The sequence below is a fragment of the Parasphingorhabdus sp. genome (genome assembly GCF_036964565.1).
Classification (GTDB): Bacteria; Pseudomonadota; Alphaproteobacteria; order Sphingomonadales; family Sphingomonadaceae; genus Parasphingorhabdus.
The window spans coordinates 228,295-285,965 of record NZ_JBALTN010000006.1 but is presented as its reverse complement, the minus strand read 5'-3'; the positions used below and the strand labels follow the sequence as shown (position 1 = coordinate 285,965).

51 protein-coding genes (1 of these 51 running past the window's edge) are annotated in these 57,671 nt (G+C 62.7%); 24 read left to right on the top strand and 27 right to left on the bottom strand.

Going from position 1 to position 57,671, the window contains the following annotated elements; all coding sequences use genetic code 11:
- Positions 1 to 212, top strand: the 3' end of a protein-coding gene (locus V7650_RS10810; protein WP_335656299.1) for an SDR family NAD(P)-dependent oxidoreductase. 526 nt of this gene lie to the left of the window's left edge; 212 of the gene's 738 nt are visible here — the last part of the coding sequence; its start codon lies off the left edge, out of view; the stop codon is at positions 210 to 212.
- 1 nt (position 213) lies between these two features.
- Here the strand turns inward: V7650_RS10810 and V7650_RS10805 are convergent, their stop codons facing one another.
- The 9 genes from V7650_RS10805 to V7650_RS10765 form a co-directional block, all read right to left on the bottom strand.
- The gene (locus V7650_RS10805; protein ID WP_335656255.1) at positions 214 to 1,509 is read right to left on the bottom strand and encodes a spinster family MFS transporter; all 1,296 of its coding nucleotides are present in this window, start codon (positions 1,507 to 1,509) and stop codon (positions 214 to 216) included.
- Between the two features lie 200 nt (positions 1,510 to 1,709).
- Complete coding sequence (locus V7650_RS10800; protein WP_335656254.1) at positions 1,710 to 2,843, bottom strand: acyl-CoA dehydrogenase family protein; 1,134 nt, start codon at positions 2,841 to 2,843, stop codon at positions 1,710 to 1,712.
- A 24-nt stretch (positions 2,844 to 2,867) separates the two neighbouring features.
- On the bottom strand, positions 2,868 to 4,064 hold the full coding sequence (locus tag V7650_RS10795) for an acyl-CoA dehydrogenase family protein (RefSeq protein ID WP_335656253.1): 1,197 nt from the start codon (positions 4,062 to 4,064) through the stop codon (positions 2,868 to 2,870).
- A gap of 132 nt (positions 4,065 to 4,196) precedes the next feature.
- Positions 4,197 to 5,147, bottom strand: a complete 951-nt coding sequence (locus tag V7650_RS10790) for an RDD family protein (protein ID WP_335656252.1) — start codon at positions 5,145 to 5,147, stop codon at positions 4,197 to 4,199.
- Entirely contained in the window at positions 5,144 to 6,166 is a 1,023-nt protein-coding gene (locus tag V7650_RS10785) for a stage II sporulation protein M (RefSeq protein WP_335656251.1), read from the bottom strand. The genes V7650_RS10790 and V7650_RS10785 overlap by 4 nt, the downstream gene beginning before the upstream one ends.
- Positions 6,163 to 7,485, bottom strand: a complete 1,323-nt coding sequence (locus V7650_RS10780; protein ID WP_335656250.1) for a DUF58 domain-containing protein — start codon at positions 7,483 to 7,485, stop codon at positions 6,163 to 6,165. The genes V7650_RS10785 and V7650_RS10780 overlap by 4 nt, the downstream gene beginning before the upstream one ends.
- Positions 7,482 to 8,438, bottom strand: a complete 957-nt coding sequence (locus V7650_RS10775) for an AAA family ATPase (RefSeq protein WP_335656249.1) — start codon at positions 8,436 to 8,438, stop codon at positions 7,482 to 7,484. Before V7650_RS10775 ends, V7650_RS10780 begins: the two co-directional genes overlap by 4 nt.
- Positions 8,435 to 9,715 (bottom strand): DUF4350 domain-containing protein, encoded by a 1,281-nt coding sequence (locus V7650_RS10770; RefSeq protein ID WP_335656248.1) that lies wholly within the window; start codon positions 9,713 to 9,715, stop codon positions 8,435 to 8,437. Before V7650_RS10770 ends, V7650_RS10775 begins: the two co-directional genes overlap by 4 nt.
- Positions 9,712 to 10,347 carry a hypothetical protein gene (locus V7650_RS10765; RefSeq protein ID WP_335656247.1) on the bottom strand — a complete coding sequence of 212 codons (636 nt, stop codon included), beginning with the start codon at positions 10,345 to 10,347 and terminating at the stop codon, positions 9,712 to 9,714. The genes V7650_RS10770 and V7650_RS10765 overlap by 4 nt, the downstream gene beginning before the upstream one ends.
- 153 nt (positions 10,348 to 10,500) lie before the next feature.
- On the opposite strand from V7650_RS10765, the gene V7650_RS10760 reads away from it, so the two are divergent.
- The 5 genes from V7650_RS10760 to V7650_RS10740 all read left to right on the top strand — a co-directional run bounded on the left by V7650_RS10760 (position 10,501) and on the right by V7650_RS10740 (position 15,156).
- On the top strand, positions 10,501 to 11,241 hold the full coding sequence (locus V7650_RS10760) for a DUF7544 domain-containing protein (RefSeq protein WP_335656246.1): 741 nt from the start codon (positions 10,501 to 10,503) through the stop codon (positions 11,239 to 11,241).
- 115 nt (positions 11,242 to 11,356) lie between these two features.
- On the top strand, positions 11,357 to 11,842 hold the full coding sequence (locus V7650_RS10755) for a (2Fe-2S)-binding protein (protein ID WP_335656245.1): 486 nt from the start codon (positions 11,357 to 11,359) through the stop codon (positions 11,840 to 11,842).
- The gene (locus V7650_RS10750) at positions 11,839 to 14,079 is read left to right on the top strand and encodes a xanthine dehydrogenase family protein molybdopterin-binding subunit (RefSeq protein WP_335656244.1); all 2,241 of its coding nucleotides are present in this window, start codon (positions 11,839 to 11,841) and stop codon (positions 14,077 to 14,079) included. Before V7650_RS10755 ends, V7650_RS10750 begins: the two co-directional genes overlap by 4 nt.
- A 13-nt stretch (positions 14,080 to 14,092) precedes the next feature.
- Positions 14,093 to 14,563, top strand: a complete 471-nt coding sequence (locus V7650_RS10745; protein ID WP_335656243.1) for a c-type cytochrome — start codon at positions 14,093 to 14,095, stop codon at positions 14,561 to 14,563.
- Complete coding sequence (locus V7650_RS10740; protein WP_335656242.1) at positions 14,560 to 15,156, top strand: nucleotidyltransferase family protein; 597 nt, start codon at positions 14,560 to 14,562, stop codon at positions 15,154 to 15,156. The genes V7650_RS10745 and V7650_RS10740 overlap by 4 nt, the downstream gene beginning before the upstream one ends.
- A gap of 35 nt (positions 15,157 to 15,191) precedes the next feature.
- Here the strand turns inward: V7650_RS10740 and V7650_RS10735 are convergent, their stop codons facing one another.
- A complete protein-coding gene (locus V7650_RS10735) occupies positions 15,192 to 15,833 on the bottom strand; it encodes a queuosine precursor transporter (protein ID WP_335656241.1) in 642 nt (213 codons plus the stop codon).
- A 125-nt stretch (positions 15,834 to 15,958) separates the two neighbouring features.
- Between V7650_RS10735 and V7650_RS10730 the strand changes: the two genes are divergently transcribed.
- From V7650_RS10730 to V7650_RS10705, 6 genes are all read left to right on the top strand, one after another.
- The gene (locus V7650_RS10730) at positions 15,959 to 16,528 is read left to right on the top strand and encodes a TIGR00730 family Rossman fold protein (RefSeq protein WP_335656240.1); all 570 of its coding nucleotides are present in this window, start codon (positions 15,959 to 15,961) and stop codon (positions 16,526 to 16,528) included.
- Between the two features lie 40 nt (positions 16,529 to 16,568).
- Positions 16,569 to 17,801, top strand: coding sequence for a NupC/NupG family nucleoside CNT transporter (locus tag V7650_RS10725; protein ID WP_335656239.1), 1,233 nt, complete (start codon positions 16,569 to 16,571; stop codon positions 17,799 to 17,801).
- 44 nt (positions 17,802 to 17,845) lie between these two features.
- The gene (locus V7650_RS10720; RefSeq protein WP_335656238.1) at positions 17,846 to 18,790 is read left to right on the top strand and encodes an isopenicillin N synthase family dioxygenase; all 945 of its coding nucleotides are present in this window, start codon (positions 17,846 to 17,848) and stop codon (positions 18,788 to 18,790) included.
- The gene (gene udk / locus V7650_RS10715) at positions 18,787 to 19,392 is read left to right on the top strand and encodes a uridine kinase (protein WP_335656237.1); all 606 of its coding nucleotides are present in this window, start codon (positions 18,787 to 18,789) and stop codon (positions 19,390 to 19,392) included. The genes V7650_RS10720 and udk overlap by 4 nt, the downstream gene beginning before the upstream one ends.
- A gap of 250 nt (positions 19,393 to 19,642) precedes the next feature.
- Positions 19,643 to 23,104: a TonB-dependent receptor gene (locus tag V7650_RS10710; protein ID WP_335656236.1), complete on the top strand. Its 3,462-nt coding sequence runs from the start codon at positions 19,643 to 19,645 to the stop codon at positions 23,102 to 23,104.
- Positions 23,105 to 23,273: 169 nt separating this feature from the next.
- Positions 23,274 to 24,287, top strand: coding sequence for an NAD-dependent epimerase/dehydratase family protein (locus tag V7650_RS10705; RefSeq protein ID WP_335656235.1), 1,014 nt, complete (start codon positions 23,274 to 23,276; stop codon positions 24,285 to 24,287).
- Position 24,288: 1 nt separating this feature from the next.
- Here V7650_RS10705 and V7650_RS10700 read toward each other — a convergent pair whose 3' ends face one another.
- Positions 24,289 to 24,855: an NADPH-dependent FMN reductase gene (locus V7650_RS10700; protein WP_335656234.1), complete on the bottom strand. Its 567-nt coding sequence runs from the start codon at positions 24,853 to 24,855 to the stop codon at positions 24,289 to 24,291.
- Positions 24,856 to 24,995: 140 nt separating this feature from the next.
- Between V7650_RS10700 and V7650_RS10695 the strand changes: the two genes are divergently transcribed.
- From V7650_RS10695 to V7650_RS10685, 3 genes are all read left to right on the top strand, one after another.
- The gene (locus V7650_RS10695) at positions 24,996 to 26,156 is read left to right on the top strand and encodes an acyl-CoA dehydrogenase family protein (protein ID WP_335656233.1); all 1,161 of its coding nucleotides are present in this window, start codon (positions 24,996 to 24,998) and stop codon (positions 26,154 to 26,156) included.
- A gap of 139 nt (positions 26,157 to 26,295) precedes the next feature.
- A complete protein-coding gene (locus V7650_RS10690; protein WP_335656232.1) occupies positions 26,296 to 27,510 on the top strand; it encodes an acetyl-CoA C-acetyltransferase in 1,215 nt (404 codons plus the stop codon).
- Positions 27,511 to 27,617: 107 nt separating this feature from the next.
- A complete protein-coding gene (locus V7650_RS10685) occupies positions 27,618 to 29,807 on the top strand; it encodes a 3-hydroxyacyl-CoA dehydrogenase NAD-binding domain-containing protein (protein ID WP_335656231.1) in 2,190 nt (729 codons plus the stop codon).
- 54 nt (positions 29,808 to 29,861) lie between these two features.
- Here the strand turns inward: V7650_RS10685 and V7650_RS10680 are convergent, their stop codons facing one another.
- On the bottom strand, positions 29,862 to 30,590 hold the full coding sequence (locus tag V7650_RS10680; protein WP_335656230.1) for a TetR/AcrR family transcriptional regulator: 729 nt from the start codon (positions 30,588 to 30,590) through the stop codon (positions 29,862 to 29,864).
- A gap of 121 nt (positions 30,591 to 30,711) precedes the next feature.
- Between V7650_RS10680 and V7650_RS10675 the strand changes: the two genes are divergently transcribed.
- The 7 genes from V7650_RS10675 (at position 30,712) to V7650_RS10645 (ending at position 40,669) form a co-directional block, all read left to right on the top strand.
- On the top strand, positions 30,712 to 32,334 hold the full coding sequence (locus tag V7650_RS10675) for an acyl-CoA carboxylase subunit beta (protein WP_335656229.1): 1,623 nt from the start codon (positions 30,712 to 30,714) through the stop codon (positions 32,332 to 32,334).
- Between the two features lie 151 nt (positions 32,335 to 32,485).
- Positions 32,486 to 33,313 (top strand): enoyl-CoA hydratase/isomerase family protein, encoded by an 828-nt coding sequence (locus V7650_RS10670; protein WP_335656228.1) that lies wholly within the window; start codon positions 32,486 to 32,488, stop codon positions 33,311 to 33,313.
- Positions 33,314 to 33,418: 105 nt separating this feature from the next.
- The gene (locus V7650_RS10665) at positions 33,419 to 35,416 is read left to right on the top strand and encodes an acetyl/propionyl/methylcrotonyl-CoA carboxylase subunit alpha (RefSeq protein ID WP_335656227.1); all 1,998 of its coding nucleotides are present in this window, start codon (positions 33,419 to 33,421) and stop codon (positions 35,414 to 35,416) included.
- 132 nt (positions 35,417 to 35,548) lie between these two features.
- The gene (locus V7650_RS10660) at positions 35,549 to 36,703 is read left to right on the top strand and encodes a nitronate monooxygenase family protein (protein WP_335656226.1); all 1,155 of its coding nucleotides are present in this window, start codon (positions 35,549 to 35,551) and stop codon (positions 36,701 to 36,703) included.
- A gap of 91 nt (positions 36,704 to 36,794) precedes the next feature.
- Complete coding sequence (locus V7650_RS10655) at positions 36,795 to 37,952, top strand: CaiB/BaiF CoA transferase family protein (protein ID WP_335656225.1); 1,158 nt, start codon at positions 36,795 to 36,797, stop codon at positions 37,950 to 37,952.
- 88 nt (positions 37,953 to 38,040) lie between these two features.
- Positions 38,041 to 39,681, top strand: a complete 1,641-nt coding sequence (locus V7650_RS10650) for an acyl-CoA synthetase (protein ID WP_335656224.1) — start codon at positions 38,041 to 38,043, stop codon at positions 39,679 to 39,681.
- A gap of 82 nt (positions 39,682 to 39,763) precedes the next feature.
- Positions 39,764 to 40,669 carry a diacylglycerol/lipid kinase family protein gene (locus tag V7650_RS10645; protein ID WP_335656223.1) on the top strand — a complete coding sequence of 302 codons (906 nt, stop codon included), beginning with the start codon at positions 39,764 to 39,766 and terminating at the stop codon, positions 40,667 to 40,669.
- A 10-nt stretch (positions 40,670 to 40,679) separates the two neighbouring features.
- Here V7650_RS10645 and V7650_RS10640 read toward each other — a convergent pair whose 3' ends face one another.
- The 10 genes from V7650_RS10640 to V7650_RS10595 all read right to left on the bottom strand — a co-directional run bounded on the left by V7650_RS10640 (position 40,680) and on the right by V7650_RS10595 (position 52,182).
- Positions 40,680 to 41,570, bottom strand: coding sequence for an alpha/beta fold hydrolase (locus tag V7650_RS10640; RefSeq protein WP_335656222.1), 891 nt, complete (start codon positions 41,568 to 41,570; stop codon positions 40,680 to 40,682).
- A 75-nt stretch (positions 41,571 to 41,645) separates the two neighbouring features.
- Positions 41,646 to 44,384: an MSCRAMM family protein gene (locus V7650_RS10635; RefSeq protein WP_335656221.1), complete on the bottom strand. Its 2,739-nt coding sequence runs from the start codon at positions 44,382 to 44,384 to the stop codon at positions 41,646 to 41,648.
- 56 nt (positions 44,385 to 44,440) lie between these two features.
- A complete protein-coding gene (locus V7650_RS10630; RefSeq protein WP_335656220.1) occupies positions 44,441 to 45,283 on the bottom strand; it encodes a fimbrial biogenesis chaperone in 843 nt (280 codons plus the stop codon).
- Positions 45,284 to 45,501: 218 nt separating this feature from the next.
- On the bottom strand, positions 45,502 to 45,993 hold the full coding sequence (locus V7650_RS10625) for a DUF4402 domain-containing protein (RefSeq protein WP_335656219.1): 492 nt from the start codon (positions 45,991 to 45,993) through the stop codon (positions 45,502 to 45,504).
- A 268-nt stretch (positions 45,994 to 46,261) separates the two neighbouring features.
- Complete coding sequence (locus tag V7650_RS10620) at positions 46,262 to 47,218, bottom strand: ParB/RepB/Spo0J family partition protein (RefSeq protein ID WP_335656218.1); 957 nt, start codon at positions 47,216 to 47,218, stop codon at positions 46,262 to 46,264.
- Positions 47,218 to 48,000: a ParA family protein gene (locus tag V7650_RS10615; protein WP_335656217.1), complete on the bottom strand. Its 783-nt coding sequence runs from the start codon at positions 47,998 to 48,000 to the stop codon at positions 47,218 to 47,220. Before V7650_RS10615 ends, V7650_RS10620 begins: the two co-directional genes overlap by 1 nt.
- 26 nt (positions 48,001 to 48,026) lie before the next feature.
- On the bottom strand, positions 48,027 to 48,644 hold the full coding sequence (gene rsmG, locus V7650_RS10610) for a 16S rRNA (guanine(527)-N(7))-methyltransferase RsmG (RefSeq protein ID WP_335656216.1): 618 nt from the start codon (positions 48,642 to 48,644) through the stop codon (positions 48,027 to 48,029).
- On the bottom strand, positions 48,641 to 50,521 hold the full coding sequence (mnmG, locus tag V7650_RS10605; RefSeq protein ID WP_335656215.1) for a tRNA uridine-5-carboxymethylaminomethyl(34) synthesis enzyme MnmG: 1,881 nt from the start codon (positions 50,519 to 50,521) through the stop codon (positions 48,641 to 48,643). The genes rsmG and mnmG overlap by 4 nt, the downstream gene beginning before the upstream one ends.
- Before the next feature lie 74 nt (positions 50,522 to 50,595).
- On the bottom strand, positions 50,596 to 51,891 hold the full coding sequence (gene mnmE, locus V7650_RS10600; protein WP_335656214.1) for a tRNA uridine-5-carboxymethylaminomethyl(34) synthesis GTPase MnmE: 1,296 nt from the start codon (positions 51,889 to 51,891) through the stop codon (positions 50,596 to 50,598).
- An 18-nt stretch (positions 51,892 to 51,909) separates the two neighbouring features.
- Entirely contained in the window at positions 51,910 to 52,182 is a 273-nt protein-coding gene (locus V7650_RS10595; protein WP_335656213.1) for a DUF6489 family protein, read from the bottom strand.
- A 112-nt stretch (positions 52,183 to 52,294) separates the two neighbouring features.
- On the opposite strand from V7650_RS10595, the gene V7650_RS10590 reads away from it, so the two are divergent.
- Complete coding sequence (locus V7650_RS10590) at positions 52,295 to 53,014, top strand: dienelactone hydrolase family protein (protein ID WP_442955283.1); 720 nt, start codon at positions 52,295 to 52,297, stop codon at positions 53,012 to 53,014.
- Positions 53,011 to 53,412, top strand: coding sequence for a nuclear transport factor 2 family protein (locus V7650_RS10585; RefSeq protein WP_335656212.1), 402 nt, complete (start codon positions 53,011 to 53,013; stop codon positions 53,410 to 53,412). The genes V7650_RS10590 and V7650_RS10585 overlap by 4 nt, the downstream gene beginning before the upstream one ends.
- A gap of 217 nt (positions 53,413 to 53,629) precedes the next feature.
- On the opposite strand, the gene V7650_RS10580 is transcribed toward V7650_RS10585, so the two are convergent.
- The 5 genes from V7650_RS10580 to hemE all read right to left on the bottom strand — a co-directional run bounded on the left by V7650_RS10580 (position 53,630) and on the right by hemE (position 57,544).
- Positions 53,630 to 54,355: a YjbE family putative metal transport protein gene (locus tag V7650_RS10580; protein ID WP_335656211.1), complete on the bottom strand. Its 726-nt coding sequence runs from the start codon at positions 54,353 to 54,355 to the stop codon at positions 53,630 to 53,632.
- Positions 54,355 to 54,648: an antibiotic biosynthesis monooxygenase family protein gene (locus V7650_RS10575; protein ID WP_335656210.1), complete on the bottom strand. Its 294-nt coding sequence runs from the start codon at positions 54,646 to 54,648 to the stop codon at positions 54,355 to 54,357. Before V7650_RS10575 ends, V7650_RS10580 begins: the two co-directional genes overlap by 1 nt.
- An 18-nt stretch (positions 54,649 to 54,666) precedes the next feature.
- On the bottom strand, positions 54,667 to 55,923 hold the full coding sequence (rho, locus tag V7650_RS10570; RefSeq protein WP_335656209.1) for a transcription termination factor Rho: 1,257 nt from the start codon (positions 55,921 to 55,923) through the stop codon (positions 54,667 to 54,669).
- Positions 55,924 to 56,069: 146 nt separating this feature from the next.
- Positions 56,070 to 56,513: a CopD family protein gene (locus V7650_RS10565; RefSeq protein WP_335656208.1), complete on the bottom strand. Its 444-nt coding sequence runs from the start codon at positions 56,511 to 56,513 to the stop codon at positions 56,070 to 56,072.
- The gene (gene hemE / locus V7650_RS10560; protein WP_335656207.1) at positions 56,510 to 57,544 is read right to left on the bottom strand and encodes a uroporphyrinogen decarboxylase; all 1,035 of its coding nucleotides are present in this window, start codon (positions 57,542 to 57,544) and stop codon (positions 56,510 to 56,512) included. Before hemE ends, V7650_RS10565 begins: the two co-directional genes overlap by 4 nt.
- Between the last annotated feature and the right edge of the window lie 127 nt (positions 57,545 to 57,671).

Sequence of the window (57,671 nt, the reverse complement as noted above, 5' to 3'; positions counted from 1 at the left end):
TCAACGGCATCGCGCCGGGCCTGATCGCAACCAAGATGACCAAGGTGACCACCGACAACCCCAAGCGCCGGGAAGCAACCATCCGTTCGATCCCGCTCGGCCGGATCGGCGATCCCGATGACATGGCCGGCCTGTCGCTGTTTCTGGCATCGCCGCTGGCGGCCTATGTCGCCGGGCAGACGATCATCGCCGATGGCGGCCTGTTGCTGTGACTCAGGCCGATGCCGGCTCCAGCTCTTCCTTCACCGCCTTGCCGGTCCACCAGAACAGGCCGGTGGCGAGAGACAGGCTGACCAGCACGGTCGCGATGACCGCATAGTTGAGCGACAGGCTGCCATGGGCAGGGGCCCAGCTGTCGCTCATCAGCCCGATCAGCGCCGGCCCGATGCCGTAGCCGAGCAGGGTGATCGCCAGGCTGCTGATCGAGGAGGCGGTGCCGCGTTCGGTTGGCATCACCGCAGCCTGGACCATGGAAATCGCCGCGCCCTGGGTCGATACCAGCAGGATATAGCCGCAGAGATACAATCCGAGGGTTAGTTCCAGACTGGTGGTCATCAGGCAGAGGATCCAGAATGGCATGGTCAGGAAAACCGCCACCCCGCAATACCATGGCCGCCATCGGGGATTTTTGCGAGCGAGAAAGTCGGCGAGATAGCCGCCGAGGACCATGCCCGGAACGCCGCCAAAGAACAGCATGGCACCGAGATACACGCCCACCTCACCCGACGTCAGGCCGAAATTGCGGATCAGCATCGGCGCCAGCCAGATCGCAAAGGCATAGGCGGGCATATTGGTGAAGCTGTTGGCGATGACCACGCGAACGAACACACTGTTCGCCCATAGCGAGCGCATGGTGACCAGAAACGGCTCCTGCCTGTCCGATACGGCTTCCTGAGCCTTCCGGGTGTAGAAGCGGCCGCGCCGGGGTTCCCGGACCGTGTAATAGAGCAGGATGCCGAGCAAGATGCCGGGCAGCCCCAGGATGACGAAGGTCCAGCGCCAGCCATAGGCCTCCGCGATCAGCCCGCCGGCGACATAGCCGAGCACCGGCCCGAGCACGGCGCCGGCGGCGAATATGCCCATCGCCCGAGACAGCTCGTGCGGTGCAAAATAGTCGGTGATGATCGACGCGGAGGGCGGGCCGCCGCCGGCTTCGCCGACGCCGACACCAAGGCGGGCGAGCAGCAGCGTCCAGAAGCCAAGCGCCGCACCGCATAGAGCCGACATCAGACTCCACAGGGCGAGGGCCACGGCAACCATGGTCTTGCGGTTGGTCCGGTCGGCGAGCCGGCCGGCCGGAATGCCAAGGATCAGGTAGAAAAAGGTGAAAGCGGTGCCGGCGAGCAGGCCGATCTGGGTGTCGCTCAGGACGAACTCCGCCTTGATGTCCTCGATCAGGATCGACATCACCAGCCGATCGGCGATGTTGAACATGAAGGTCAGCATCAGCATGATCAGCACATAATAACGATAGACACCGCCTGAGGCCGGGCCAGTATTGGATTTCATCTGCACCCTCTCCAAAGGATGGAGACGGCCTAGCGCGAAAAAGGGGACAGAGCCAGACAGGCGCTATCCCCTTAATTGATAGGACTATAGTCGTCGCTCGGGACCACTGTCGTTCGTGCCGAGCCTGTCGAAGCAGCTTGGAACAGGCTCTGCACCGCGTGGTCCCTCGACAGGCTCGGGACGAACGGGTTCCTTTCCGGTCAGCCCGCGGTCAGCGCGATATGCCGGCGCATATGATGGTCGACGCTGCCAAATTCGCCCTCGATGATCGACAGGCGCTTGAAATAGCTGCCCACCGCGAGTTCGTCGGTCATGCCCATGCCGCCATGGGTCTGGATCGCCGCCTGGCCGATGAAGCGCGCCGCCTGGCCGATGCGGACCTTGGCCGCGGAGACATTCTTCTTGCGGGTCGCGTCATCCTCGTCGAGCTTGATCGTCGCGAGATAGCACATCGACACCGACTGCTCATATTCCATCAGCATGTCGGCCATGCGGTGCTGGAGGACCTGGAAGGATCCGATCGGCACGCCGAACTGCTTGCGCTGGCGCGAATAGTCGAGCGTGGTGGCGTTGGTGACCTGCATCGCGCCGACCGCCTCGGCGCAGACTGCGGCGGTGGCCTCGTCGACGACCTTCTCGATCAGCGGCAGGCCGTTGCCCGCCTCGCCGATCAGAGCGTCGGCCGAGACTTTGACATTCTCGAAATAGACTTCCGAGGCGCGGCGACCGTCAACCGTGGCATAGTCGCGCGTGCTGACGCCCGGCGCATCCTTGGCGACGACAAAGACGGAAATACCGTCCCGATCGGTCTGGCCACCGGAGGTGCGCGCGGTGACGACCAGATGCGTCGCCCAGGGCGCGCCGATCACGACCGCCTTGTGGCCATTCAGCACATAGTCGCCGCCATCGGCCTTGGCCGTGGTTTCCAGATTGGCCAGATCATAGCGGCCACGGGGTTCGGCATAGGCGAAGGCAAAGACCATCTCGCCGGAAATGATTCCGCCGATATATTCTTCGCGCTGCGCGGCGCTGCCGCCATGCTTGAGCGCGCCGCCGGCGCAGACCACGGTCGGGATGAACGGCTCGACCGCGAGGCCCTTGCCGAATTCCTCCATGATGATCATCGCTTCGGTGGCGCCGCCAAAGCCGCCATCCTCTTCCGAAAAGGGCGCGGCGAGCATGCCGAGTTCGGCCAGCTGCGCCCACAGCTCTGCCCGCCAGCCGGATTCGCTGGCGATCACAGTGCGCCGTGTGTCAAAGTCATATTGTTCGCGGATCAGGCGCGAGATGCCGTCGCGCACCATATTCTGTTCGTCGGTAAAATCGAAATCCATTTTGGTTCCCCTGTGTCGGTCCGGTTAAAGGCCGAGGATCATTTTGGTGATGATGTTGCGCTGGATCTCGTTGGACCCGCCGTAGATCGACGTCTTGCGCATGTTGAAATAGGTCGGCGCCGCATGATGGGCATAGTCCGGCCCGATCGGGAAGTCGTTCGACCCGTCGTCCGGGAAGCTGCGGAAATCGGGCGTGCCATAATGGCCGACCGCTTCCAGCGTCAGCTCGGTCAGCCGCTGCTGGATCTCGGTGCCCTTGACTTTGAGAAGGGAACTTTCCGGTCCCGGTCCCTTGCCGGCCTGTTCGCCGGCCAGCGTGCGGAGCTCGGTGATTTCGAGCGCCGAGAGATCGATTTCCAGCTGGCTGATCTTGGTGGCGAAACCCATGTCCTCGATCAGCGGCTTGCCGTCGAGCAGTTCCGAGGCAGCAATTTCCTTGAGCTGCTCGACCCCGCGCTTCGAGCGGGCCACGCCGGCAATGCCGGAGCGTTCATGCGCGAGCAGGAACTTGGCGTAGGTCCAGCCCTTATTCTCCTCGCCGATCAGGTTGGTCGCCGGCACCCGGACGTCGGTCAGCCACACTTCGTTGACCTCGTAGCCGCCGTCGATCAGCTTGATCGGGCGCACTTCGATGCCGGGCGTGTTCATGTCGACGAGGATGAAGCTGATGCCCATCTGCGGCTTCGGCGCGTCGGAATCGGTGCGGCAGAGGAAGAAACCCCAGTCGGCGTGCTGGGCCAGCGTCGTCCAGGTCTTCTGGCCGTTGATGATATAGTCGTCGCCGTCGCGCACCGCGGTGGTCTTGAGCGAGGCGAGATCGGACCCGGCACCGGGCTCGGAATAGCCCTGACACCACCACACGTCGCCCGACCGGATGCCGGGGAGATGCTGGGCCTTCTGGTCCTCGTTGCCGAATGTGTAGATCACCGGCCCGACCATGGCGACGCCGAACGGCAGCGGCATGACGGTGTTCTTGCGGGCATTTTCCTCGGACCAGATATAGCGCTGCGTCGGCGTCCAGTCGGTGCCGCCATATTCCGTCGGCCAGGCCGGAACCGACCAGCCCTTCTTGCCGAGAATCTTGTGCCAGGCGAGCATGTCCTCGCGGCTCATCTCGTCCTGGACGCCGCGAGTCCCGATATTCTGCGGGTAATTATTCTCAATAAATTCACGCACTTCGGCGCGAAAGGCCTTTTCTTCTTCGGTGAATTCCAGATTCATGGGAGCGCTCCTTGGTCAGAATTTGGCCGGACTATAGGCCGAAAACCGCCGGAAACAAGCAATTAACCGAGCAATTAAGGTGACGCTACGGCAAGCGCGGGCCGAAGTGGTCGGGCCTTATGCCCCGCTCACTCATTCGGTAGCGGAATGCTTGTCTTTGCGCCGCTTGCCGAATCTCATGCTGCGCTCCAGACGGGCGCGCAGGGCGGTATAATAGGCCTCGAGAAAGGCGCGCTCGTCGCCGCTGCCCGGTTCCCATCCGATTTTCTCGCAGATAGAGGCGGCCACCCTGTGCAGCGCCGCGTCCTGATCGCTGCGCAGGACATTTTCCAGCGTCTGCAGTTCATACTCGCCATAGACCGACAGATCGGCATCGGAAAAATGGTAGGCTGCCGCAGGCGACGCCGCTCCTTCGGTCGTTGTCTCGGTGGCGGCGGGGGCGACGATGTCAGCGAGGTTTCTCTTCACGTTGCGGATCACCCAGGTGCCGGCAATCACGTCGCCGCCGCGCAGCCGGTCGCGGTTGAACAGCGGAAACAGCAGGAACATGGCGACCCAGAGAAAGCCGGCCCAGGCGGTAAAATCGCTCATCGTCCCGCTGGCCTCGCCCGAGGTCAGAAACACCAGCGGCAGGAACAGTTCGACATCGCGCACGATGTTGCGGGCGATCACCGCCTCGGCCGTCAGCCGCCCGCCGTCCCGCGCCGCCACGCGGATGCCCAGCGCTCGCTTGCCCCATGTCGCGGCGCGGTCGCCGAGTTCGAAATAGAGAAAATAGGCGTTGCGGAACAGGAAGACGGCGATGATCCACAGCACGGCGAGCAGCTGCAGCGGACCGCCGGCATTTTCCAGATCGCCGTCCAGCGCGACACCGAAACCCCAGAGCAGCAGCGCCCCGGCAGCCGTGACCAGAAGGATCAGTCCCAATATGATCGCAATGTCGAGCAACAGCGCCCCGGCGCGGGCGCCGGCAGTCGCCACGGTGACATTGAGCGGCACGCCTTCCGGGGTGACCAGAATGCGGTCGAGTTTCGGATTGGCGGATTGCCGGATCCACGGTTCAACGGCTCTACTGTCGCTCATCCCCCGGACCTCTGCGAACCGCGACCAAAGCCGAAGAAATAGATCAGCCACAGCAGCAGCATCGCCCCGCCGACGGCAAAGCGGCCGGCGGTATTGTCGATCAGCTGCCGGGCAAAGCCTTCGAGCAGGCCGGCGCAGATCAGCATGAAGATCACCCCCAGCATGACCAAGGCCGCGCGCTTGCCGGCATCGCTGGCGGCCTGGAGATGGGACCGGGTGCCGGGAAAGGCGATCGAGCGGCCGACATGGATTCCCGCGGCACCGGCGAGCAGGATCGCAAAAAGCTCGGTGGTGCCGTGAATCGACAGCCAGCCGAGAAAATCGCCCGTCAGCCCGCGCTGGGCAAAGACCCAGAGCATCGCGCCGAGCAACGCCATATTGTGGATCAGCAGCAATATGCTGGGGATCGCAAAGGCAAAGCCGAGAGCGAAGGCGAGGATCGCGACCTGCGCATTGTTGCTGAACAGAAAGGCCGCAAACACGCCAAGCCCCTCGTCCTGCTGTGCGCCGAACAGCGTCCCGCGCAGCGCCTGTTCGCTGGCCCCCGGTACCCGGACATCGGCAAAACCGGATGGGACCAGCGCGTAAAACCAGTCGGCGTCACCGGCGACCAAAAAAAAGCCAATGGCGGTGCCGGCGGCCATGACCGCAAGGGCGATCCAGATATCCACCCCGATCGCGCGCACCGCCCGGCTCCAGCCCCCGCCGAAAAACCCGCCCAGCCAGCGGGCAAAGCCGGTCTGGGTGCCGTAGACCAGAAAATAGGAGCGCAGCGCCAGGCCTTCGAGATAGTCGATCAGGCCGGCGTCGAGGGAATTTTCCCGGGCGATCGACAGGCTGGACAGCAGCGTCCGGTAAAGGGTCGGCAGCGCCAGCACATCGTCGTCGGACAGGCGCCGCGCCTTGCCCTTTTCCGTCTTCGCCACGATCTCTTCCAGCCGGAGCCAGTCCGCTTCCCGTTCCAGCCGGAAGCGGTCGCTGCGCAGCAGCGCTGCGTTCAGGGCCTGATCCGAACTCACAAGGCGCCCCGCCGCTTGATTGCCAGATAGCTGTTGATCAGGCGCGTACCGATATCCTGGTGAGCGGCTTCGATCACGTCGATGCCCATGTGCCGAAGCCTGGTCAGCACGAGCTTTTTCTGGTCGAGCAGATGGCGGGCGGTCACCGCCCTTGCCACATCTTCGGTGGATTCGGGTGGCTTGTCGATGATCGTGGTCAGTTCCCGGTCCTCCAGCACCACGAACAGCACCAGATGCCGGTCGATCAGCCGACCGGCCGCCTCGAGCATCATGTCGGCGGCGGTCGGATCGGTGAAATCGGTGAAAATCACGATCAGCGAACGGCGCTGAAGCTGCCCCTGCAGGGTCGACAGGGCCAGCGTATAATTGCTCTCCTGATGCCGGTACTCGATGGTTGCGGCCTCCTGCTGCAGGCGGAAGAAATTGCGGCTTCCGGACAGAAAGGGTGTCGACAGTTCCGGCTTGGCGGCAAAGCTGAACAGGCTGGCGCGGTCGCCGGCCTTCAGCGTGACATAGGCGGTCAGCAGCGCCGCCGATACCGCCCGGTCGATGCGCGGAAGTCCATCGACCGGCTCGCACATCGCCGCACCGCAGTCCAGCGCGAACACGATCTGGTTGTTGCGCTCGGTATCATATTCCTTGGCCAGCAGCTTGCTGTGCCGCGCCGAGCCCTTCCAGTCGATACTGCGCCGGTCCATGCCGGGACGATATTCGGCCAGCGCCTCGAATTCGCTGCCCTCGCCGCGAAACTTGCGCGCGAGCAGTCCGAACAGCGAATCGCGCAGGAACATCTGTACCGAGGGGCTGCGCACGGCCGATATGTTCGGCATCACCGCCACGCTCTGCGCGCCCTGCTTCTGAATCTGACGCCAGGCCAGTCCCAGCGGTCCGTTCCATCGCAGCCAGAGCCGACCGATCTTGCCGGTCCCGCGGCGCACCGGAATGATCGTGGCCTGACCGGAAAAGGCCCCTTGCGCCGCAGGGTTGCTCGCGAGCGAGAAGGCAATTTTCCCGGATTCCGCCAGTCGTTCGTCCAGGCCCAGACTGCCCATTAACCGGCGGGGCGGGCGCTTGCCCGAAAAGGCGGCGTTCAGCCCCACTGTCATCGGCGCCCCGATTTCTCCGCTGCCCGCCACCGCCAGTTGGACGTCATCCGCCCTCGCCGCGACCAACCCGTCGCACAGCAGCAGCAGGATGATCAGCAACGCCCAGCCAGCGCCGATCGCCCACAGCGAGGGCATGACGGCTGCCAGCACGGCAGCAATCGGCGCGCCCAGGGCGATGAGCGCGACGGCGCGGCCGGTGGGGTAGAAATTCAACGGGGCGCTTCCGTCCGTTCGACCAGTGCGGTGATGATACTGTCGACCTGTTGGCCCTCGATTTCCGCGGCCGGAGAGAGCATCGTCCGGTGGCGCAGCACCGACGGCGCCAGCGCCTTGACGTCATCGGGGATGACATAGTCGCGTCCGGCGATCGCCGCGCGGGCGCGCGCCGCATTGGCCAGCATGATCGCTGCGCGCGGACTGGCACCATTTTCCAGATCGGCGGTTTCGCGCGTGGCGCGGATCAGCCGGACGACATAGTCGACGACAGCCTCCACCAGCTTTACCGATTTCACCACGTCCGCGGCAGCGGCAAGCGCCGCGCCGTCCGCCTGCGCTTCGATGCCGAAGTCGGCGGGGACCGGAGCGCCGACACGCTCGCCATATTGGCTGACGATCCGCTTTTCTTCCTCGGCATCGGGATAGCCGACCAGCAGCTTGAACAGGAAGCGGTCGAGCTGCGCTTCGGGCAGCGGATAGACGCCCTGCTGCTCGATCGGATTCTGGGTGGCAACGACCATGAAACGCGCACCCAGCGCGTGGGTCTCGCCATCAATGGTTACGGAGCGCTCCTGCATCGCCTCGAGCATCGCCGCCTGCGTCTTCGGCGGCGTCCGGTTGATTTCGTCGGCGAGCAGCAGATCGCAGAAGATCGGCCCGCGGGTCAGGGTGAAGCTGCTGGTCTGGAAATTGAACAGATTGGAGCCGATGATGTCGCCCGGCATCAGGTCCGGGGTAAACTGTATGCGGCCAAAATCGAGGCCGAGCGTCGCGGCAAAGCATTGCGCAAGGAAAGTCTTGGCCGTGCCCGGCGGACCCTCCAGCAGGACATGGCCGGAAGAAAACAGCGCGATCAGCAGATGATCGACAATCTCCTCCTGGCCGATGATCGCCTTGGCCACCTGGCCGCGGATATTGTCCGCCAGGGTCTTGAGCTCGTCGATAGTCATCCGATAAATTCCTTTTTCCAGGCGTGGAGGGACGCGGCCCCGTTGGCTATGTCTTCCGGCTTGCGGGCGCGAATCAGCTGCTCATACAGGGCGGTGAAACGATTGCCATCCTTCTCCCCCAGCTCATCCAGCCGCTGATCGATTTCCGGGTCGTCGGCCTGGGCGCTGATGCCCAGCGCCACCACAGCCTGCGCGCGGATCAGGGCGGCATAGGGTTTGGTCACCAGATGGCCGCGCCGCATCCGGGCGATGAACGATGCGCTGTTGCTGACCAGGGCGGTCTTGCCGAAATCTATGCTGCGGCGCTCCATGGCCGGCGGACCGAACCGGTTGAACGCCATCCATGCGGCGGCCAGCGCGGCCGTGATCAGGCAGATCGTGGCCGAGAGAAAGGGCGGGACGAAGGCGAGAGTCAGCAGATTTTGCGCGCTCCCCAGGCCGTTGAAGGTGAGATCGAAGGTCACGCTGCCATCGCTGGCGGTGGCCGCCGCCCGGACCAGCGCCAGGGCATGGCGGGCGGTTTGCTCGCTGGCCATGCCGCCATTGTTGAACAGGTCGGCATCGGCCACGATCACCACCGGAAAGAGGGATTCGTGGACGGCATCCGGGTCGGTGACCCGCGATTCATCGAGGCGGTCCAGTTGCGCATAGACACCGCCATCATCAAGATAGCCGACCAGCGCGCTGCCGGAGGCCGGTCCGCGCACGACCGTGCGAATGGTTTCGCCAGACATGGTGACCGGCCTTTCGGGTATGTCCACCACCGAACCGACCGCAGAGGCGGCGGTCTGCCCGGCGGGCCGCTGGTCACCGGCAGAGATGCGGACCTTGGCCAGCCCGGACAGCATGTGCTCGCCCGGCTCACCGCCCAACAGGTCGCCGCGCATCACCCAGCCCCGCTTCAGCTTGTCGCTGGTCGCGACCTGCCATTTCGGCAGGATGATCAGCGTCGGTCCGATATAGGCCCGCTCTTCGACCACCGCGTCAATCTCCTTCGATGGGGTGAAGGGACCCGGTGTCAGTATCAGCAGCCCGGCGTTGTCGATGCCGGCCTGCGACCGGGAATATTGCACCGGCACCCCGGTTTTTTCCAGCAGACTGGCCAGCGCCTTGTAGCCCACGACGCTGCTCGAGGCGCCATGCGCCTCGCCATTCCTGCTCCCGGTCCCCGGATCGCCCATGCCAAGGCCATAGAGCAGCGCCACAAAAGCGGCGAAGCCGACGACGAACAGGATCATGATGGTCGTGCGCTGGAAGGGATTGGCCTGTCGGCTCATTCGGTCGCCGCCTTGCGCCATGTGTCGTTGAGCGCAAAGCCGGCATAGGCATCGCGCGACGCCTGCCAGCCGCTCTCGTCGACGGGACGCGCCGCAAACAGGCCGCGTTCGACCTGGGCGGCGATCACCGCAAACATCGCGCGGGCCGCGTCCGGCAGGCCGGCAAGCCGCTCGATCTCGCGCGCCGTGCTGGACGGCTGCAGCGCGTTCGGCCTGCGTTCCGTGATATCGGCGATGCTGCGATGCAGCAGCAGGCGTACGGCGCGGTCAAATTGTCCCTCTGCCGCCAGCGCTTCGGCTTCCGCCAGCCATTCGCGTGCCGCTTCGGGTGGCGGCTGCCAGCCTTCTTCGGCGGGGCGTTTCCGGCCGCGCCATTGTTCGAGATAGGGCGACAGGATGACCCACAGGAGAGTGAGGATTCCGGCGGCCAGCAGGGCCAGCAGCAGGATCCGGATTATCGGCCAGAATAACGCCAGAGCCTCGAACAGCGGCGAGAGCAAGTCGCCAGCCCAGGCGAGAAAATCTCGCCACCATTGCGGGATTTCGGGTGCCGGCGGCGGCGGGCTCGGGACAAACTGGATGTCGGTGTCGGCACGCATCTCTTCCCAGGCCACGTCGAAAGAAGCGCTCACATCACCTGCCTTGTCTTGCGCTACTTTTGCCACCGGGAAAGTGTCGCAGAATCCCCATGACGGGGCAAGCGCGAAGATTGACTCGCGGTTCAACTTTACCCGGAGGAATAATTGTGCCAGCCTGACCGGCGAACGGATCAGGGGGATTGAAGCATGGCTGACGCAGTGGGCAAGATCGATATCAGCCGGGTGCTGAACAATACATTTGGCGTCATAATGCGGCACCCGGCCATTTATCTGGGGCTGTCCTTCCTGATCATCGGCGTTCCCAATGCGCTCCTGCAGACCATGCAGGGCGGCTACAGTTCCGGTCCGGACGGGTTTGCCGTCAGCACCAACTATTCGGCGCAGGGATTTGGCTTCCTCGCCCTGATGCTGCTTTCGATCCTTTTGCAGGCGACGCTGATCGTGGCGACGCTCAATGATCTGGGCGGCAAGCCGCTCAGCCTCGGAGACTGCGTGTCGCGTGCGGTCAAGAAGCTGCTGCCGCTGATCGGCCTGGGCATAGTGATGGGCCTGGGCATTGGCTTCGGCCTGCTGCTGCTGATCGTGCCGGGGATCATTCTCTATCTGATGTGGGTTGTGGCTACACCGGTGATGATGGCGGAAGACCGCGGGATCATCGACTCGCTCAAGCGCAGCGCGGACCTGACGTCGGGATCGAAGCGGATGATCCTGGTGCTGTTGCTGATCTTCTTTGCGCTGGCCTTCGTGTTCGGGCTGTTTGTCGCTTTCTTCGGTTCGCTGGGGACGGTTTTTCTGGGGATCATCACGCTGGTCAGCAACACGATCACCGGCGCGCTGCAGGCGGCCGGGGTGGCATCCATCTATGTCGATCTGCGAACCGAAAAGGAAGGCACGGATACCAGCGCCCTCGCCGATATATTTGCCTGAGGCGGCAGCGGAGTGATCCAGCCGGGCCGGGGCCATGTCCCAAAGGACACTTGGCTTGCAGCCAGCCCTCCGCTATAAGTTGCAAATTGCCATTCAATAATCCGGGAGCGATTGCATGATCACGCTGAACGTCAACGGCCAGCCCCGGGAGGTCGATGCCGATCCGGCGACGCCGATATTGTGGGTGGTACGCGAGAATCTCAACCTGCCCGGCACCAAGTTCGGCTGCGGCATTGCCCAGTGCGGCGCTTGCACCGTGCATCTCGACGGCAAGCCGGTGCGCAGCTGCTCGACGCCGATTTCGGCGGCCGAGGGCAAGAGTATCACCACCATCGAGGGTCTTGCCAGCGACGACGGCACGCTGCACCGGGTGCAGCAGGCGTGGATCGAGGCGCAGGTGCCGCAGTGCGGCTATTGCCAGTCGGGCCAGATCATGTCGGCAACCGCGCTGCTGCAGAAAAACCCGCAGCCGACCGACGCCCAGATCGACGCCGCGATGGCGGGCAATGTCTGCCGCTGCGGCATGTACAACCGGATTCGCGCCGCGATCAAGGCGGCCGCAGGCATCGAACAGGCCAAGGCGACGGAGACGGCGGCATGAGCAAGACAGCGACCGACCGCCCCGGAACCAAGGGCAAGTGGACTCGCCGCGCCTTCATCGGTGCCGGCGTCGTCGCCGGCGGCGCGCTGGTGGTGGGCGTCGCCGTGCGCCAGGGCAACCCGACCGAGCGGCTGAGCCCGCTGCTCACCGACGGCAAGGATGAGCAGCTGCTCAACGCCTGGGTCAAGGTCGGGGCCGACAATGTCGTCACGGCGGTGGTTCCGCATGTCGAAATGGGCCAGGGCGTCTATACCGCGCTGGCGCAAATGCTGGCCGACGAGATGGACGCCGACTGGAACAAGGTCCGGATTCTGGAGGCCCCGGCCGACATGCAATATGTTTCCGATTCGATCGGCCGTGACTTCCTGTTTCCCGATCTGGAGGTGCCGGCGCTGTTCGAGCCGACGGTGGCCGGGGGAATTCTCGAACTGGCCCAGGCGATGGGCCTGCAGTTCACCGGCGGCAGCTATTCGGTGCGCGCCACCGGCCAGCGCGCGATGCGCACCGCCGGCGCCGCCGCCCGCGAAATGCTGGTCGCCGCCGCGGCGAGCGCATGGCAGGTGCCAGCGTCCGAAATCACCACCGCCAACAGCATGATCCTGCACAGAGGAAGCGGCAAGTCCGCCCCCTTTTCGCAATTCGCGCTCGCCGCGGCGGAGCAGAGCCTGCCGGCCAAGCCGACGTTGAAATCGCCGGAAAACTACACGATCATGGGCCAGCCCAAGGCGCGCCACGACATTCCCGAAAAGGTCGATGGCAGCGCGATATTCGGTATCGATGCCCAGGTCCCCGGCATGAAATATGCCGCGGTCCGGGCCGCGCCGGTGGTCGGGGCCACGGTCGAATCGATGGATGCGACGACCGCGAAGACGATGCCCGGCGTGCTGCAGATTCTCAACATGGGGGATTTTGTCGCGGTGGTTGCCGACGGTTACTGGCAGGCCCAGCAGGCGCTGAACACGATCGACACCCAGTATAGCAAGACCGAAGGCGACGGCCTCGACCAGGATGCGATCTTCGCCCGCTATGCCGCCCATCTCGACGAGGCCGGCGAGGACGGCGGCGATATCGAGACCGAGCAGGGCGATGCCGCGAAGGCGTTTGCCGGCGCGGCGGTCAAGGTGGAAGCCGAATATAAAGTGCCGTTCCTGGCCCACGCCACGATGGAGCCGATGAACTGCACCGCCTGGGTGCGCGACGGCAAGTGCGACGTCTGGTCGGGCCACCAGGCCCCGGTCAATGCCCGCCAGGCAGCGGCGGACGCCGCCGGTCTGGCGTTCGAGGACGTGACCTATCACAACGCCTATCTCGGTGGCGGTTTCGGCCGCCGGTCGGAAAGCGACAATATCGTCATGGCGACGCGGATCGCCAAGGCCACCGGCTATCCGGTCAAGATGATCTGGTCGCGCGAAGAGGATACCGCGCAGGACCATTATCGCCCCTCGGCGACCAGCCGCTTCCGCGGCGGCCTCGACAAGGAGGGCAAGGCGGTCAGCTGGAGCAATATCCACACCCATTTGTTCGACCCGAAGGACGCGCCGACCGTCCCCTATTACAATATTGCCAGCCACCGGATCCGCAAGGTCGACGTGCCGATGCAGCTGCGCTTCGGCCCATGGCGCTCGGTCGACCACAGCCAGCACGGTTTCTTCATCGAATCCTTTGTCGACGAAATGGCCCATGCCGCCGGCAAGGACGGCTATGTCTTTCGCCGCGAACTACTCGCGGGATCAGCGCGCCATCTCAAGGTGCTCGACACCGCCGCGAAAATGTCCGGCTGGGGCAGCGCGCTGCCCGAGAAGCACGGCCGCGGCATCGCTTTCGTGCCGTCCTTTGGCTCGATCGTGGCGCAGGTCGCCGAGGTCGACATGAGCGGGCCCAAGCCAAAGGTGACCAAGGTCTATGTCGCCGCCGATCCCGGCTTTGTCATCAACCCGGACGGCTTTACCGCGCAGATGGAAAGCGCGATTGCCTATGGCCTGACCGCCGCGCTCTACGGCGAGATCACGCTGAAGGACGGCAAGGTCCAGCAGAGCAATTTCCACGACTATCCGATGCTGCGCATGAACGAGATGCCGGCGGTCGAGGTGGCGCTGATCAACGGCGACCACAAGCGTCTGGGCGGCGGCGGCGAACCCGGCCTGCCGCCGATTGCACCTGCGGTCACCAACGCGATCTTTGCCGCCACCGGCAAGCGGGTTCGCGAACTCCCGCTGTCCAAGCACAGCTTTGCCTGATCGGATCCGAACCATGACCATCGTCCGCAATCTTGCCTGTCTCGCGCCTCTCCTGCTCGCCGCATGCGGCGCCGATCCGGCACCCGGACCGGTCGAGCAGATCATCGTCCGCGAAGCGGGGGCCGAACCGGCAACCGCCTCGCCTGCCGCTTCTGGCGGGGATTCGGCAACCGCGCTAGTCGCCGCAGGCAAGGCCGCCTTTGCCAATTGCGCCGCCTGCCACGCCATCGCCCCAGACGCGGCCAATGGCGCCGGCCCCAATCTGTTCGGGATCGTCGGCAAGCCGGCCGCACAGGTCGCAGGATTTGACTATTCCGACGCGCTCAAGGCCTCCGGCATAACCTGGACCGCGGCGGAGCTGGACAGTTTCATAGCCAACCCGGCGGCGAAGGTTCCCGGCACGACGATGGTCGCCGGGGCGATTGGCGATGCGGCGCAGCGCAAGGCGGTGATCGCCTATCTCGAGAGCAGCGCCGCCAATTGAGCGCGCGTTCCGGCATCCTGCTGGCGCTGCTGGCCGCCGGACAATCGCGCCGATTTGGTGACCCAGACAAGCTGAGCGCCTTGCTCGGCGACAAGATGCTAGGCTTGCATGCCGCCGAAACGGCCGCGGCCATGCCCTTTGCCGGCAAGCTGGCGATCGGTTCGCCGGCGCATGACTGCGCTCCGCAATGGCGCGAGCTCGGCTATGACATGATCGAAAACCCGGAAGCTTTGGAGGGTCAGGCCAGTTCGGTCCGGATTGCCGCGGCGCATGCTCTGGACAGCGGGGCCGCGGCGCTGTGCGTGCTGCTGGCCGACATGCCCTTTGTCACGGCTGAACATCTCGGCCAGCTGATTCGCGCGTTCGAGCGATCGGGTGAAACGGTCGCTTCCGCGCGCGGCGGGCAGGTCATGCCTCCGGCGATTTTTCCTGCCGAAACGCTCGAACAACTGCTGGCGCTGGAAGGCGATACCGGGGCCCGGGCGGTGCTGGCGAGTGCCGAGCGGATCACCGGCAACGACCCGCTGCTGATCGACGTCGACACGCGCGAGGATCTGGCGCGGGCCAATATCATCTACAACCGGATCCGCTAGCCCTTCGCCGAAGCGCGGCGCCGGATCGATCGGACCTATTCGCGGTCGAGCCGCTCGCCCAGCTTGACGAAGAATATGATCAGGAACGGCACCAGCAGGAACGACAGCACGACCTTGGCCGACCCCTGTCCGAGCAGCAGCTGGCCGATCGGGCGTTCGCCGTAGAAGGCGATGGTGATGAAGATGACCGTGTCGACTATTTGCGACAGGGCGCTGGCGATGGCGGCGCGCAGGGCCAGCAAGGCGCCCTTCATGCTGGCGAGACGCGAGAAGATATAGACGTTGAGAAACTGCGACACGCCATAGGCGATGATCCCGGCAAACATCAGCCGCGCGCCCTGCGACAGGATGATCGGAAAGGCCTCCTTGGCCGGCTCGTACATGCCCGGATCGGTCGGCAGCGCCAGCACGATCTGGATCAGGACGATCGCGGTGATCAGCGGAATGAAGCCGAAGCGGACCAGCCGGTTGGCAACATCGCGCCCGTGCAGCTCGGCCACGGAGCTCGACAATACCACCAGCAGCAGGAACGGGAAGATCCCGGATTCGACCGCCAGCGGTCCGATCGCAACCTGTTTCGCGCCCAATATTCCGGCGATGCAGGTCATTCCGCCATAGAGGACCGCGAAGACGAACAGCGAGCGCGGGATGAGATTGGTTTTTGCAGTATCTGTCATCGCGATGATCTAGCGTGGTCTGTCGCGAAAAAAAAGAAATAGTCACGCGGCGCATTTTTTCTATAGGGAAAAAGAAACGTACATTATCAGATCGCGGCGCTTCGTGTCGCGCGATCGGGGGCAATTTGCAAAGACTGGCTGTTTATTGTGGGGCCAATGCCGGGAACCATCCGGCCTATGCCGAATCCACCATCCTGCTCGGCAAGGCGATGGCGACGCGGGGCGTCGACCTGGTCTACGGCGGCGGCCGGCTTGGCCTGATGGGCATCATCGCCGACACCGTGCTGACCGAGGGCGGCCGGGTTCATGGCGTCATCCCCGAGATGCTGAAGGATCTGGAAGTCGCGCATACCGGCGTGACCGAGCTGCATATCGTCAGGAACATGCACGAGCGCAAGGCCAAGATGACCGACCTGACCGATGCCTTTGTCGCCCTGCCGGGCGGCGTCGGCACGATGGACGAACTGTTCGAAGCGTGGAGCTGGAACGCGCTCGGCTATCACAACAAGCCCTTTGCCATTCTGAATATCGCCGGATACTGGGATTCGCTGATCGCCTTTCTCGATACGATGACGGACCAGGGCTTTGTATCCGCGGACCGGCGCAAGCATCTGATCATCTCGGACGATATTGACGACTGTCTCGATCGTCTCGCCGCGGCCTGCAACACCGAGGCCGGGAGTTTCACCTGGTGAGCGTCGTCCGCTCCACCCCTTTGATGGGAAGAATCACATCATGGCTATCCTGACCAGCCTTGCCGGCATGGCATTGATCCTGCTGATCGCTTTCGGCCTGTCGACCGGGCGGCGCAATATTCGCCTGCGCGTGGTCGGCGCCGCCTTTGCGCTGCAGGCGGGCATTGCGGTGATCGTGCTCTATATTCCGGCCGGCAAACGAGTCATCGAGGCGATGGCCTTCGGCGTTTCGAACCTGCTCGGCTATGCCTCGGCGGGTACCAATTTCATCTTTGGACCGCTGGCCGATCCGACGATTGGCGGCAACAGCTTCGCGATCGCGGCGCTGCCGGTGATCATCTTCTTCTCGGCGCTGATCTCGATCCTCTATTATCTCGGCGTGATGCAGTTTGTCATTAAATGGGTCGGCGGCGGTATTCAGAAGGTCACCGGCATCTCGAAGGTGGAATCGCTGTGTGCAGCGGCGAATATATTCGTCGGCCAGAGCGAGTCGCCGCTGGTCATCCGGCCCTATCTCGCCAGCCTGACCCAGTCGCAGCTGTTCACCGTGATGAGCGTGGGCATGGCCGGTGTCGCCGGCACGATCCTCGCGGCCTATGCGGCGATGGGCATCCGCATCGACTATCTGCTCGCCGCCGCCTTCATGTCGGCACCCGGCGGCATCCTGATGGCCAAGATCATCATGCCGGACAATCCAGAGGATCCGGCGCCGGAAGAGCTGGCGATAGCCGTCGAATATGAGGACGAGAAGCCCGCCAATATCATCATGGCCGCGGGCATGGGCGCACAGACCGGCGTCAAGCTGGCGGTAGCGGTCGGCGCGATGGTGCTCGCCTTTGTCGCCCTGGTCGCCCTGGCCAACGGCCTGCTTGGCGGCATTGGCGGCTGGTTCGGCTATCCGGACCTCAGTTTCCAGCAGGTGATCGGCTATATTTTCGCGCCGATCATGTATCTGATCGGGGTCCCGTGGGACGAGGCGCTCGGCGCCGGCGGCCTGTTCGGGACCAAGGTGGTGCTCAACGAATTTGTCGCCTTCATCGAACTGGGCCAGATGCAGGACGGTATCTCGCCGCTGACCAACGCGATCGTCATCTTCGCCCTATGCGGCTTCGCCAATTTCAGCAGCATCGCCATCCAGCTGGCGGTGACCGGCGGTCTCGCGCCCAACCAGCGCCCGGTTATCGCCAGGCTTGGCCTGCGCGCACTGGCCGCGGGATCGCTTGCCAATCTGATGAGCGCGGCCCTCGCCGGGGTCCTGCTGTCGCTCGGCTGACCGATCGCGATTGACAAACGCGCCCGAGGACGCATCTTGATATTATGACCCAGAATCCAGACACGCTCGCTGCCGTCTCCCTCGCCATGGCGGAAGACGATCCCGATGCCTTCGCCGAACGGATCGGCCGCAGCTTTTCCGACTGGGGCTTTGCCGTCGTCGCCGATCACGGCATCCCCGACGAGCTGATCGCCCGCGCCGAAGCCATGTCCCGCGCCTTTTTCGCGCTGCCGGAAGATGTGAAGCGTGCCTATCATATTCCCGGTGGCGGCGGGGCCCGCGGCTACACCCCGTTCGGCACCGAAAGCGCCAAGGATAGCAACATCAGCGACCTCAAGGAATTCTGGCATATCGGTCGCGAACTACCCGACGGGCATCCGTTCGAACCCTATATGCCGCCCAATATATGGCCGCAGGAGCTTGACGGCTTTCGCGAAACCTATCTGGAAATGTTTGCGGCCTTCGACAAGGCCGGCGCGCGCATCCTGGAAGCGATCGCCCGCTATCTCGAGCTGGCGCCGGACTTCTTCGTCGACACGGTGAGGGACGGCAATTCGGTGATGCGGCTGATCCACTATCCGCCGGTCCCGGAAGATTCGCCCGCCGTCCGCGCCGGGGCGCACGAGGATATCAACACCATCACGCTGCTGATCGGTGCCGAGGAGGCTGGCCTGGAACTGCTTGACCGCAAGGGCAACTGGCGCGCGGTCACTCCGAAGGCGGGCGAGCTGGCGGTCAATATCGGCGACATGCTGCAGCGGCTGACCAACGACCGCCTGCCGTCGACCACCCACCGCGTCGTCAACCCGGCGCCGGACCGGCGCGGCTTCTCGCGCTATTCGATGCCCTTCTTCCTTCACTTCCGGCCGGACTATGAAATCGAGACCCTGCCGAGCTGTGTCGATCAGACCCATCCGGATCGCTATCCGGAGCCGATCACCGCGCATGACTATCTGCAACAGCGGCTGCGCGAAATCGGCCTGATATGACCCCCAGGGCGATTGGTATCAGCGGCGGCAGCTGTTCCGGCAAGACCACGCTGACGCGGAAAATCCTCGACCGTCTGGGTCCCGACCAGTGCGTGATCCTGCCGCAGGATGACTATTTTTTCGGGCTGGGGGATGCCCCCGCGGGCAAGGGCGGTCCCAATTTCGATCATCCCGACGCGGTCGATTTCGATCAGATGTGCGCGCAACTGGCGCAGCTGAAGGGCGGACAGGCGATTGACCGCCCGCTCTATGATTTTCCCACTCATATGCCAAAGGCAGAAACCGAGCGCACCGAACCGCGGCCGGTGATCCTGATCGACGGCATATTGATATTGCAGCACAAGCCGCTGCGCGATCTTCTCGATCTCGGCATTTTCGTCGAATGCGATTCCGGGACGCGTCTTGCCCGCCGACTCGAACGCGATGTCCGGGAGCGGGGACGCACCGCCCAATCGGTACGGGAACAATTCGCCAATCAGGTCGGGCCGATGCACGATCTTTATGTCGAGCCATCGAAAATCCATGCCGATATCGTGATAAATTCGCAACAGTGTGAATCGGCGTTCGACGCCCTGTTCGATCGGGTCGTCTCCGAAATATAGTGCGATAAAACAACGGGATGGCACGCCGACACGGCGATCGACATCTGCATTTTCCGACCGTTTCGGCGCTCTTCATTTCCCTCCCGGAAAATAAAATGCTGCACCGCGGCATTTCTCGTTTCACTTGAGACAAAACTGTCATTTAAGGGCCCTAGAGACGGCCTGCATTGATCTCTCTGTCGATGGTTTGCAGGCGATCATCCTACTACATTCTATTTTTCTAGCGGTTTATGAACGGGGAATTCATATCATGAAAATCAAATATCTTCTGGCTGCCAGCGTTGTCAGCCTGTCCACCGCCGGCCTGATGGCCGTTCCGGCAGCAGCGCAGCAAATCACCTCGGGTATTGAAGGCACCGTCAGCGACGAGTCCGGCAATTCCCTGCCCGGCGCGACCGTAGTCGTCACCGACACGCGTACCGGTGCAGAGCGCTCGATCTCGGCGGGTACGTCCGGACAGTTCCGCGCAGAAGGCCTGACCACCGGCGGACCCTATACCGTCACCGCAACCGCTCCCGGCTATGAAGGCCAGACGCTTGAAAATGTCCGCATCAACCTGCAGGGCAACACCACCCTCGGCTTCACGCTGACCACCGGCGCCAGCGAAAATGTCATCGTTGTCACCGGCGCACGGGTCGCGATTTCGCAGCTGGCGATCGGCCCCGGACAGTCCTTTGGCGCTGCCGAACTGGAAACCTTCCCGACCATCACCCGCGATATCCGCGACTTCATCCGCATCGACCCGCGCGTCAGCCTCGACCGCTCGGGCTCGAATGACCGCGTCAGCTGCCTTGGCGGCAACGACCGCGCCAACTCCTTCTCGGTTGACGGCATCATCCAGTCGGACGTCTACGGCCTGAACGGCACGCCATTTGCCTCGCGCAACTCGCTGCCGCTGCCGTTCGACGTCATCGCCGAAACCTCGGTCGAGTTCGCTCCTTATGACGTCGAATATAGCGCCTTCACCGGCTGCGCGATCAACGTCGTGACCAAGGCTGGCCAGAACCAGTTCCACGGCAGCGCCTTCTTCACCTATTCCGACAGCGGCTTGCAGGGCGACAAATTTGCCGACACAGACCTGACCATCGATCCGTTCAACGAGAAACGCTATGGCGCGACCCTGTCCGGTCCGATCATTCCGGATCACCTGTTCTTCTCGTTCGGCTATGAAGAAGCCAAGCTCGGCTCGTCGCAGGTAACCGGCCCCATCGGTGCCGGCTTCGGCACCGAACTGCCGTTCGTCACCGAAGCGCAGTTCAACACGGTCTCCGACATCGTTCGCCAGAATTTCGGCATCGAGTCCGGCGGCATCACGCGCAGCCTGCCAGAATCCAACCGCCGCTTCTTCGGTCGTCTCGACTGGGTAATCAACGACCAGCACCGTTTCGAGGCCACCTACCAGCGCCTCGACGAGACCAAGGTCAGCTCGGACGATGTCAGCACCTCGAGCCGCACCTATTCGGGCAACAACAGCTTCTATAACTCGGGTACGGAATCCAACTATTATTCGGCGCGTCTCTATTCCAACTGGACCGATCGCTTCTCCACCGAAATCCGCGCTTCGCGCTCGGAAGTCCAGGATCTTCAGGATCCGGTCGGCGGCGGTGAAGCACAAAGCGGCAATCCGATCCCGCGGATCGTCGTCGGTGTCGTCAATCCGGACAATGGCCAAAATGGCTCGCTGGTCTTTGGCCCCGGCTTTTCCCGCGCTGCCAACGACCTGAAGACCGAAATCAACCAGTTCAAGGTCAAGGCCAATCTGGAAGCCGGCGATCACAACCTGACGCTGGGCGGCGAACTGAACCACACCAAGGTGTTCAACCTGTTCGTGCAGAATGCCACGGGTACGTTTACCTTCGCCAATGTCGCCGATCTGCAGGCCGGTCTGCTTGCCTGCGGTACCAACACCTTCCCGACGGCAGACCAGATTCAGGGTGGCAGCGTCGCCAACTGCCTGGCCAACAACGCCGCGGCAGGATTTTACGGCAACTATTCCTTCTCGGGCGATGTCAATGACGCAGCGGCCAACTGGGAGCGCGGACTTTTCTCGATCTACGCACAGGACGAATGGAAAGCCACGGATCAGCTGACGCTGGTTGGTGGTGTTCGTCTGGACTGGCTCGACGGTGATGCACCGGCGGCCAATCCGGTCTTCCTGGACCGCTACGGTTTCACCAACGCCAATGCATTCAGCAAGGTCGACCCGGTCCTGATGCCGCGCTTTGCTGCGACCTATGACATGTTCAACCAGGGCTTCTTCAGGGATACCCAGGTCCGCGCCGGCGTCGGCATCTTCACCGGCGGCGATCCGTCCGTTTGGCTGTCCAACGCCTTCCAGAACAATGGATTTGGCGTGGGTCAGGGACGGAGCGGCACAGCAACTTGCGTTCCTGCCGGCACGCAGCTCGCGGTTCCGACCAACGGCTCGGCGCCGACAGCGCCAACCTGTGCGGTCGATGCCGGTGTTGATACGGCCGCTCGCGGCCTCGGCGATGCCCAGTCGACCGACCCGAACTTTAAGACCCCGACGGTGCTGCGCGCCAACTTCGGCGTGTCGACGACCTTCGGTACCGGCAACGGCGGCTTCTTCGACGACTGGAAGCTGAACTTCGACTATATCTTCAGCCGCTTCCGCAACTCGGCCGATTTTGTCGATCTGTCGCAGGTGGTCAATCCGGCTCTCGGCCTGAACGGCTTCACCGTTGACGGCCGTCCGATCTATCGGGCCATCGATCCCAATAATGCTGGTTGTACCGCAACCCTGACCGGCACCGGTGGCGTGTCGCCGACATATACCAATGTCAATGCGGCCTGCTTCAGCACCAGCCGGGATGACGAGATCCAGCTGACCAATGGCGCATCCTTCAACAGCCATGTGGCTTCGGTCCGGCTTGGCAAATACTGGGACGGCGGGCTGCTGACCGACAACGGCAGCGTCAGCTTCAACCTCGGCTATGCCTACACCAACGCCAAGAACAACCGCTACAATGCCAGCTCGACCGCAACCTCGAGCTTCGACATTGTCGCGGCCTTTGACCGGCAGAACGTGGCCGTTGCGACCTCGGAATATGAATCGCGCCACAACATCACCTGGGCGATGAACTTCCGCGAGGAGTTCTTCGGTGATCTCGCCACCCAGCTTGGCTTTGTCTTCGTGGCGCGTTCGGGTCGTCCGTACAGCGTTACCTTCGACAATGGTGCGGTGTTCAACGACTCGTCATCGGGCAATGACAACGCGCTGCTCTATGTACCAACGGGTCTGACCGACCCCAATGTGGTCTATGTCGATAATGTCGTCGGCGGCAATGTCGTGCAGACCGCTGCAGAAGCAGCAGCGGGCCTCGACGGTTATATCAACGCCAACAAGTGCATTGCGAAATATCGCGGACAGTCGATCCCGCGCAACAGCTGCCGCAATGACTGGTTCTTCGACCTTGATATGCGCCTGTCGCAGGAACTGCCCGGACCGGGCCGCCTGTTCGGTGTCGAGGACAAGATCCAGGTCTTTGCCGATTTCAACAACGTGCTGAACCTGATCGACAGCGGTGCCAACCTGTTCCGCTCGCGCAACTACACCACTCCGCTGATCACCGGCGGCTTCGATGGCAACGGCCGGTACGTGATGAAGGGCTTCTCGCCCGACGACACGAACTTCCAGAATCTGTCCGCATCGCTGTGGCGGATCCAGCTGGGCGTTCGCTACGAATTCTGATCAACGCTTCGACAAAACGGGAAGGGCGGTACTGAAAGGTACCGCCTTTTTTGTCGCAGCACGCTGTTGATAGGGACAAGCCGCGAATGCAGCAAAATGCAGCATAATGCTTGTTCCCTTTCCATTTCTTTACCAGTTCGTGCTAGGGCGTTGGCCAAGGCAACCGAGGATGGGCAAGCAGATGAACGAAGCCGGAAAAGATCCTGTACTGGTGACCGGGGCCGCCGGCTTTATCGGCCATGCCGTCTCCTGCCGGTTGATCGAACGCGGGGAGACGGTGGTCGGGATCGACAATCTCAACGACTATTACGACCCGGCGCTCAAGGCCGCGCGGCTGGCCAATCTGCAGGGCCTGGCCGGATTCCGCTTTGTGGAAATGGACATTGCCGATGCCGATGACGTCAAGGCGCTGGTGCTGGCAGACGGGATCCGGCGGATCATCCATCTCGCCGCGCAGGCCGGCGTCCGCTACAGCATCGACAATCCCTTCGCCTACCAGAAATCGAATCTGCAGGGGCATCTGTCGCTGCTCGAAGCCAGCCGTCATGCACCGGATTTCCAGCATCTGGTCTATGCCTCGTCCAGCTCGGTCTATGGCGACAAGCCGATGGGCGGGAGCGGCTTTACCGAAGACGAACCGGTCAACGAGCCGGTATCGCTCTACGCAGCCACCAAGCGGTCCTGCGAACTGATGAGCCAGTCCTATGCGAAACTCTACGGCTTTCCGCAGACCGGACTGCGCTTCTTCACCGTCTACGGGCCGTGGGGCCGGCCCGACATGGCCTATTTCGGCTTCACCCGGAAGATTCTGGCTGGCGAGCCAATCGAGGTCTACGGCGAAGGCCGGATGGCGCGCGACTTCACCTATATCGATGATATTGTCGACGGCATATTGGGCGCGCTCGACCGGCCGCCCGAACGGGAGGGCCATCGCATCCTCAATATCGGAGACAGCCATCCGGTCGGGCTGATGGCAATGATCGAGACGCTCGAGACGGCGCTTGGCGTGACGGCGAGCAAGATCATGCGCCCGATGCAGCCTGGCGATGTGACAGCCACCTATGCCGATGTGTCGCGGCTGCACGCGCTTACCGGCTATCAGCCCAAGGTGATGCTGGAGGAGGGCCTGCAGCGCTTCGTCAGCTGGTACCGGGATTTTTACGGCAATATGCCGCCTAAGTGATTCAACGCGCCTCGGCGCGCAGCATCACCTGCTCGGCAACCAGTTCCAGTTGCTGGTTGACCCCGGGATCCGCGCAGACCCCGTCGCGGAACATGCCGCCGGAGGCATTGATGCCGACACCCAGCGGCGTCGGCCAGCCGCGCAGCGAATGGACGATCGAGCGCAGCGCCGCCAGCGTGCTGCCGACCGCCTGCCAGCCATGGGCGGTGACGATCAGCCCGATCGGCAGGCCGTCGAGATAGACCCGGTCGTCGGTTGATGTCTCTTCGATATAGTCGATGGCATTCTTGACCAGGCCGGAAATGGTGCCGTGATAGCCGGGGCTGGACAATATCACGCCATCGGCGCGGCGCACCAGCGCGACCAGGTCCTTGCCGGTCTGGTTGAGGCCCGCAGGATCCGAACGATAATGGGGCAGCGCCATCAGCCGGTCCGATCCGAACAATTCGGTTTCGGCGCCGGCAGCCGCAGCCGCTGCCAGGGAGATCGAAAGCGCCATTTCGGTCGATGAAATGGGGCTTGTCGTGCCGCCCAGCCCGAGGATGAAGGGTTTCTTTGTCTGTTCCACGCCCCCGCCATACCGATGGTTGCCCGGCAATTGCAACGCCCTTGTTTCTTAATTGACCGATTAAACCTCGCCCATTAAGACTGGGACAAAATCGGCGGGCGCGGGCACGCCGGCCCTCTCTTGGATTGAAGGATATTCCCATGCGCAAATTTACCGAAGAACAGCATATGTTTCGCGACGCCTATCGCCGCTTTCTCGCCGACGAGGTCGCGCCGCGGATGGATGAATTTCGCGAAGCCGGGATTGTCGACCGGGAGATATTCAAGAAGGCCGGCGACCAGGGGTTTCTGATGATCTGGCCGGACGAGAAATATGGCGGGATGGGCGACAATGATTTCCGCTACGAACAGATCATCATCGAAGAAACCGCCCGGGCCGGTTGCGGCGAATGGTATAACACGCTGCACAGCCGGCTCGTCGGACCCTATCTGAAGAATATCGGCAACGAGGAACAGCGCGAACGCTTTCTGCCGAAATGCGTCAGCGGCGAAACGATCCTGGCGGTCGCGATGACCGAACCGGGCGCGGGCAGCGATCTGTCCGGCATGAAGACGATGGCCAAGGACATGGGCGACCACTGGCTGCTCAACGGGTCGAAAACCTATATCTCCAACGGCATCAACGCCGATGTCGTGATCGTCGCGGCGAAGATCGACGGGGTCGAGGACAAGCACGCGATGGTGCTGCTGATCGTCGAGCGCGGCATGGAGGGGTTCGAGCGCGGCAAGAATCTCGAGAAAATCGGACTGCACGCGCAGGACACGGCGGAACTGTTCTTCAATGACGTCAAGATACCGAAGGACAATACGCTGGGCACGCCGGGCAAGGGCTTCATCCACCTGATGGAGGGCCTGGCCGAGGAACGGCTGATCGCCATGGTCGGTTATGCCGCATCTGCGCGCCGCGCCTTTGACGTGACGCGCGAATTCGTCATGGAACGCGACGTGTTCGGCAAGAAACTGGCCGACATGCAGAACACGCAGTTCAAGATGGCGGAGATGGACGCCAAGATCGACATGCTGCAGGTCTATGTCGATCATTGCGTCGACATCCACAACCAGGGCGGGCTCAACGCCAATATCGCCGCCAAGGGCAAGATGCTGGGCAGCGAAATCGAATGGGAAATGGCCGATCTCGGGCTGCAGCTGCACGGCGGTGCCGGCTATATGAAGGAATATGAGATTAGCCGGATCTTCACCGACGCGCGGATGAGCCGCATCTACGCCGGCTCCAGCGAGATCATGCGCTATATCGTCGGACGCGACGTTTTCAGCCAGAAATATCAATCTATCCTCGAATAGCCTATGGTGGAAACAGAAGAAGGCCACGGTGATTCGGGTCGCCGTTGCTTGACGTTTACGTAAACTGCTTGACTGTGTTGCAGTGCAACATTAGCATCGGGCCCAAACCATGCCATTCGTTCAACGAGAGGAATTCCGAATGACCGAAGCCTTAATTTTTGACGCCGTGCGATCGCCGCGCGGCAAGGGCCGCAGCGACGGCGCCCTGCACGAAATCACCGCTCTCGACCTTGCCGCGCAGGTGCTGGCATCGGTCAACGACCGCAACGGTCTGGACGGCCATGAAATCGAGGATATCGCCTTTGGCTGCGTCTCCCCCGTCGGCGAACAGGGCGCGGTGATCAGCCGGATGGCGGCGCTCAAGGCCGGCTATGCCGACACCACCTCGGCGATCCAGGTCAACCGCTTCTGCGGCTCGGGTCTGGAAGCGGTCAATATCGCAGCGGGCAAGGTCTGTTCCGGCGAAACCGATCTGGCGGTCGGCGGCGGCATCGAATCGATGTCGCGCATCCCGATGGGCAGCGACGGTCTTGGCGGCATGGCCGACCCGACTTTGGTGTTCCAGGAATATTTCGTGCCGCAGGGCATTTCCGCCGACCTGATCGCCACCAAATATGGCTATAGCCGCGACGATGTCGACGCCTATGCGGTCGAAAGCCAGAAGCGCGCCGCCCGGGCGTGGGACGAGAAGCGTTTCGCCAAGTCGATCCTGCCGATCCGCGATGTGATCGGCGAAGTCGTGCTCGACCATGACGAGCTGATGCGGCCGGAGACCGACATGCAATCGCTCGGCGCGCTTGGCCCCGCGTTCAAGATGATGGGCGAGCAGATGCCCAGCTTCAACGATGTCGCGATCCTCAAGCATCCCGAGATCGAGAAGATCAACCATGTCCACCATGCCGGTAACAGCTCCGGCATCGTTGACGGCTCGGCAGCGGTACTGGTCGGCAACGAAAAGGCCGGCGAGAAATACGGCCTGAAGCCGCGCGCGCGGATCGTCTCGATGGCCGCGATCGGCTCCGAACCGACGATCATGCTGACCGGTCCGGAATTTGCCGCGCAGAAGGCGCTGGAACGCGCCGGCATGACCGCCAGCGATATCGACCTGTGGGAGCTGAACGAGGCCTTTGCCGCGGTTGTCCTGCGCTTCATGGACGCCATGAAGGTCGACCACAGCGTCATGAACGTGAACGGCGGCGCGATTGCCATGGGCCATCCGCTCGGCGCGACCGGCGCGATGATTCTCGGCACGGTGCTCGACGAGCTTGAACGGTCGGGCAAGTCGACCGCGCTGACAACGCTCTGCATCGGTGGTGGCATGGGCATCGCCACGATCATCGAACGGGTGAATTAATTTTCGTGCTCCGCACGTGATGCGGAGCTCCGGAGGGCTGGCAACCGCCCTCTCGCCAAGGCTCCGCATCAACGGCGGAGCACAGGATGAGAAAGCAAGGAAAAGACATGACCTACGAAACATTCACAGTCGATACCGACAGCGACGGCATCGCTCTCGTCACCATCGACCTGCCCGGCCAGTCGATGAACGTCTGGAACCAGGCGCTGATCGCCGATTTCAAGAGCTTCGTCGAAGAGCTGATCGGCAACGACGATATCAAGGGCGCGGTGATTACCTCCGGCAAGCCGTCCGGCTTTCTCGCCGGTGCCGATCTCAACATGCTCGGCGCGTCCAAGGCCGACAGCATGGCGGAAGCCTTTGAAAGCGCCTGGGAGCTGAACGGCATGCTGCGTCGCATGGAAACCGGCGGCCACAGCGCCAAGGACCTGCTCAAGGGCACGGCCCATGCCAAGCCGGTGGCCTGCGCATTGAATGGCCTTGCACTCGGCGGCGGTCTCGAGCTTGCGCTCGCCTGCCACTACCGGGTCTGCGCCGACAATCCGAAGATCCAGCTCGGTCTGCCCGAAGTGCAGGTCGGCCTGCTGCCCGGTGGCGGCGGCACCCAGCGGCTGCCACGCCTGGCAGGCCTGCAGGCCGCCGGCATGATGATCATGATGGGCAACCCCGCAAATCCGCAGACCGCCAAGGCGCAGGGCTTCATCGATGAAGTCGTGCCGGCCGACGAGGTCGTCGCCAAGGCCAAGCAATGGGTCAAGGCCAACCCCAAGGCGTCCGCGCCATGGGACAAGAAGGGCTATAAGTTCCCCGGCGGTGCCGGATCGATGGATCCGCGCGCGGTGCCGCTCTATCTCGGCTCCTCGGCGATCGCTCTGAAGCAGAGCAAGGGCAATTACGAGGCGGTCAAGGCGATCCTGTCCTGCCTCTACGAGGGCTCGATGCTGCCGATCGACACCGCCTTGCGCGTCGAGAGCAAATATTTCACCAAGCTGCTGAGCGGCCCGCAGGCCAAGAACATGATCCGCACCCTGTTCATCAACAAGCAGGCAGCGGAAAAGGGCGCGGCGCGTCCCGAGGGCGTGCCGAAATCCGAGATCAAGACGGTCGGCGTGCTCGGCGCCGGCCTGATGGGCTCCGGCATCACCCATGTCACCGCCAAGGGCGGCATGGATGTCATCGTCCTCGACCGCAATATGGAAGAGGCGCAAAAGGCGATCGCCTACAGCCAGAAGATCGTCGACAAGAATGTCTCGCGCGGCAAGATGACCAAGGAAAAGGCCGAGGCCTTCATGGCCCGAATCAAGCCGACCGACAATTATGACGATCTCAAGGATGTCGACCTGATCATCGAGGCAGTGTTCGAGCGGCCCGATGTCAAGGCCGACGTGATCCGCAAGACCGAAGCGGTGATCGGCAAGGATGTCGTCTTTGCCTCCAACACCTCAACCCTGCCGATCACCGGCCTCGCCAAGAACAGCGATCGGCCGGACCAGTTCATCGGCATGCATTTCTTCTCGCCGGTCGAGAAAATGCCGCTGCTGGAAATCATCCCCGGCGCGGAAACCGGCGACAAGGCTCTGGCCGTGGCGCTCGACTATAACGCCAGGATCCGCAAGGTGCCGATCGTTGTCAAGGATGTCCGCGGCTTCTACACCAACCGCGTGTTCCCGCCTTATGCCAACGAGGCGATGCTGATGGTCGCCGAGGGCGTGAAGCCGGCGCTGATCGAGAATGCCGCAATCGCCATGGGCATGCCGATCGGCCCGCTGGCCGTGGTCGACGAAACGACGCTGCAGCTCGGCTACGACATCATGACGTCAACCAAGGAAGACATGGGCGATGCCTATGTACCGAGCGGCACCGAACAGCTGATGGAGGTCATGGTCAAGCAGATCGACCGGCGCGGGCGGCGCTTTGGCGGCGGGTTCTACGAATATGGCGAGGACGGCTCCAAGAAGCTCTGGCCCGGCCTGGCAGAGCATTTCCCGCTGGCGGAGGAGCAGCCGGACGTCGAGGAGGTCAAGCAACGGCTGATGTTCATCCAGCTGATCGCCACGGCGCAATGCTATCACGAGGGCGTGGTCTCCGATCCGCAGTCCGCCGATCTCGGCGCGATCTTTGGCTGGGGCTTTGCGCCTTGGACCGGCGGCCCGATGAGCCATATCGACACCATGGGCGTCGACAATTTCGTCCGTGTTGCCGACAATCTGGCGCAGAAATATGGCGAGCGGTTCAAGCCGCCGATGAGCTTCCGCGAGAAGGCAGATGCCGGCGAGAGCTTTTACAAGGCCGCCTGACCTTGCACCAAAGACCGAAAGAAAGGGCTCCTTCAGGGGCTCTTTTTTTGCCCGTCAGGAAAGGCGGCTGGCAAGCGATGCAATGGTTTCCGTCAGCTGCTCGACCTGTCGGGACAGGCCGGCGAGGGTGGCCCCGCCAGCCGCTTCGCGTTCGGCAGCAGCACCATAATGGGCGCGGAACAGCGCAACCATGTCGTCGACCACAGGCTGCTGATCCCTGGTGCTGCGATCGCCCTCCATCGTCATCTCGATCGAACGGGCGCTATATTCGAGGCTGCCGTAGAATATGTCCCGCGCCTGCCACAGCACCGCGTCGGCGCGCAGTTCACCGCGATCCTGCCCGCGCAGGAACTGCCGGTCGAATACCGCCACATAATGGCGCAGATGGTCGCGCGAGACGCTGACCTCACTGTTGTTGCGGCGCAGCGCGAAGGTCAGGTTGATGAAATCGGCGTTCACGATCACCGTATTGAGATGATATCGGGCCAGCGCGTCGAGCCGGCCAAAGAAATCAGGGACTTGAACCGACGCCATCACGCCCTCTGCTTCCAGGGTCAGCCCGTCCCAGAATCGCTGCAGCACCGCCAGCATCAGCTCCGCCTTGGAATCATAATAGCTGTAGATGGTGCCTTCGCCGATGCCGGCACGGCGGGCGATCTCCTGCATCCGGGCGCCGTCGAAGCCGTGATCGACAAAGATGGTCCGGGCCGCTTCCAATATGACCCGCTCCTTGCGCTCGAGCTTGGCGCGCTGGGTTTCAGAGGGGATCGCTTTTGACGCCACGATTTGTTCCTTTACGAACTTGACTCGACAATATCGAATGCTATTCAATTAGCCTTTATGGACTCGCCGTGTCAAATGGCGAATAGTCCGCACGATCACATCGGAAAGAGGCGCTGCACCCATGCCCCAGTTTAAATCGAAGATCGCCGTCGGCTCCGACAGTTACGAGCAAAATCGCAAGGACATGCTGACGCTGATCGAACATCTGCGCGGCCTCGAGCAGCGCGCGGTCGCAGCTTCGGAGAAGCGCCGCCCGACCTTCGAGAAGCGCGGCCAGCTGACCCCGCACGAACGGCTGAAGCGGCTGCTCGACCCCGGCATGCCCTGGCTGCAGCTGTACAATATGGCCAATTACCTGGTCGAGGACGACAATCCCGAGACCAGCATCCCCGGCGGCAGCGTCATCCTCGGCATCGGCTTCGTCAAGGGCGTGCGCTGCATGATCTGGGTCGATGACAGCGGCATTCGGGCCGGCGCCGCTACCGCCGGCGGCTGGGACGCCAGCAAGGGCGCGCAGAAAATGGCGCAGCAGTTCAAGCTGCCCTTCCTGCATCTGGTGGAAAGCGCCGGTGCCAACCTGATGGAATATAAGGTCGAGCTGTGGGCGCATGGCGGCATGCTGTTCCGCAATCTCGCCTGGCTGAGCGCGGCCGGCATCCCGACCATGGTCGTGCTGCACGGACCCTCCACCGCCGGTGGCGCCTATATGCCGGGCATGTCCGACTATGTCATCGGCGTGCGCAACAACGGCATGGCCGCGCTCGGCGGCGCGGCGCTGGTCCACGCGGCGACCGGCGAGGTCGCCGACGATCGCGAGCTCGGCGGCACCGAGATGCATGCCTCGACCACCGGCAGCGTCGAATATCTCGCCGATGACGACGCCCACGGCATCGCCATCGCGCGCGAGACCATGGCCCGTCTCGACTGGAACAAGAACAGCACCCCGATCCGCCGCAACGATTACGAGGAACCGCTCTACGATATCGACGAGATCGCCGGGATCGTGCCGGTCGACTATACCACGCCCTATGACGTGCGCGAGGTCGCAGCGCGGATCGTCGACGGCTCCGATTTCGAGGAATTCAAGGCCCGCTATGGTCCGGGCACGGTCTGCATGCAGGCCAGCATCATGGGCCACGCGGTCGGGCTGATCGGCAACAATGGGCCGTTCGACCCGGAAGCGGCGGCCAAGGCCACGCATTTCTTCCAGCTGTGCGACCAGTCCGAGCTGCCGATCATCTTCCTCAACAACACCACCGGTTATATCGTCGGCACCGAGTCCGAGCACAAGGGGATGATCAAGCTGGGCAGCAAGATGATCCAGGCGGTGTCCAATGTCCGGGTGCCGAAGCTGGCGCTCTATATCGGTGCCAGCTTTGGCGCGGGCAATTACGGAATGAGCGGCACCGCCTTCGAGCCCGATTTCCTGTTCAGCTGGCCCAACGCGAAAACTGGCGTCATGGCGGGCGCGTCGGCGGCCAACACGATGAGCCACGTCGCCCGGGTGCAGGCGAAGCGCAAGGGCGAGGAGCCCGACGAAGCGGCCATTGCCAGGCAGGAACAGCGGATCCGCGATATTTTCGAGGCGCAGGAAAGCGCCTTCTTCACCTCCGGCCGGGTGCTCGACAATGGCGTGATAGACCCGCGCGACACCCGCAAGGTGCTGGGCTTTGCGCTGGAGACGATTTTCGAGGCGCAGAACCGGACGCTGCACCCCAATGCCTTCGGGGTGGCGCGGATATGAGCAAGCTATCGACTGAAGCGCTGTTCACCCGCGCAGGCGGGTGCCCATCTCGGAAACATCCGTCTGGCACTACCGGCCACGAGAAAACCCAACCATTGCGTCTAGAGGCAAGGGCAGGACATGGATCCCTGCCTTGGCAGGGATACACATCATGACCAACCTACCCGACACAAAAACCCTCGAACTGGACCTCCGTCAGGGCTGGCTGACCATCTGGTTCAACCAGCCGGACAATCGCAACGCCCTAAGCGATGCGCTGGTCGCGGAACTGGCGGCGGTGCTGAAGAGCGTGCGCGAGGATCGCCCTGATTATGAAAGTGGCGTGCGCGGTATCACCCTGCGCGGGCGCGGCGGCATATTCTGTGCCGGCGCGGACCTGAAGAATTTCAAGGACAATTTCCAGCAGAGCGGCAATCGCGCCGATATCATCAAAATGTCGAGTGGCGCGGCCGAGATATTCGACCTGGTCAACACCGCCCCGCAGGTAGTGATCGTGCTGATCGAGGGCGCGGCGATGGCCGGCGGCTTTGGCCTGTCCTGCTGCGCCGACGTGGTGATCTGCGAAAGCGGCGCGCGCTTCGCGATGACCGAAACCGCGATCGGTGTGACCCCGGCGCAGATATCGCCGTTCGTGATTCAGAAGCTCGGCTATGCCACGGCGCGCCGGCTGATGCTGACCGCGGCGCGGTTCGACGGCAGCGAGGCGCATGAGCTGGGCTTTGCCGATTTCATCGCCGACGATGTGGCCGGGCTGGAAGCGATCGAGATGCAATTGCGCAAGCAGGTGCTGGGCGCGGCACCCGGTGCGGTCGCAGCGACCAAGGAGCTGCTCGGCCAGATAGCCGGCAAGCCGCGCGAGGACGTGATCCGCCTCGCCGCCGAGAATTTTGCCGACCGCATGGTCAGCGACGAGGCCAAGGAAGGCGTCGCCAGCTTCTTCGAAAAGCGCAAGCCCTATTGGGTGGTGAAGCCGGAATGAACAGATGTTTGACAATTCTGCCGTTCGTCCTGAGCCTGTCGAAGGACAGCTGGCGCAATGCCATGCTTCGACAAGCTCAGCATGAACGGGGTGAAGGAAAATGAAATGACAAGAATCAACACGCTCCTGGTTGCCAATCGCGGCGAGATCGCCTGCCGGGTCATGCGCACCGCCAAGGCGCTGGGCATGCGCACAGTCGCCGTCTATTCCGATGCCGATGCCAAGGCCCCCCATGTCCAGATGGCAGACGACGCGGTGCGCATCGGCCCCGCACCGGTCAACGAATCCTATCTGCTGGTCGACAAGATCATCCAGGCCGCAAAGGACATCGGTGCCGATGCGATCCATCCGGGCTACGGCTTCCTGTCGGAAAATGCCGCCTTCTCCAAGGCCTGCGCCGATGCCGACATCCTCTTCGTCGGCCCGCCGGAAAAGGCGATCGACGTGATGGGCGACAAGGCGCGGTCGAAGCGCGCAATGATTGCCGCCGGCGTACCGTGCGTGCCGGGCTATCAGGGCGATGACCAGGCCGACGAGGTGCTGATCGCCGAAGCGGAGAAAATCGGCGTGCCGTTAATGGTCAAGGCTGCCGCCGGCGGCGGCGGGCGGGGCATGCGGCTGGTCCATCATCTGCCCGACGTGCCCAATGCGATCAAGCTGGCCCGCTCGGAAGCGGAAAACGCCTTTGGCAATGGCGAGCTGATTCTGGAAAAGGCGATCATCCGGCCGCGCCACGTCGAGATCCAGGTGTTTGCCGACAGCCACGGCAATACCATCCATCTCGGCGAGCGCGACTGTTCGGTGCAGCGCCGCCACCAGAAAGTGATCGAGGAAGCGCCCTGCCCGGTGATGACTCCCGAATTGCGGGAGCAGATGGGCGCGGCGGCGGTCGATGCGGCGAAGGCGGTCGACTATGTCGGCGCGGGCACGGTCGAATTCCTGCTCGACCAGTCGGGCGCATTCTATTTCCTCGAAATGAACACCCGGCTGCAGGTCGAGCATCCGGTGACCGAGGAGGTGACCGGCCTTGATCTTGTCGCGCTGCAGCTGAAAGTTGCGTCAGGCGACTTGCTGGGTCTGGAACAGCAGGACATCAGTCTCACTGGCCATGCAATGGAAGTGCGGCTCTATGCCGAGGATCCGGCGGACGATTTCCTGCCCAGCACCGGCCCGGTCCACCTGTGGAAGCCCTCGGGCCTGTCGCGGGTCGACAGCGGGATTGCCAGCGGCGGCGAGGTTTCGCCCTTTTACGATTCGATGGTCGCCAAGATCATCACCCACGGCGCGACCCGCGACGAGGCGCGGCGGCGGATGATCAAGGCCTTGTCGGAAACCGCCTTGTTCGGTCCGAAGACCAACCGCGACTTCCTGATCGATGCGCTGGACAGGCCGGACTTTGTGACGGGCGAAGCGACCACGGCATTTATCGGCGAAAATTATGGCGAAGGCGGCGTCGATCTCGGCGATCACGCCTTCGGTTCCTATGCCATTGCCGCGGTCATCCACCACAAGCTGCGGCAGCAGGCGGCGCACCGGCTGGCGCTCAACGTCAACCCGGAAATGCTCGACTGGTCGAACACCGGCGCGCTGGAAACCGTGGTGCAATATGCCGACGGCGACGATGCGCAGACCATCCATGTCCATGTCGACCGGCCGGGCCAGTATCGGGTGATCGCGGGCGAGGACCAACGATCGGTTACCCTGATGAGCCTGACCGCCGACCATGCAAAATTGCGGGTCGATGGCCGCACCGTCGAGGTGATTTATTACGACGATCACCGCACGCTCTATCTGGCGCTGCCCGACCGCTCGCTGACCGTCACCGACCTGACCGGCCTCAGCGCGATGGAGGATGCCGGCGGCGGCGGCACCGTGGTCGCGCCGATGCACGGCCTGCTGCTCGAGATACTGGTCGAGGCCGGCGCGCGCGTCGCCCGGGGCGACAAGCTGGCGGTGCTGGAGGCGATGAAGATGCAGCACGAAATTCTCGCCGAGATCGACGGCACGGTGGAATCGATCAGCGCGACCGCCGGCAAGCAGATCGCGGCCGACGACCTGATTTTGGAGATCGCCGCGGACGAGGCGGCGGAAGAGGACGGTTGATCGATACCGTTCGCCCTGAACCTGTCGGAGGATGTCAGAGGGATACCGTTAGTGGCGAGCCTGTCGAACCACGGCTCTCGTCGCTAGGCGCCCTTCGACAGGCTCAGGCCTAACGGCAAGAGGGAATATGCAATGAACAACAAGATCTGCGACATGCTCGGCATCGAATTTCCGCTGGTCGCCTTTTCCCATTGCCGCGATGTCGTCGCCGCGGTGTCCCGCGCCGGTGGCATGGGCATATTCGGCGGAGTCAATTGCTCGCCGGAAACGCTGGAGGAGGAACTGAGCTGGATCGACGCGCATGTCGACGGCAAGCCCTATGGGCTCGACATCATTGTCCCGAACAAGGTCGAGGGCAAAGGCGAGCAACTCGACCCGGAGGCGGTGCTGGCGGCGCTTCCGCCGGAACACAAGCGGTTTACCGATGACATCATGCAACGCCATGGCGTCGATCCCGCCCGCATCGCGGACGATATCGAGGCGGTGCGCCGCGAGCAGGTCGCGTTCACCGACAATCTGCGCGGCGGCACCGCGGCGGCAATCCTCGAGGTCGCCTTTCGCCATCCGATCAAGCTGATCGCCAATGCGCTCGGCATCCCGCCGCAGGTGATGCTCGACATGGGCCAGAAGCATGGTGTTCCCGTCGCGGCGCTGGTCGGGACCAGAGACCATGCGATGAGCCAGGTCGCCGCGGGCGTGGACATCATCATCGCGGTCGGCGGCGAGGCCGGTGGCCATACCGGCGATGTTTCGACGATGGTACTGATCCCCGAGGTCTGCAATGCGCTGGCCCAGATTGGCGACGAGACGCCGGTGCTGGCGGCGGGGGGCATCGCCACCGGCGCGCAGATGGCGGCCTCCATGGCCATGGGTGCCAGCGGCGTCTGGTGCGGATCGGTCTGGCTGACCACGGTCGAAGCGGAAACCAATCCGGTGGTGAAGGCGAAGATGCTCGCCGCCAGTTCGCGCGATACGGTCCGGGCACGCTCGCGGACCGGCAAGCCGTCGCGGCAGCTGCGCTCGCCCTGGACCGATGCCTGGGAAGCGGAGGGCGCGCCGACGCCGCTGCCGATGCCGCTGCAGTCGCTGGTCGCCGAACCGCCGCTCCGGGTGATCGACAAGCTCAGCCAGGGCGACAGCCAGGGCGCGAAGGATCTGGCGACCTACTGGGTCGGCCAGGGCGTCGGCCTGATGAACGAGCAGATGACCGCGGGCCAGGTCGTACAGGGCTTCAAGGAAGATTTCCTTACCGCCTTTGAAAGACTGTCCGCCAACCTGGGCGATTGACGGCCCCCTATCGATCCTGCGCTTGTCGAGCAAGCGATCGCACCATATGCTGGTGGCGCTCTGCAGAGAAGGAGCCGGGATTGAGGATCGCATGACAGAGACAACGCAGCCACTGGCCGGAATCCGGGTCGTCGAATTTTCCACGATGATCACCGCGTCGCTGGCGACGATGATGTTCGCCCAGCAGGGCGCCGACGTGATCAAGGTGGAGCCACCGGGCATCGGTGATCCGATGCGCTGGCTGGGCAGCCAGAAAGCCGGAATCTCCGGCCTGTTCCACAATTGCAACCAGGCCAAGCGCTCGATCACCCTCGACCTCAAGTCGCCCGACGATGTCGCCACCGCCCGGCAGCTGTGCCTGCAGGCGGATGTGGTGATCCACAATTACCGGCCGGGGGTGATGGACCGGCTGGGGCTGGGCAGCGCCGCCCTGCGCGACGAGAAGCCGGAGCTGGTCTATTGCGCGATCACCGGCTTCGGCCACGAAGGACCGCTTGCCAGTCGTCCGGCCTATGACCATGTGATGCAGGCTATGGCCGGCTTCATGACCCTGCAGGGCCACCCCTCCGGCTTCGCCTATGTCAAGACGCTGATCTGCGACAAGGTCACCGCCTATACTGCCGCGCAGGCGATCACCGCCGCGCTGTTTGCCCGCGAGCGCACCGGCAGCGGCCAGCATATCGACCTGTCGATGCTGGAAAGCTGCATCGCCTTTCTCTGGCCGGACGGCGGCATGCACCTGACGCTGCACGGCGAGGACGTCGCGCATGGCGCGCCTTTCGCCGACTATTATCAGTTGCCGCTGCGCTCGACCGACGGCGCCATCGCCTATGCGGCGATGACCGACGGCCATTGGGATGCGGTGTTCGACCTGGTCGGCCGTCCGGACCTGAAAAGCGAGGAACGGTACAAGGGGCTGGCCAATCGCAGCGTCCACATGGCCGAACTGGCTTCGATCATCGCCGGCGAGACGCCGAACCTGACCAGCGCGGAAATGGTCGCCGTGCTCGCCAGCAACGACGTACCGGCGGCGGCCTGCCTGTCGCTGGAAGATCTGCCCGCCGACCGGCAGGCGCTGGCGATGGACATCTTCGAACAATGCGAACATCCGCTGCTCGGCCCCGTGCAGCATGTCACGCCGGCGGCCCGCTTTGGCGGCCGGAAGCTGGCACCATGCGGCCCCAGCCCGGCGCTGGGCGAACATGGTGATGCTATTCGGGCCGAACTCGCTGCCCGCACCCAGCCATAGATCGGCTCGATCGACTCCCGCTATCGCCATTTTGTTGCGTAAATCCGCGATCCGGCTATTCTTTCCGAAAAAATAAGGAGAGAATCGCATGACCTGGCAGATGGCCGATATATGGGAGAATATTGCCCAGGCGATACCCGACAAGCCCGCAATCCTCGACGGCGACAAGCGCTACAGCTGGGCCGAATATGAAAATCGCGCTGCCCGGCTGGCGCAGGTGCTGACCGATCATGGCCTGAAGCAGGGCGCGAAGCTCTCGATCTATTCCCATAACGCAGCCGAATATCTCGAAACCCAGTTCGGGGCCTTCAAGGCGCGAATCTGCCCGGTCAACGTCAACTACCGCTATCTCGAGGCGGAGCTGACCCATGTGATCAACAACAGCGACAGCGAGGCGCTGGTCTTCCAGGCGCAATTCGCGCCGCGCGTCGCCGCGATTCGCGACCAGCTCGAGCAGATCCGGCTTTTCCTGGAGATCGAGGACGGCTCCGGCGAGCATCTCGACGGCGCGGTGTCTTATGAAGAGGCGCTGCACGGGGCGCATCCGATGCCGGTGATCCCGCGGTCCAACGACGATCTCTACATGCTCTATACCGGTGGCACCACCGGCATGCCCAAGGGCGTGATGTACGACCACAAGACCTTTGCCAGCGCCTTGCTCGCCAAGGGTTTCGAGATGCGGATGATGGAGCCGCCAACGGATGCCTCCAGCTTCGGTCCGCTGGTCCGGCAGCTGCATGAAGCCGGGGCGGTGTCCCGCGCCATTCCGGCCTGCCCGCTGATGCATGGCACCGGCATGTGGATCGGTGCGATGATCCCGCACAGTCTGGGCGGCTGCGTGGTGCTGTTTGACAACAGCCATTTCGATCCGGCCGCGCTGTGGCAGCTGGCGGCCGACGAAAAGGTCACCGACATCACGATCGTCGGGGATGTCTTTGCCAAGCCGATGCTGGCGGCGCTGGACGATGCAAAAGCGGCGGGCCAGACCCTTGACCTGTCCTCCCTCGCGATGATGGGTTCATCCGGCGTGATGTGGTCGGCGGAGGTCAAGCGCGGCCTGCTGAACCACCTGCCGCATATGGCCATCGTCGACAGCATGGGCTCGACCGAGGGCAGCATGGGCGTGTCGATCACCACCGCGGAAAATGTCGACAGCGACCAGACCGCCAAGTTCGACATGAATCCGACCACGAAGGTGCTGACCGAGGAAGGCAAGCCGGTAACCCCCGGCTCGGGCGAAATGGGCCTGATCTGCAACGGCGGGATGGTCCCGCTCGGCTATTACAAGGACGAAGCCAAGAGCGCGGCAACCTTCCGCACCTTCGATGGCGTGCGCTATTCGATTCCGGGCGATTTCGCGACGGTCGAGGCCGATGGATCGATCACCCTGCTCGGACGCGGTTCCGCCTGTATCAACAGCGGCGGCGAGAAAATCTTTCCGGAAGAAGTCGAGGAAGCGCTGAAGACACACGAATCGGTCTATGACTGTCTGGTCATCGGCCTGCCAGACGACCGCTTTGGCCAGAAGGTGACGGCTGTGCTGTCGATGGCCGACGGCGCCCGGTTCGACGAAGCGGCGCTGGCCGAGCATGTCCGGACACGGCTGGCCGCCTACAAGGCGCCACGCACCTTCGTCCTGGTCGACGAGGTGCCGCGCGCGGCCAACGGCAAGGCGGGGTACAAGGCCGCGCGGGACATCGCCTTGCGGCGCCTCCAGGTCGCGGCCTAGAAGGCGCCGTACGGTCGCTGTCACCGGCTCGTCATTCGATCCGCCATTGACGGAGACTCCGCAACCGCGCCATGGACGGCCCATGCTTGTCGAACTGATCCACAATCCGGCGTCGGGAACCCATAATGACGTCCGGCTTGACGTGTTGGCCCGGGCGTTCGAGGCGTGCGGGGCGCAGGTGCGGCTGGGCCGGACCAAGCAGGATGGCCGCTTCGAGATTTTTCCCGAATGCGATCTGGTCTGCGTCTCCGGCGGCGACGGGGCCCTGCGGCTGGTTGTCGCGTCGATGGCCAAGGCCGGCCTGACGAAGCCGCTGTGCGTGTTCCCGGCCGGGACGGTCAATCTGGTCGCCCGGGAAATCGGCTACTCGTCCGATCCGGAAAAATTTGCCCGCGAAATCATGGCCGGCTTTCTGGCCAGGGAGCGGGCCAGGCTCGAGGCACCGCTGATCACCAGCGACGGCCTGCCGTTTGTCGCCTGCATCAGCGCCGGTCCCGATGGCCAGGCGGTGGCCCGGCACAATCCGGCGCTGAAGAAGCGAATTGGCGGCGCCGCCTATGCCTGGTCGATGCTGCGGCTGCTCGCCGACTGGCCGGCCTTCCGCTTCGCGCTGCAGGTGGAGGCCGGCGGAAGCGAAACGCAGCTCGACTGCGCGGCCTTTTACGTGATCAAGGCCCGGCATTATGCCGGAAACTGGGTGCTGGCGCCGCAGGCGGACCTGGCCTCCCCGAGGTTTCACGTGGTCGCGCTCGCGCGGGCGCGGCGGCGAGATTTCTTTCGCTTTCTTGCCGCGGTGGCGATGGGCCGCGATCCGGCGCGGCTGGCATTCGTCCGCTCGCTGCCGGCGCAGGCCCTGACGATTCGCGCGGGGGATGCCGGGTCGCAAATGGCCGCCTTCCAGGTGGATGGCGACTGGCTGTCCGCTCAGCCCCGGGACATCCGGATGGCCGGCACCAGCATCACCTATTGCCTGCCGGTGCCCGAATAGGGCGCGCCTGTTAGACGGAGCGGCAATGATCCGCGATCAGATCGACCATCGCCGGCAGCTTGCTGGGCGGCAGGTCATGGCCCATGCCCTCGACCAGCTCGAAGCGGGCGTCCCTGATATTGGCGGCGATATCGCGGCCGCAAGCGGGCGGAATGAGCGGATCGTCGGCGCCGTGGATGACCATGGTCGGCACCGGAATCCGGTTGGCGACCGGACGCAGGTTGCCGGTGTCGATGATCGCGGCCATCTGCCGTTTCGGGCCGGGCGGATAGAAGGCGCGTTCCTGCGCCAGCTGCATCATTGCCCGGCGTTCGTCCGGACGGTTGCGCCCTTCCTCAGATGCGATCAGCGATGAAAAGGCCAGTCCCAGTTCCAGCGCCTCGTCCGGGGTCCGCGTCCGGGCCCGCGCGGTCTGCAGCAGGACCTTGCGAACCTCGGCCTTGGCCCCCGGCAGGCCGGGCGCGTTGGTCGAGGACATCACCGGCGTGAAGGACAAGACGCGGTCGGGGTGATCGGCGGCGATCAGCTGGCCGATCATCCCGCCCATCGAAGCGCCGACGATATGCGCCCGGTCGATCTTCAGCGCATCGAGCACGCCAACCGCATCGCGCGCCATGTCGCCGAGATTATAGGGGGCCATCTGCCGCTTGGGGAAAAAGCGCTTGGCAATCATCTGGCGAATGGGGTTTGGCGCGCTCACCCCGTCGAACTTGTAGGACAGGCCGACATCGCGGTTGTCGAAGGTGATGACGCGGAAACCCTGCTCGACCAGACCATTGACGAAATCCATCGGCCAGTAGATCAGCTGCGCGGTATAGCCCATGACCAGCAATATCGCCGGGTGCGCTGGATTGCCGTGATCTTCTGCCTCGATATTGATGCCATTGGCGATGATTTGCATATTTTGTTCCTGACCGACCGGAAAACAGGATCAGTACCAGAAAGCGCAAGCGTTACAAGGAGCGCCGCACCGCTTCTATGACAGCGGTTTCTGGTCCGGCTGGTCGACCAGATTATCCGCAAGGCTGCTGTTCGGGCTGACCGTCACAATGCCCAGCCTCGCCACCTGGCTGCTCTGGTCAACGCGCGCGCGCACCGCCAGATAGGGTGAAACCTGGATCGCCTGCGCCGACAACGGCGCGACGCGCAGCGTATAGTCGCCATAGGGCACGCCGTCGAACAGGAAAAATCCGTCGAATTCGGTCTGCGTTTCGCGGGCGATGCGACCCTCGCTGTCGATCAGCTCCAGGCCGACACCGGCCAGCGGCGCCCCGCCGCTGCGGGCGAGGGTACCCTCGACTTCGCCGGCGCTGACCAGTGGCAGTTCGACCGTCATCGCCACTCCGGGCCGCGGCGTGATTACCACGCCGGGCAGGGCGGGCTGGACATAGGGGTTCGGCAGGCTGCTGGTGTCGATCCCGATCAGCACCGGCCGGAATGGTTGCAGATTGTCGATGACCGCTCGTCCGTTGCCGTCGGTGGCGTTCATGGCGACGGCCTGCCCGGCGGTCAGCTCGACATTCTCGGCCAGTTTCTCGCCGGGCTGGCGGATCCCGTCGCGATTGGCGTCGTGGAACACGATCGCCAGCGCCTGACCGTTGTTGGCGAGCTTGCTGTTTGACAGCCGGAACTTGCCGCTGCGCGGATCGGGGCCAAGGCTGAAGGCGAGGTTGAGGCCGGCCGCAAGCGAACCATCGGTGGCCGCTTCGGCGCTGGCGGTCAGCGAAAAGCGCTCGAACCGCCGAATGATGCCGATGCCGGCGCGGCCACGTTCGAGCCCCGCGTCATAGCCAAGTTCGGCGCGCCAGTCGGAGCGCTCGCCGGCGCGCCATTCGCCAGTGAAGTTGACCCGTTCAAACTGTTTCTCCGGTGCCAGACGATAGACCGCCTCGCCGCGCAGGCGGACTTTGCCGATCCGGCCATTGGCGAGCAGCCGCGCTTCGAGTCGGTCGGGCGGATCGGGGCCGAAATCGCTGAATCGCTTCTCCCAGTTGAGTTCGCCGGTCAGCGACAGGCGATTGAGATTGAGCGACATCCGACCGGTCAGGTCGAAGCTGTCACGCCCGTCGGATCGGGTCTCATATTGTGCATCTATATGAAAAGGAAGGACATTTTTCCCAATCTTGAAGCCGTGGTCGACCGCCAGGCTGTGCCGGGACTGGACGTTCCGGTCGACCTGGTCGGAGACAAAGCCGCCCCGCGCCCAGACCGATTCGGCAGTGATATAGCTGTTGCCAAACTGGCCGAGCAGCTGGCCGCGGAAAGCCATGCCCTGACCAAGATCGGAGGCGGCGGATAGCTCGACCAGCGTGGGGCCCACCGCCCGGCGCACCGATCCTTCGAGATAGTCGTGGCGCTGGCCGTCAATCTGCAGGGTGAACAGCGAGCCGGCGACCGATGTCCTGGTGTCGAGACCCCGCTCCAGGCCGAAGCCGCCGCGCCAGCCGGCCTGGCGGGTCGGCACATAGGCGCCGAGCCGGATCAGATCCTCGCCGGCCTCGTGAATCCCGGCCCAGTAATAGGTCTGCCGGGGCGGGATCGAGTCGAGCCCGACCGGAATCGACCGTGTTTCGCGCCCGACCTGGCCCTGCGGGCCATAGAGAACGATTTCAAACCGGTTCTGGCCGTAGAGCAGCGGCACGTCGATGAATTCGTAGCGACCATCGGAGCGGTTTTCGGCGAAGGCAAGCAGCTGGTCGTTGCGGTAGAGTTCCGCATCCCAGCCACTGGGCAGTTCGCCGCGAAAGCTGGTGCGGTCGAAACTGTCGGCGCGCTCGACCGGACGGTTGGTGACGAGCGCGCCGCGCCCGGCAACCGATTGCGACACCAGAGCCGTGGAAAAGGTGGAGACGTCGCCGAGGGCAAAGTGCGTCGCGCGCAGCGGCCCGAGCAGCTTGCCGGCCGGGTCGGTGCGATAGGCGCGCATCCGCAGATTTTCGGGAACGCCGCTGTCGTTGGAAGACAGGCGGGCATCGAAGCTCGCTTTGCCCACCTCTCCGGATGCATAGAGCTCGTAGCGGAGATCGAACTGGTGCCCGGACCTCTTGTCTTTCAGGCCGCCGGCGGCAACCACCGCATCGACGGACGGCGTCCGCCAGAATCGATAGGGTTCCGAGGACTGGGGCAGGCTGGTGAGGTCAAAGCTCTTGCGCGGCCGGATCTTGGCGGCCTGTTCCTTGCGGGCCATGGCCCGTTCAAACGGCAGCTGGGTGTCGGACCGGATAGTGAGCAACGCATTCGACAGGTCGGCGACCAGATCGATACCGAACCAGTTCGAAAGGCTCTTCGTATCCACGCACCAACCTTCCGGTACGTCGTAGATCTCGCCGGCCGTCAGCTTCTGGTCGATATTCGCCCCTTGTACCGTGCTGCTGTCCCGATCGATGACGAGCGTCTGGCGCTCGGAGAATATCCAGCCAGTTGCGCGGCGCGACTTTTTGTCGAGCCGCAGCGGAAGGTCGAGGGCCATGATGACGTCGGCGAGGTCGATGCATATGCCGGTATCGGTCTGATAGCCCCTGACACCGTCGCCGAGCCGATATTTGCCGGACCTGAGATCGAACAGCAGCGCGTCATCGTCGCTCGCCGACCAGCCGGTCGCCGCCTGCGCCGGCACGCCAACAAGCAGCAAAGCCGCGAAAATCACCAGGATCCCCGCGGCCTTGGCCCGCGCTGCGACGCGCGGGCCGATTGTCTGATATCGCTGCCTGATCATTTGCATCATGACTGTCTGGCCGAATGACGCCAGATCAAGTCATTGACAAATATGAACTATCTGATGACCATATCGGTTTTGGTGATCAACGCCCCACCGTCATTTGCCGATTCATAATAGGCAACGGACACCGGGCCGTTCAGCTGGGCAGCGATTTCCGGCGGAACCGGAAGCGATACCGTCCGCTTGGCAATCTCGGGATAGACCGCGATGCCGCGCACGACCATCACCGGCTCGGCGACTCCCGGCTTGGTGATCCGGATCTCGCCATAGGTCGAGCGATCGCCCGTGCGGCTCAGGTCGAAGGCGAAGGATTGGCCCTCGACATCGGTTTCCAGGCGGCCATTGGCAATGGCGGCGGTGGCCTGCAGATTGCCGTAGCGCACGATGATCGGAATCGTCACACCGTAGATCGGGGTAAGCGCGATGGTCAGCCCGCCATCGGGCGGCGGCGCGTCCGTGACCGATCGCGCTTCGGGTATCGCGCGGAACAGCAGATGCACCCGATATTCGCCGTCGGCGAGACCTTCGGGTGCGCGCACGCCCAGGCGGATCGCCTGGGGCTGGTTCGGCGGCAGGGTGACGCGGCGCGGTGCATAGCGGATCATCGCCTTGGCGGCCTGCTCGATTGCATTGGCCTCTTCTTCCGAGACATCTTCCAGGCGACCGTCGGTTGTCATCCGCCGTAGCTCAAGGGAAATGCGGTAGGTGGCGGTTTCCGAACCGATATTGTTCAGTATCACTTCGGTGCCGCGCTGGCCGTCGAGCACCACGCGGGTCGGCGCGACCAGAAGGTCGCCGGCCGCCTGTGCGGGAGCGAGGGGCGTGATCGCAGTCAAAGCAAGAGCGGCCAGCCCGAGGCGCGCCTTGCTGAATCGGTTGTTCCCAATAATAGTCATGTCATTCTCCGGTAATGCTGGTCCATCCGGATCGGACGCAACGCGCCCGTACCCACGGCTCAGCTATGCCGAAATAGGGTTACCAAAGCGCTAACCATCACGCGTTTATCGCTGAGTCGCGGCCCGCAACACGCGCAAAAAAAACCCGCTCGCGACGATGGTCGCGAGCGGGTCTATCTAGCCTCGAACGGCGCATTGTTGCGCCGCCGTGCGTGTCTTCAGTTGTAGTTGACGGTCACGTTGAAGGTACCGGCATAGGCACCATCGGCCTGGTTGGCACCGACATTGAGCAGTCCGCCGACGTTGAACGAGCCGGCACCGCCGGTCAGGGTCAGGGTCGAAACGCTGGCAACGATGTTAGCGGTCATGCTGTTGGTGCCGCTGGTCAACGTGACGCTTGGATCGGAAGCAACGCTGACGGTCTCGCCTGCGGTGCCGGTGACATCAAAGCCGGCAGCCGAAGTGGTACCCGAACAGACCAGACCAGCACCGCAAGAGCGGCCGCCGGCACTGACCGAAACGGTGGAGGCTGCGGCACCGGTGACGATCGTGCCGAAGTCCAGCGCGCTGCCATCGGAATTTACGGTAACCTGCTGCAGGATATTGGCGCGTGCATCAGCGGAGGCGGTGGCGGCCTGTGCGGCGGTGGCGCTGAAGGCAGATGCCACGAGTACGGAAGAGGCCAAAGCGGCCTTGATGAATTTTGACATAGTTACTGGTCCCTATTTTTCATTGCGTAGCTGAAAGGACACATGCGGTGTAGCAAACCAAACCCACTGGTCGGCTATCGCCTGTGACAACATTCAGCGGCGTTTATCTCCGGGAAAGAATAAACATTTGCTGCGACTCATGGTTAAATTTATTTTAACCATGCAACCCATTGAATTATATAGGTTAAAAGAGGTGGTTTTGCCCCCGGTTTCGCGAGGGAATCATCGCATCACCGCACCGCCCCCGGCCGTTCACACCCGCCGGAGACTAGATATGCTCGCCGGTCAGACGCTGGCAGATCAGGTCAAGCTGATCAAGATTAGCATATTCAATCGCCAGAACCCCGCCCTGCCCGTCGGACTGGATCTTCACCTTCAGGCCCAGGAGATCGCCAAGATGGGTCTGGAGGGCCTTGATGTCTGCATCCGTCTCGGTGGCGGATGCCTGCCTTGCTGTCGAACCGGGCTTGCGCTGAGACAGCGATTTGCGGACCAGACGCTCGACATCGCGCACCGACAGGCCCTTGCTGGCGATTTGCGGCGCCAGTTCGGCGGCATCGGGCGCATTGATCAGGGCGCGCGCATGACCCATGGTCAGCTTTTCCTCGACGACCAGCGTCTTCACGCTATCCGGTAATTCCAGCAAGCGCATCAGGTTGGCGATATGGCTGCGCGATTTGCCGACGATTTCGGCCAGCCGGGACTGGCTATGACCGTAATCCTCGCTCAGTCGGGCATAGGCCTCGGCCTCTTCGATGACGTTGAGATCCCGCCGCTGGACATTCTCGACGATGGCGATTTCCAGCGTTTCTTCGTCATTGAGATTCCGAACCACCGCCGGAATCTGGTGCAGACGAGCCCTCTGGGCCGCGCGCCATCGGCGTTCCCCGGCGACAATCTGAAAATTTTTCCCGTGCGGGCGAACGACAATCGGCTGAATCACGCCGCGTTGCCGCATGCTGTCCGCCAGTTCATCCAGCGCATCCGAATCGAACGTCTGCCTCGGCTGGTCGGGATTGGGCCGAATTTCCGAAACCGCGATCGAGCGCAGGCCGTCAATGACGGGCGCGGTCGTATTCGAACCGCCCTCGGTGACATCGCCGGTCACGATCGGTTCCTCGCGCTGGATATCGCCAAACAGGCTGTTCAGCCCCCTGCCCAGCCCGGTTGCGCGTTTCGGCGCCTTTTTGCCCTTGTCGTCGAGCGAAGGGTCGTTGTCGGCCATCAGGCAGCCACCTTTCGGTCGGGCAGCCGGCCGATCAGTTCGCGGGCCAGATCGATATAAGCGACCGAGCCGCTGCAGCGATAGTCATAGATCAGCGCCGGCAGTCCATGACTTGGTGCTTCGGACAGGCGCACATTGCGCGGGATCACCGTGTCAAAGACCACGTCTCCGAGACAGGCGCGGACATCGTCGGACACCTGCTCGGTCAGCTTGTTGCGCCGGTCATACATGGTCAGCACCACGCCCATTACCGACAATTGCCGGTTGAACCGGGCGCGGATGCGTTCGACGGTCTGCAGTAGCTGGCTCAGCCCCTCGAGCGCAAAAAACTCGCACTGCAAGGGGACGAGCAGCGATTCAACCGCGACCATCGCGTTCAGTGTCAGCAGGCCCAGCGACGGCGGACAATCGATCAATATGATGTCCCAACGGCTGTTGTCCGCCGCATCCAGCGCCTTCTTCAGACGATGGGTGCGCTCTTCGAATTCGACCAGCTCGACCTCGGCACCCGACAGGTCGACCGTAGCCGGCACGATTTCCAGGCCCGGAACCTTGGTCTGGTTTATGCAGTCAGAAAGCGCGGCGTCGTTAATCAGCAGGTCGTAGCTGCTGTTGACACGGTCGCCCTGCGACAGTCCGAGCCCTGTCGAGGCGTTGCCCTGGGGGTCGAGGTCGATTAACAGCACCTTCCAGCCACTCGCGGCCAGCGCCGTGGCCATATTGATGGCGGTCGTGGTCTTGCCCACTCCACCCTTCTGATTGGCGATTGCGATCCGAACCATTTCGTTTCTGCCCTAAAAAACGCTGTTTAGCCCTTTCCCACCAATATTCCGGCATCCGGATTGGTCAAACTATGTTCCACGTGAAACATTTTTTGCCTTTTTGGCGACAGGCCCTTCAACTCCCTTACCGCATTTTTGCCCTTAGGTAAGAGCCAAACCGTATTTTCTGTGGAAAAACGGTGCGAAAGTGGGATGAGACGATCCAGCGGTGCAAAAGCGCGGGCGCTGATCACGTCTGCCGGAAAGCTGTCGATATTCTCGAGCCGGTCCGCGATCACGGTTGCATGATTGCTTATCCCCGTCCGATCGATGACTTCGTTGAGGAACTCGCACCGCCGCTTGCGCGATTCCACCATGTGGACGTGATAAGGCGTCAATAGCGCGATGACGATGCCGGGAAAGCCAGCCCCCGTTCCCAGATCAAGCCAGATTTTCCCTGCGGTCGGATCGGGAGCGTAGCGCAACAGCTGCGCGCTATCGACAACATGACGGCCCCACAAGCTGTCAGCGCTTGCTTTGGAAATCAGGTTTTGCCGCTGCATTTCGTCCCGAAGCAGCGCCACGAACAGCTCGAGCCGTTCCCATGTTTCACGTGGAACATCGAATTCTTCTTGCAGCCAGGCCTGCGCCTCGTCTTCGGTCATGCGGCCAATGTCCGGGCTTCGCGTCGCCGCGCGTGCACGAGAATGGCCGCCAGCGCCGCCGGCGTTATGCCGCGTATTCGCGATGCGGCCGCGAGCGTTTCCGGCCGCGCCCGCGCCAGCCGCTCGACCATTTCGTTGGACAGACCGGCGATCGCCGCATAGTCGAGATCGTCGCCCAGCGCGATCTGCTCATTGGCCCGCAGATCACGCAGCTCCGATTCCTGGCGCTCCAGATAGGGGGCATAGCGGGCGTCTTCCTCGATCTCCGCCAACAGCCCATGCGCATCATCAGGCAATAGCTCGAGACCTTCCAATTCTTCCAATTCCCGCAACGCCGCCAGCGAGATATTGGGGAAGCGCAGCCAAGCGAACAGGCTTTGCCTCGTGCCATCCCGGCGCACCTCGAGTCCTGCCTTCGCCAGATCTTCGCTGCTGCGGACGCTGTCCAGTGCCGACAGAATCCCCGCCCGCTCCTGCTGACGCCGCTCGAACCAGTCGCGCCGTAGCTCACCCACGCATCCGGCTTCAAGGGCAATAGGGGTGAGGCGGGTCGATGCGTTGTCGGCGCGCAGCCGGAGCCGATATTCGGCGCGGGCCGTCAGCATCCGATAGGGTTCGGTGACGCCCTGCAACACGAGGTCATCGATCATCACCGCGATATAGCTTGTGCCGCGATCGAGTTGCGGCGGCTCCTTGCCCTGCACCGCGCAGGCTGCGCCGAGACCGGCGATCAGACCCTGTGCTGCCGCTTCCTCATATCCGGTGGTGCCATTGATCTGTCCGGCGCAATAAAGGCCCTGCAGGTCGCGGACACGAAGGGATCGGTCGAGCGCCCTTGGATCGATATGATCATATTCCACCGCATAACCCGGTACCAAAATTTCAGCCTTGGCCAGTCCGTCCATCGACCGCACGAATTCAAGCTGGACGTCCGCCGGCAGTGACGTGCTGATCCCGTTCGGGTAGACCAGATTGCTGTCGAGGCCCTCGGGCTCCAGAAACACCTGATGCGAGTCGCGATCGGCGAAGCGGTGGATCTTGTCCTCGATCGACGGACAGTAGCGCGGGCCCTGCGCATCAATGGCACCGCTGAACAAAGGGGAGCGATCGAGCGAAGCCCGAATGATCTCGTGGGTTTCGGAACTGGTCCGGCTCACCGCACAGAATGTCTGCGGCACCTGGCGTCCCCTGGACATGGGTGACATGGTCCAGCCATCGTCGTCCGACGGTTGCTCGGGCAATGCCGCCCAGTCGATGGTGCGACCGTCCAGTCGCGGCGGTGTCCCGGTCTTTAGCCTTGCAATCGGTAGACCCGCATCGCGAATCTGCTGGCCAAGGGAGATCGAGGCCGCTTCACCGGTGCGGCCGCCGGCCACCGTCTCTTCGCCCCGAAACAGCTTCCCGTTCAAGAAGGTCCCGGTCGCCAGGACCACTGATCCGGCGCGAATTTCAGTGCCGTCGGCCAGGCGGATCCCCGAAACGCGCGAGTCAGCGAGAATCAGGCTCGCTACCTCTCCCTCGACAATGGTCAGGTGATCCTGCGCCTCGAGCATGCGGTGGATGGCAGCCTTATAAAGCTTGCGGTCCGCCTGAACACGGGGACCCTGCACCGCTGTTCCCTTGGACAGGTTCAGCATCCGGTAGTGGATGGCGGCGGCATCGGCAGCGCGGGCGATCAATCCGTCGAACGCATCCACCTCACGCACCAGATGTCCCTTGCCAAGACCGCCGATGGCCGGGTTGCAGGACATGGCACCAATACTGTCGCGGGTGAAGCTGACCAGCGCGGTCGATGCACCCATGCGCGCGGCAACTGCTGCCGCCTCGCAACCCGCATGGCCGCCGCCAACTACGATGATGTCAAATTTCCGCGTCATTCCGCGGCCCATAGCCCAAGCGGCTTTGCAGGTCAAAAGCTACTGTCCGCCAGCGTGTGTTCCACGTGGAACAGTCATTTGCCAATACAGAATTTTCCGAACAACCCGTCCAGCATATCCTCGGTGCTCGCCCGGCCGGTGATCGCGTCAAGTGCCTTCCGCGCCATCCGCAGCTGCTCGGCGACAATCAAATAGTCGGTTTCCTCGAGCATCGCCGCGAGGTGGCTGCACGCCGCGGTCAGATGATCCGCCTGCCGCGCATTGATGCTGACCTGGTCGGCGCCGGGCAGAATATCCCTTGCCCGCCCGATCAGAAAGTCGACCAGCGCATCCATGCCAGTACCCGCAACCGGGGACAGGGAAAAGGAACCGCTCCCTTTGGGCTGATGCTCGGGACGGTCAGATCGCGAACTGACTTCGACCAGATTCATCGAAGACGGGCCCTGCCCTTCTTCCCCCAGCCATAGAATGGTATCGGCACTGGTAAATTGCTCACGTGCGCGGTCGATGCCGATCTGTTCGATCGTCTCCGCTCCGCTCTCCCGCACCCCGGCAGTGTCAATGAACAGAAACGGAATCCCGCCCAGAGCGATCGGTACCTCGATCACGTCGCGCGTGGTCCCGGCAATGTCGGAGACGATCGCTGCTTCCCGTTCGACCAGCGCATTGAGCAGGGTCGACTTGCCGCTGTTCGGCGGACCACCGAGCACCACACGGACTCCGTCGCGCAGCTTTTCCGCCCGCGGCCGCGCCAGCAGTCCGCTCATTTCCCGGACCAGCGCCTGGCCCGTCTGCCGGACCATATCCGCCTGCCCCGGGGCGACGTCATCCTCGTCAGAAAAATCCAGTTCGGCTTCGACCTGTGCCGAGAGCTGCAAAATCCGCCGCTGCCAGTCATCCACCCGGCGCGACAGCGCGCCGCCGGCCTGGCGTATCGCAGCCTTGCGCTGCAGTTCGGTTTCGGCGAACAGCAGATCGGAGAGACCTTCCGCTTCGGCCAGGTCGATCTTGCCAAGGGTGAACGCCCGGCGGGTAAACTCGCCCGGCTCCGCCCGGCGCAAACCATCCATCTGCTCAAGCGCGGCCTCAATCGCCCGGATGACGGCACGTCCGCCATGACAGTGAATCTCGGCCAGATCTTCCCCGGTGGCGCTCTTCGGCCCGGGAAACCAGAGATAAAGCGCTTGATCCAGCACTTCGCCATTCACCATATCGGTGATATTACCGAAGGCTGCGACACGCGGTTCTGGTAAATTTCCGGTGAGGCGGGCGAGCGCAATGCCCGATTCCGGCCCGCTGATCCGCAAGATTCCGATCGCCGCCGGCGGCTGTCCGCTGGACAGCGCGAAAATTGTGTCTTCTGCGCTCATTGGAGAGAATAGCGGCGGCTAGTCTGATTTTTTCTTGGTCGACGACGATTTTCCGCTACCCGAAGCGGCGCCCATCGCACCGGTCAGGAAAGAGGAAAACATCTTCAGCCCCGCCTCGCCCATCGGCGCGATAATCTTGGTGAAATTCTGCAACTGCTCGACCGAATTGGCGCCCTGGAGGAATTTCGACATTTCCTGAACGTAGCTTTCGTTCAGCTTGGCCACATCGGGCAGCCCGATCAATCGGCGCGCTTCCTCCGGCGTGCAATCCAGTTCAACGGTGACTTTCATATTGTCTTCCTCTGTTTGACCGTTGCAGCGAAGTCCCCTCCCTCACCCAACAGGCTGATGTTCCACCTTGCCTGCGTCTGATATGGGGATATTGTGACCAAAGAATCAAGTGATGAAACAAAGGAGCTGCAAGATGGGCGCGATGGACAAAGTGAAAACACTGGACGGAGACGCGGAATTTCCCTGCTATGTCGCAAAGCCCGAGGGCGAGGCATCGGCTGCGATCATCGTCATCCAGGAAATTTTCGGAGTCAACAAGGGTATCAAGGCCAAGTGCGACCACTGGGCGAGCCTTGGCTATCTGGCCCTTGCACCCGACCTCTACTGGCGGATCAACGAGGGAACGGATCTCGACGCGGACATCGAGGCGGAATTCCAGACCGCGCTCGACCTGATGGGCAAATTCGATCAGGATCAGGGAATTCGCGATATCGAGGCCGCGATTCATTTTGCCCAGCAGGCCGTGGGTAGCCACAAGGTCGGCTGCGTCGGCTATTGTCTCGGCGGCCGGCTCGCCTTCATGACCGCCTGTCGCACCGATATCCGGGCTTCGGTTGGCTATTATGGTGTCGGCATCGACGGTCTGCTCGGCGAGAAGCACGCGATTTCCCACGAAGTGATGCTGCATATCCCCACCGCCGACGGCTTCGTCTCCTCCGAGGCACAGGCGGCGATGCACACGGGGCTGGATGACCATACCAAGGTCACTCTGCACGATTATGAAGGGCTGGATCACGGCTTTGCCGCCGAATTTGGAAAGCGCCGCGACGAGAACGCCGCAACGCTCGCAGACCGCCGCACCGAGGCCTTTTTTGCGGAACATCTGGCATGAGCGCCCGCGACAATCTGAAGGCCTGGCATCGTCATATGGAGCATAAAAGTCCCTCAGGACTGAGCGACCAGCTGGCCGACGATGCCGTATTCCACTCGCCCGTGGTCCATACGCCGCAGGCCGGCAAGCCAATCGTCATGGCCTATCTGAGCGCCGCGGACGTCGTGCTCAACAATGACAGCTTTCACTATGTCCGCGAAATTGTCGATGACGAGGCCAATATGGCGATGCTGGAATTTGCCCTCGAACTCGACGGGGTCCACGTCAACGGCGTCGACATCATCAGCTGGAATGCGGACGGCAAGATTCAGGATTTCAAGGTGATGGTCCGGCCACTGAAGGCGATCAACAAGGTCTGGGAGGAAATGGGCAAGATGCTGGAGACGATGAAGGGCTAGGCAAGCCGCTTCCTGACAAACGAAGCCGGTTTCAGGATTTCCAGCGCATCAGACAAGGGATCCCTCATTCGCAAATCCCGGCCACCGGGCTGTGCCTAAACGGCGCGGCCGGATTCACGGCCAATCGATACACCTTCCTCGGCCAACTGATTGCAGAGAATCGTCTTTCCCGATCCCGGACCGCCGGTTACAACCGCTATAGGTGCGGTATCCGGATTCACCCGAACAGGGTCAGCACACCGATCGTCTGTTCGTCGCCCAGCAAGCCCGTGTAGATCATCTTGCCAGCGACGTAGACGATTACTGCCAGACCCAGATAGGCGATCCACCGATAGCGTTCTATATATCTCGCGATGACATTGGCGGCCAGGCCCATCAGCGCGACTGACAGCAGCAGGCCGATCACCAGTATCCCCGGATGCTCGCGCGCCGCGCCGGCCACGCCGAGCACATTGTCAAGGCTCATCGACACGTCTGCAGCGGTGACGCCCCATACCGCGCCCCAGAAGGTCTTGGTGGATTTTACCCCGCTATGTTCGTCGCCGACAATCTCTTCCGAACCCGCTGATTCTCCCTTGTGGAAGATTTCGCGATAGAAATTCCAGCCCACCCAGAGCAGCAGAAGCCCGCCCGCCAGGACCAGACCGACGATCTGCAAAAGCTGGACCACGATCAGGGCAAATATGATGCGCAGCACCAGCGCGGCCCCGATCCCGATCAGGATGACCTTGCGGCGCTGGTCGGCCGGCAGGCCGCCAGCTAGAGCGCCAACGACAATCGCATTGTCTGCGGCAAAGACGAGGTCGATCAGGATAACCTGCCCGAAAGCCGCGAGCGCCGCCGGTGTTCCGATATTCGAGAAATCGTGCACAATCGCGGCCCAGACATCCGACAGGGAACCCAGGCCAGTTGCGGCGGACAATATGGAAAGCAGTTCAATCATCACAAAATCGACCGTCCGTAATAGTTCACGACCGGTATAGGGTCGTAGAAATGGTGAAGCAAGGCGCGCCATTGCCGATATTCCGGCGATTTGCGGAAACCGTCGCGGTGCGATTCAATCGCATCCCAAACGATCAGCAGCAAATATCGTTGCGGATCATCGTCCGATTCCCGAACCTCGATCGACTGGAAACCCGGCTGCACGGCAACCAGCGGTCTGGCTTTTGCCATGGCCGCTGCAAAGGCTGCGGACTGTCCTGGCCGGATCTGCAAAATAGCATGTTCGACAATCATCGGGACAGCCCGGCGGGCCTATTGATTCATGCTGTCGAAGAAATCATCGTTGGATTTGGAATCCTTCATCTTGTCGAGCAGGAACTCCATCGCGTCGATCGTGCCCATCTGCATGAGGATGCGGCGCAGCACCCACATTTTCTTGAGCTTCTCGTCCTCGACCAGCAATTCTTCCTTGCGGGTACCGGACTTGCCGACGTCGAGCGCCGGGAAGATCCGCTTGTCGGAGACCTTGCGATCGAGAACGATTTCGGAGTTGCCGGTGCCCTTGAATTCCTCGAAGATGACTTCGTCCATGCGGCTGCCGGTATCGATCAGCGCGGTCGCGATGATCGACAGCGATCCGCCTTCCTCGATATTGCGGGCAGCACCGAAGAAGCGCTTCGGCCGCTGCAGCGCGTTGGCATCCACACCGCCGGTCAGCACCTTGCCGGAGCTTGGCACCACGGTGTTATAGGCGCGGCCGAGACGGGTGATCGAGTCGAGCAGGATGACGACATCATGCTTGTGCTCGACCAGACGCTTGGCTTTCTCGATCACCATTTCGGCAACCTGGACGTGGCGGGTAGCGGGCTCGTCAAAGGTCGAGCTGATCACTTCGCCCTTCACCGAACGCTGCATGTCGGTGACTTCTTCTGGCCGCTCGTCGATCAGCAGCACCATCAGATAGACTTCCGGATGATTGTCGGTGATCGCCTTGGCAATATTCTGCAGCAGCACGGTTTTACCGGTCCGCGGCGGCGCCACGATCAGGGCGCGCTGGCCCTTGCCCTGCGGCGATATGATGTCGATGACGCGGGCGGACTTGTCCTTTTCGGTCGGATCGAGACTGTCGAGCTTGAGCTTCTCGTCGGGATAGAGCGGCGTCAGATTGTCGAAATTGACCCGGTGACGGACGGCATCGGGATCGTCGAAATTGATCGAGATCAGCTTGGTCAGCGCAAAATAGCGCTCGCCATCGCGCGGCGCGCGGATCTCGCCTTCGACGGTGTCGCCGGTGCGCAGGCCGAACCGGCGGACCTGGTTCGGCGAAACATAGATATCGTCGGGACCAGCCAGATAATTCGCGTCGGCCGAACGCAGAAAGCCAAAACCGTCGGTCAGCACTTCGATCGTGCCGACACCCATGATCTGCTCGTCATTATCGGCCAGTTCCTTGAGGATGGCGAACATCAGGTCCTGTTTGCGCAGGGTCGAGGCGGTCTCGACGCCAAGCTCTTCCGCCATCGACACCAGGTCGGCAGGCGATTTCTGTTTCAATTCTTTTAAATGCATGGAGTTTTATCCAGATATGTCAGAAGGTTATTTCTTCATTTCGCATGTGCGCAGCGCGTGGCTGTTTTCGATTCACATGAAAAGTCGCCCGGACGGGCTTTGGCGGCTGATTACGCCTTTGTCATTTCCCTGTCAACCAGCGCCGGTCAAAAGGGTTTGATGATCACCAGGATGACGATGATCGCAGCCGCAACGCCAGGTACCTCGTTGACCAGCCGCAACGCCTTGTCGGTCATCGTTCGCTCGCCCCGCGCCAGTTTCTTGACATAGGTGATCATCCAGCCGTGATAGCCGGTCAGAAGCAGCACCGCGAGCAGCTTGGCATGGAACCAGCCCTGGCTGAACGCACCGATATTATAGGCCAGCGACAGACCCAAAATCCAGGTAACGATCAGCGACGGGTTGAGAATGATCTTGCGCAGCTTGCCCTCGCGCTCAATCCATTTGCGATCCTCGTCCGAGCCGACGGAACATTCCTGGTGATAGACGAAGAAACGCGGCATCATGAACAGCCCTGCCATCCAGAAAATGATGAAGATGATATGGGCGGCTTTCAGCCAGAGATAGAGCATGGACAGAATTTCATTCATTGCCGGACAAGTGTAAGCAGCTTTTCGACATGTTCAATGGGCGTGTCGGGCAAAATGCCGTGGCCAAGATTGAAGATATGCGGCCGCTCCCGGAAAACATCAAGAATATGCCGGACGGACCGTTCCAGCGCTTCGCCGCCGGCGATCAGCGCGAGCGGGTCCAGATTGCCCTGGACGGGAAGCCCTTCCGGCAGATTTTCGTTCGCCCAGACCGGATCGACCGTTTCATCGAGACCGATCGCACTGGCGCCGGTCTCGCTGGCATAGGCAATAAGCTTCGCGCCGGCCCCCTTTGGAAAGCCGATGATCGGCAGATCGGGATGAACGGCCTTGAGGCGGGAAATGATCCCTGCATTGGGCGCTATCACCCATTTTTCAAACTGCGCCGGGGACAGCGACCCGGCCCAGCTGTCGAACAGCTGCACCGCATCGACGCCGGCTTCGATCTGGCCGAGCAGATAGGTCACCGTATTCTCGACGATGGCCTCGATCAGTTCGGAAAATGCGGCTTCGTCGCGATAGGCAAAGCGACGCGTGGCCGCCTGGTCCTTGCTGCCCTGGCCGTTGACCATATAAGTGGCGATTGTCCAGGGGCTGCCGGCAAAGCCCATGAAGGTGGTTTTGTCGTCGAGCTGAGCGGCGACCGTCCGGACTGTCGCATATATGGCCTCAAAATGCTCCGGAGCGCCCTTCAGAGAGGCAAGAGACGCGTCCAGCAACCTCGGGGCCAGCCGGGGTCCCTCGCCCGTCTCAAACCAGAGCTTCTGGCCCATCGCGTGCGGCACGATCAATATGTCCGAAAACAGGATCGCGCCGTCAAATCCAAACCGCCGGATCGGCTGCAGCGTAACCTCCGCCGCCGCATCGGAATCGTAGCAAAGTTCCAGAAATCCGCCTTTTTGCGCGCGCAATTTCCGATATTCCGGCAAATAGCGGCCTGCCTGGCGCATCAGCCAGACCGGCGTCTGCTCGGTCTTTGTGCCGAGCAATGTCTGGAGCAGAATTTTAGGGGCAGCGGTTCCGTTCGGCATAGGGTGAAGGTCATCCATTATAATATCTAAGTATTTATTATAGATTGTTGTTGATGATAGGGCGTGGAAAAGGCGGTAACCCGCCAGCGCCGCAAATACAAACAGATTGACAGGTGAAGCTTAAAGC

Excerpts from the sequence above, each read along its gene's own strand:
- V7650_RS10645 (WP_335656223.1), top strand. The coding sequence starts at position 39,764 with ATGCTTGTCGAACTGATCCACAATCCGGCGTCGGGAACCCATAATGAC.
- V7650_RS10770 (WP_335656248.1), bottom strand. The coding sequence starts at position 9,715 with ATGAGCCGACAGGCCAATCCCTTCCAGCGCACGACCATCATGATCCTG.
- V7650_RS10720 (WP_335656238.1), top strand. The coding sequence starts at position 17,846 with ATGACCCAGAATCCAGACACGCTCGCTGCCGTCTCCCTCGCCATGGCG.
- V7650_RS10640 (WP_335656222.1), bottom strand. The coding sequence starts at position 41,570 with ATGCAAATCATCGCCAATGGCATCAATATCGAGGCAGAAGATCACGGC.
- V7650_RS10755 (WP_335656245.1), top strand. The coding sequence starts at position 11,357 with ATGATCACGCTGAACGTCAACGGCCAGCCCCGGGAGGTCGATGCCGAT.
- V7650_RS10615 (WP_335656217.1), bottom strand. The coding sequence starts at position 48,000 with ATGGTTCGGATCGCAATCGCCAATCAGAAGGGTGGAGTGGGCAAGACC.
- V7650_RS10660 (WP_335656226.1), top strand. The coding sequence starts at position 35,549 with ATGAACAACAAGATCTGCGACATGCTCGGCATCGAATTTCCGCTGGTC.
- V7650_RS10635 (WP_335656221.1), bottom strand. The coding sequence starts at position 44,384 with ATGATCAGGCAGCGATATCAGACAATCGGCCCGCGCGTCGCAGCGCGG.
- V7650_RS10750 (WP_335656244.1), top strand. The coding sequence starts at position 11,839 with ATGAGCAAGACAGCGACCGACCGCCCCGGAACCAAGGGCAAGTGGACT.
- mnmE (WP_335656214.1), bottom strand. The coding sequence starts at position 51,891 with ATGAGCGCAGAAGACACAATTTTCGCGCTGTCCAGCGGACAGCCGCCG.
- V7650_RS10805 (WP_335656255.1), bottom strand. The coding sequence starts at position 1,509 with ATGAAATCCAATACTGGCCCGGCCTCAGGCGGTGTCTATCGTTATTAT.
- V7650_RS10565 (WP_335656208.1), bottom strand. The coding sequence starts at position 56,513 with ATGAATGAAATTCTGTCCATGCTCTATCTCTGGCTGAAAGCCGCCCAT.
- V7650_RS10670 (WP_335656228.1), top strand. The coding sequence starts at position 32,486 with ATGACCAACCTACCCGACACAAAAACCCTCGAACTGGACCTCCGTCAG.
- V7650_RS10620 (WP_335656218.1), bottom strand. The coding sequence starts at position 47,218 with ATGGCCGACAACGACCCTTCGCTCGACGACAAGGGCAAAAAGGCGCCG.
- V7650_RS10590 (WP_442955283.1), top strand. The coding sequence starts at position 52,295 with ATGAAACAAAGGAGCTGCAAGATGGGCGCGATGGACAAAGTGAAAACA.
- V7650_RS10580 (WP_335656211.1), bottom strand. The coding sequence starts at position 54,355 with ATGATTGAACTGCTTTCCATATTGTCCGCCGCAACTGGCCTGGGTTCC.
- V7650_RS10790 (WP_335656252.1), bottom strand. The coding sequence starts at position 5,147 with ATGAGCGACAGTAGAGCCGTTGAACCGTGGATCCGGCAATCCGCCAAT.
- V7650_RS10575 (WP_335656210.1), bottom strand. The coding sequence starts at position 54,648 with ATGATTGTCGAACATGCTATTTTGCAGATCCGGCCAGGACAGTCCGCA.
- V7650_RS10725 (WP_335656239.1), top strand. The coding sequence starts at position 16,569 with ATGGCTATCCTGACCAGCCTTGCCGGCATGGCATTGATCCTGCTGATC.
- udk (WP_335656237.1), top strand. The coding sequence starts at position 18,787 with ATGACCCCCAGGGCGATTGGTATCAGCGGCGGCAGCTGTTCCGGCAAG.
- V7650_RS10650 (WP_335656224.1), top strand. The coding sequence starts at position 38,041 with ATGACCTGGCAGATGGCCGATATATGGGAGAATATTGCCCAGGCGATA.
- V7650_RS10695 (WP_335656233.1), top strand. The coding sequence starts at position 24,996 with ATGCGCAAATTTACCGAAGAACAGCATATGTTTCGCGACGCCTATCGC.
- V7650_RS10760 (WP_335656246.1), top strand. The coding sequence starts at position 10,501 with ATGGCTGACGCAGTGGGCAAGATCGATATCAGCCGGGTGCTGAACAAT.
- V7650_RS10585 (WP_335656212.1), top strand. The coding sequence starts at position 53,011 with ATGAGCGCCCGCGACAATCTGAAGGCCTGGCATCGTCATATGGAGCAT.
- rsmG (WP_335656216.1), bottom strand. The coding sequence starts at position 48,644 with ATGACCGAAGACGAGGCGCAGGCCTGGCTGCAAGAAGAATTCGATGTT.
- V7650_RS10665 (WP_335656227.1), top strand. The coding sequence starts at position 33,419 with ATGACAAGAATCAACACGCTCCTGGTTGCCAATCGCGGCGAGATCGCC.
- V7650_RS10630 (WP_335656220.1), bottom strand. The coding sequence starts at position 45,283 with ATGACTATTATTGGGAACAACCGATTCAGCAAGGCGCGCCTCGGGCTG.
- V7650_RS10800 (WP_335656254.1), bottom strand. The coding sequence starts at position 2,843 with ATGGATTTCGATTTTACCGACGAACAGAATATGGTGCGCGACGGCATC.
- V7650_RS10675 (WP_335656229.1), top strand. The coding sequence starts at position 30,712 with ATGCCCCAGTTTAAATCGAAGATCGCCGTCGGCTCCGACAGTTACGAG.
- mnmG (WP_335656215.1), bottom strand. The coding sequence starts at position 50,521 with ATGACGCGGAAATTTGACATCATCGTAGTTGGCGGCGGCCATGCGGGT.
- V7650_RS10595 (WP_335656213.1), bottom strand. The coding sequence starts at position 52,182 with ATGAAAGTCACCGTTGAACTGGATTGCACGCCGGAGGAAGCGCGCCGA.
- V7650_RS10775 (WP_335656249.1), bottom strand. The coding sequence starts at position 8,438 with ATGACTATCGACGAGCTCAAGACCCTGGCGGACAATATCCGCGGCCAG.
- hemE (WP_335656207.1), bottom strand. The coding sequence starts at position 57,544 with ATGCCGAACGGAACCGCTGCCCCTAAAATTCTGCTCCAGACATTGCTC.
- V7650_RS10795 (WP_335656253.1), bottom strand. The coding sequence starts at position 4,064 with ATGAATCTGGAATTCACCGAAGAAGAAAAGGCCTTTCGCGCCGAAGTG.
- V7650_RS10690 (WP_335656232.1), top strand. The coding sequence starts at position 26,296 with ATGACCGAAGCCTTAATTTTTGACGCCGTGCGATCGCCGCGCGGCAAG.
- V7650_RS10735 (WP_335656241.1), bottom strand. The coding sequence starts at position 15,833 with ATGACAGATACTGCAAAAACCAATCTCATCCCGCGCTCGCTGTTCGTC.
- V7650_RS10655 (WP_335656225.1), top strand. The coding sequence starts at position 36,795 with ATGACAGAGACAACGCAGCCACTGGCCGGAATCCGGGTCGTCGAATTT.
- V7650_RS10625 (WP_335656219.1), bottom strand. The coding sequence starts at position 45,993 with ATGTCAAAATTCATCAAGGCCGCTTTGGCCTCTTCCGTACTCGTGGCA.
- V7650_RS10685 (WP_335656231.1), top strand. The coding sequence starts at position 27,618 with ATGACCTACGAAACATTCACAGTCGATACCGACAGCGACGGCATCGCT.
- rho (WP_335656209.1), bottom strand. The coding sequence starts at position 55,923 with ATGCATTTAAAAGAATTGAAACAGAAATCGCCTGCCGACCTGGTGTCG.
- V7650_RS10710 (WP_335656236.1), top strand. The coding sequence starts at position 19,643 with ATGAAAATCAAATATCTTCTGGCTGCCAGCGTTGTCAGCCTGTCCACC.
- V7650_RS10705 (WP_335656235.1), top strand. The coding sequence starts at position 23,274 with ATGGGCAAGCAGATGAACGAAGCCGGAAAAGATCCTGTACTGGTGACC.
- V7650_RS10745 (WP_335656243.1), top strand. The coding sequence starts at position 14,093 with ATGACCATCGTCCGCAATCTTGCCTGTCTCGCGCCTCTCCTGCTCGCC.